At 73.6% G+C, this 54,431-nt stretch carries 48 protein-coding genes and 1 tRNA gene (1 of these 49 only partly in view); 20 read left to right on the top strand and 29 right to left on the bottom strand.

Translation table 11 applies throughout. The annotated features are described in order from the left end of the window. Positions 1–131: 131 nt before the first annotated feature. Together ACZ6Z8_RS32665 and ACZ6Z8_RS32660 are read right to left on the bottom strand one after the other, a co-directional pair. A complete protein-coding gene (locus tag ACZ6Z8_RS32665; protein ID WP_465613653.1) occupies positions 132–608 on the bottom strand; it encodes a GNAT family N-acetyltransferase in 477 nt (158 codons plus the stop codon). A gap of 100 nt (positions 609–708) precedes the next feature. Beyond that, entirely contained in the window at positions 709–1,503 is a 795-nt protein-coding gene (locus ACZ6Z8_RS32660; protein WP_465613652.1) for a VOC family protein, read from the bottom strand. Between the two features lie 265 nt (positions 1,504–1,768). Between ACZ6Z8_RS32660 and recD2 the strand changes: the two genes are divergently transcribed. The 3 genes from recD2 to ACZ6Z8_RS32645 all read left to right on the top strand — a co-directional run bounded on the left by recD2 (position 1,769) and on the right by ACZ6Z8_RS32645 (position 6,775). Next, positions 1,769–4,003, top strand: coding sequence for an SF1B family DNA helicase RecD2 (recD2, locus tag ACZ6Z8_RS32655; protein WP_465613651.1), 2,235 nt, complete (start codon positions 1,769–1,771; stop codon positions 4,001–4,003). A gap of 225 nt (positions 4,004–4,228) precedes the next feature. Beyond that, positions 4,229–5,518, top strand: a complete 1,290-nt coding sequence (locus tag ACZ6Z8_RS32650) for a citrate synthase (RefSeq protein ID WP_465613650.1) — start codon at positions 4,229–4,231, stop codon at positions 5,516–5,518. Positions 5,519–6,055: 537 nt separating this feature from the next. After that, on the top strand, positions 6,056–6,775 hold the full coding sequence (locus tag ACZ6Z8_RS32645; protein ID WP_465613649.1) for an SDR family NAD(P)-dependent oxidoreductase: 720 nt from the start codon (positions 6,056–6,058) through the stop codon (positions 6,773–6,775). Between the two features lie 86 nt (positions 6,776–6,861). Here the strand turns inward: ACZ6Z8_RS32645 and ACZ6Z8_RS32640 are convergent, their stop codons facing one another. Together ACZ6Z8_RS32640 and ACZ6Z8_RS32635 are read right to left on the bottom strand one after the other, a co-directional pair. Continuing rightward, a complete protein-coding gene (locus tag ACZ6Z8_RS32640) occupies positions 6,862–9,120 on the bottom strand; it encodes a heavy metal translocating P-type ATPase (RefSeq protein ID WP_465613648.1) in 2,259 nt (752 codons plus the stop codon). A gap of 66 nt (positions 9,121–9,186) precedes the next feature. Continuing rightward, the gene (locus ACZ6Z8_RS32635; RefSeq protein WP_465613647.1) at positions 9,187–9,405 is read right to left on the bottom strand and encodes a heavy-metal-associated domain-containing protein; all 219 of its coding nucleotides are present in this window, start codon (positions 9,403–9,405) and stop codon (positions 9,187–9,189) included. A gap of 85 nt (positions 9,406–9,490) precedes the next feature. Between ACZ6Z8_RS32635 and ACZ6Z8_RS32630 the strand changes: the two genes are divergently transcribed. Further along, positions 9,491–9,706, top strand: coding sequence for a hypothetical protein (locus tag ACZ6Z8_RS32630; protein WP_465613646.1), 216 nt, complete (start codon positions 9,491–9,493; stop codon positions 9,704–9,706). A 214-nt stretch (positions 9,707–9,920) separates the two neighbouring features. Here ACZ6Z8_RS32630 and dhaL read toward each other — a convergent pair whose 3' ends face one another. Together dhaL and dhaK are read right to left on the bottom strand one after the other, a co-directional pair. After that, complete coding sequence (dhaL, locus tag ACZ6Z8_RS32625; RefSeq protein WP_465613645.1) at positions 9,921–10,574, bottom strand: dihydroxyacetone kinase subunit DhaL; 654 nt, start codon at positions 10,572–10,574, stop codon at positions 9,921–9,923. Positions 10,575–10,593: 19 nt separating this feature from the next. Further along, a complete protein-coding gene (dhaK, locus tag ACZ6Z8_RS32620) occupies positions 10,594–11,589 on the bottom strand; it encodes a dihydroxyacetone kinase subunit DhaK (protein WP_465613644.1) in 996 nt (331 codons plus the stop codon). A 146-nt stretch (positions 11,590–11,735) separates the two neighbouring features. On the opposite strand from dhaK, the gene dhaM reads away from it, so the two are divergent. Continuing rightward, positions 11,736–12,131, top strand: a complete 396-nt coding sequence (gene dhaM / locus ACZ6Z8_RS32615) for a dihydroxyacetone kinase phosphoryl donor subunit DhaM (RefSeq protein ID WP_465613643.1) — start codon at positions 11,736–11,738, stop codon at positions 12,129–12,131. Between the two features lie 2 nt (positions 12,132–12,133). Here dhaM and ACZ6Z8_RS32610 read toward each other — a convergent pair whose 3' ends face one another. Continuing rightward, positions 12,134–13,861: a bifunctional 3'-5' exonuclease/DNA polymerase gene (locus ACZ6Z8_RS32610; RefSeq protein ID WP_465613642.1), complete on the bottom strand. Its 1,728-nt coding sequence runs from the start codon at positions 13,859–13,861 to the stop codon at positions 12,134–12,136. Positions 13,862–14,036: 175 nt separating this feature from the next. Here ACZ6Z8_RS32610 and ACZ6Z8_RS32605 point away from each other — a divergent pair, with 175 nt between their 5' ends. Beyond that, positions 14,037–16,061, top strand: a complete 2,025-nt coding sequence (locus tag ACZ6Z8_RS32605; protein ID WP_465613641.1) for a M3 family metallopeptidase — start codon at positions 14,037–14,039, stop codon at positions 16,059–16,061. 3 nt (positions 16,062–16,064) lie between these two features. On the opposite strand, the gene ACZ6Z8_RS32600 is transcribed toward ACZ6Z8_RS32605, so the two are convergent. Then, positions 16,065–17,531 (bottom strand): cellulase family glycosylhydrolase, encoded by a 1,467-nt coding sequence (locus ACZ6Z8_RS32600; RefSeq protein WP_465613640.1) that lies wholly within the window; start codon positions 17,529–17,531, stop codon positions 16,065–16,067. 160 nt (positions 17,532–17,691) lie between these two features. Further along, complete coding sequence (locus ACZ6Z8_RS32595; RefSeq protein ID WP_465613639.1) at positions 17,692–18,330, bottom strand: TetR family transcriptional regulator; 639 nt, start codon at positions 18,328–18,330, stop codon at positions 17,692–17,694. Between the two features lie 139 nt (positions 18,331–18,469). Between ACZ6Z8_RS32595 and ACZ6Z8_RS32590 the strand changes: the two genes are divergently transcribed. Continuing rightward, a complete protein-coding gene (locus ACZ6Z8_RS32590; protein ID WP_465613638.1) occupies positions 18,470–19,696 on the top strand; it encodes an acyl-CoA dehydrogenase family protein in 1,227 nt (408 codons plus the stop codon). A gap of 33 nt (positions 19,697–19,729) precedes the next feature. Here ACZ6Z8_RS32590 and ACZ6Z8_RS32585 read toward each other — a convergent pair whose 3' ends face one another. From ACZ6Z8_RS32585 to ACZ6Z8_RS32575, 3 genes are all read right to left on the bottom strand, one after another. Then, the gene (locus ACZ6Z8_RS32585) at positions 19,730–20,332 is read right to left on the bottom strand and encodes a hypothetical protein (RefSeq protein ID WP_465613637.1); all 603 of its coding nucleotides are present in this window, start codon (positions 20,330–20,332) and stop codon (positions 19,730–19,732) included. Positions 20,333–20,492: 160 nt separating this feature from the next. Then, positions 20,493–21,302, bottom strand: a complete 810-nt coding sequence (locus ACZ6Z8_RS32580) for an enoyl-CoA hydratase/isomerase family protein (protein WP_465613636.1) — start codon at positions 21,300–21,302, stop codon at positions 20,493–20,495. Positions 21,303–21,333: 31 nt separating this feature from the next. After that, on the bottom strand, positions 21,334–22,023 hold the full coding sequence (locus ACZ6Z8_RS32575; RefSeq protein ID WP_465613635.1) for a TetR/AcrR family transcriptional regulator: 690 nt from the start codon (positions 22,021–22,023) through the stop codon (positions 21,334–21,336). 273 nt (positions 22,024–22,296) lie between these two features. On the opposite strand from ACZ6Z8_RS32575, the gene ACZ6Z8_RS32570 reads away from it, so the two are divergent. Beyond that, positions 22,297–23,778 carry an MFS transporter gene (locus ACZ6Z8_RS32570; protein WP_465613634.1) on the top strand — a complete coding sequence of 494 codons (1,482 nt, stop codon included), beginning with the start codon at positions 22,297–22,299 and terminating at the stop codon, positions 23,776–23,778. 92 nt (positions 23,779–23,870) lie between these two features. On the opposite strand, the gene ACZ6Z8_RS32565 is transcribed toward ACZ6Z8_RS32570, so the two are convergent. After that, positions 23,871–24,422: a GNAT family N-acetyltransferase gene (locus ACZ6Z8_RS32565; RefSeq protein ID WP_465613633.1), complete on the bottom strand. Its 552-nt coding sequence runs from the start codon at positions 24,420–24,422 to the stop codon at positions 23,871–23,873. A 76-nt stretch (positions 24,423–24,498) separates the two neighbouring features. Here ACZ6Z8_RS32565 and ACZ6Z8_RS32560 point away from each other — a divergent pair, with 76 nt between their 5' ends. Next, complete coding sequence (locus ACZ6Z8_RS32560) at positions 24,499–25,110, top strand: TetR/AcrR family transcriptional regulator (RefSeq protein ID WP_465613632.1); 612 nt, start codon at positions 24,499–24,501, stop codon at positions 25,108–25,110. A 279-nt stretch (positions 25,111–25,389) separates the two neighbouring features. On the opposite strand, the gene ACZ6Z8_RS32555 is transcribed toward ACZ6Z8_RS32560, so the two are convergent. After that, a tRNA-Arg gene (locus ACZ6Z8_RS32555) sits at positions 25,390–25,465 on the bottom strand. 648 nt (positions 25,466–26,113) lie between these two features. On the opposite strand from ACZ6Z8_RS32555, the gene ACZ6Z8_RS32550 reads away from it, so the two are divergent. The 5 genes from ACZ6Z8_RS32550 (at position 26,114) to ACZ6Z8_RS32530 (ending at position 31,731) form a co-directional block, all read left to right on the top strand. Next, positions 26,114–26,698 (top strand): single-stranded DNA-binding protein, encoded by a 585-nt coding sequence (locus tag ACZ6Z8_RS32550; RefSeq protein ID WP_465613631.1) that lies wholly within the window; start codon positions 26,114–26,116, stop codon positions 26,696–26,698. A gap of 354 nt (positions 26,699–27,052) precedes the next feature. Then, a complete protein-coding gene (locus ACZ6Z8_RS32545; protein WP_465613630.1) occupies positions 27,053–28,477 on the top strand; it encodes a Cys-Gln thioester bond-forming surface protein in 1,425 nt (474 codons plus the stop codon). 279 nt (positions 28,478–28,756) lie between these two features. Continuing rightward, complete coding sequence (gene ettA / locus ACZ6Z8_RS32540; protein ID WP_072654575.1) at positions 28,757–30,421, top strand: energy-dependent translational throttle protein EttA; 1,665 nt, start codon at positions 28,757–28,759, stop codon at positions 30,419–30,421. Positions 30,422–30,547: 126 nt separating this feature from the next. Then, complete coding sequence (locus tag ACZ6Z8_RS32535; protein ID WP_030289101.1) at positions 30,548–30,991, top strand: acyl-CoA thioesterase; 444 nt, start codon at positions 30,548–30,550, stop codon at positions 30,989–30,991. Positions 30,992–31,038: 47 nt separating this feature from the next. Next, complete coding sequence (locus ACZ6Z8_RS32530) at positions 31,039–31,731, top strand: DUF8010 domain-containing protein (protein ID WP_465613629.1); 693 nt, start codon at positions 31,039–31,041, stop codon at positions 31,729–31,731. Positions 31,732–31,744: 13 nt separating this feature from the next. On the opposite strand, the gene ACZ6Z8_RS32525 is transcribed toward ACZ6Z8_RS32530, so the two are convergent. The 10 genes from ACZ6Z8_RS32525 to ACZ6Z8_RS32480 form a co-directional block, all read right to left on the bottom strand. Further along, positions 31,745–32,149 carry a globin gene (locus ACZ6Z8_RS32525; RefSeq protein WP_465613628.1) on the bottom strand — a complete coding sequence of 135 codons (405 nt, stop codon included), beginning with the start codon at positions 32,147–32,149 and terminating at the stop codon, positions 31,745–31,747. A 100-nt stretch (positions 32,150–32,249) separates the two neighbouring features. Continuing rightward, entirely contained in the window at positions 32,250–33,395 is a 1,146-nt protein-coding gene (locus ACZ6Z8_RS32520; protein WP_465613627.1) for an ABC transporter permease, read from the bottom strand. Further along, entirely contained in the window at positions 33,392–34,309 is a 918-nt protein-coding gene (locus ACZ6Z8_RS32515) for an ABC transporter ATP-binding protein (RefSeq protein WP_465613626.1), read from the bottom strand. Before ACZ6Z8_RS32515 ends, ACZ6Z8_RS32520 begins: the two co-directional genes overlap by 4 nt. A gap of 158 nt (positions 34,310–34,467) precedes the next feature. After that, a complete protein-coding gene (locus ACZ6Z8_RS32510) occupies positions 34,468–35,667 on the bottom strand; it encodes an FHA domain-containing protein (RefSeq protein ID WP_465613625.1) in 1,200 nt (399 codons plus the stop codon). A gap of 84 nt (positions 35,668–35,751) precedes the next feature. Continuing rightward, complete coding sequence (locus ACZ6Z8_RS32505) at positions 35,752–37,107, bottom strand: vWA domain-containing protein (RefSeq protein WP_465613624.1); 1,356 nt, start codon at positions 37,105–37,107, stop codon at positions 35,752–35,754. 117 nt (positions 37,108–37,224) lie between these two features. Further along, entirely contained in the window at positions 37,225–38,553 is a 1,329-nt protein-coding gene (locus ACZ6Z8_RS32500; protein ID WP_465613623.1) for a PP2C family serine/threonine-protein phosphatase, read from the bottom strand. Between the two features lie 3 nt (positions 38,554–38,556). Then, the gene (locus ACZ6Z8_RS32495) at positions 38,557–41,076 is read right to left on the bottom strand and encodes a serine/threonine-protein kinase (protein ID WP_465613622.1); all 2,520 of its coding nucleotides are present in this window, start codon (positions 41,074–41,076) and stop codon (positions 38,557–38,559) included. Between the two features lie 5 nt (positions 41,077–41,081). After that, complete coding sequence (locus tag ACZ6Z8_RS32490; RefSeq protein ID WP_465613621.1) at positions 41,082–42,488, bottom strand: hypothetical protein; 1,407 nt, start codon at positions 42,486–42,488, stop codon at positions 41,082–41,084. Between the two features lie 279 nt (positions 42,489–42,767). After that, positions 42,768–43,748: a glutamate ABC transporter substrate-binding protein gene (locus ACZ6Z8_RS32485; RefSeq protein ID WP_465613620.1), complete on the bottom strand. Its 981-nt coding sequence runs from the start codon at positions 43,746–43,748 to the stop codon at positions 42,768–42,770. Between the two features lie 15 nt (positions 43,749–43,763). Next, a complete protein-coding gene (locus ACZ6Z8_RS32480) occupies positions 43,764–45,077 on the bottom strand; it encodes a hypothetical protein (protein ID WP_465613619.1) in 1,314 nt (437 codons plus the stop codon). Between the two features lie 556 nt (positions 45,078–45,633). On the opposite strand from ACZ6Z8_RS32480, the gene ACZ6Z8_RS32475 reads away from it, so the two are divergent. Next, positions 45,634–46,209, top strand: a complete 576-nt coding sequence (locus tag ACZ6Z8_RS32475; protein WP_465613618.1) for a nucleosidase — start codon at positions 45,634–45,636, stop codon at positions 46,207–46,209. 38 nt (positions 46,210–46,247) lie between these two features. After that, entirely contained in the window at positions 46,248–46,784 is a 537-nt protein-coding gene (locus tag ACZ6Z8_RS32470; protein WP_465613617.1) for a DinB family protein, read from the top strand. A gap of 51 nt (positions 46,785–46,835) precedes the next feature. Here ACZ6Z8_RS32470 and ACZ6Z8_RS32465 read toward each other — a convergent pair whose 3' ends face one another. Then, the gene (locus ACZ6Z8_RS32465; protein ID WP_465613616.1) at positions 46,836–47,753 is read right to left on the bottom strand and encodes a sigma-70 family RNA polymerase sigma factor; all 918 of its coding nucleotides are present in this window, start codon (positions 47,751–47,753) and stop codon (positions 46,836–46,838) included. 103 nt (positions 47,754–47,856) lie between these two features. Here ACZ6Z8_RS32465 and ACZ6Z8_RS32460 point away from each other — a divergent pair, with 103 nt between their 5' ends. Together ACZ6Z8_RS32460 and ACZ6Z8_RS32455 are read left to right on the top strand one after the other, a co-directional pair. Then, positions 47,857–48,639 carry an SDR family oxidoreductase gene (locus ACZ6Z8_RS32460; protein WP_465613615.1) on the top strand — a complete coding sequence of 261 codons (783 nt, stop codon included), beginning with the start codon at positions 47,857–47,859 and terminating at the stop codon, positions 48,637–48,639. 31 nt (positions 48,640–48,670) lie between these two features. Further along, a complete protein-coding gene (locus ACZ6Z8_RS32455; RefSeq protein WP_465613614.1) occupies positions 48,671–49,192 on the top strand; it encodes a hypothetical protein in 522 nt (173 codons plus the stop codon). On the opposite strand, the gene ACZ6Z8_RS32450 is transcribed toward ACZ6Z8_RS32455, so the two are convergent. Next, complete coding sequence (locus tag ACZ6Z8_RS32450; RefSeq protein ID WP_465613613.1) at positions 49,182–49,802, bottom strand: isochorismatase family protein; 621 nt, start codon at positions 49,800–49,802, stop codon at positions 49,182–49,184. The genes ACZ6Z8_RS32455 and ACZ6Z8_RS32450 overlap by 11 nt on opposite strands. Before the next feature lie 71 nt (positions 49,803–49,873). Between ACZ6Z8_RS32450 and ACZ6Z8_RS32445 the strand changes: the two genes are divergently transcribed. After that, on the top strand, positions 49,874–50,851 hold the full coding sequence (locus tag ACZ6Z8_RS32445; RefSeq protein ID WP_465613612.1) for a GlxA family transcriptional regulator: 978 nt from the start codon (positions 49,874–49,876) through the stop codon (positions 50,849–50,851). A 78-nt stretch (positions 50,852–50,929) separates the two neighbouring features. Here the strand turns inward: ACZ6Z8_RS32445 and ACZ6Z8_RS32440 are convergent, their stop codons facing one another. Next, complete coding sequence (locus ACZ6Z8_RS32440) at positions 50,930–51,280, bottom strand: DoxX family protein (RefSeq protein ID WP_465613611.1); 351 nt, start codon at positions 51,278–51,280, stop codon at positions 50,930–50,932. 129 nt (positions 51,281–51,409) lie between these two features. On the opposite strand from ACZ6Z8_RS32440, the gene ACZ6Z8_RS32435 reads away from it, so the two are divergent. Then, entirely contained in the window at positions 51,410–52,303 is an 894-nt protein-coding gene (locus tag ACZ6Z8_RS32435) for a LysR family transcriptional regulator (RefSeq protein WP_465613610.1), read from the top strand. Between the two features lie 172 nt (positions 52,304–52,475). Here ACZ6Z8_RS32435 and ACZ6Z8_RS32430 read toward each other — a convergent pair whose 3' ends face one another. After that, a complete protein-coding gene (locus tag ACZ6Z8_RS32430; protein WP_465613609.1) occupies positions 52,476–54,059 on the bottom strand; it encodes an AMP-binding protein in 1,584 nt (527 codons plus the stop codon). Positions 54,060–54,417: 358 nt separating this feature from the next. After that, positions 54,418–54,431, bottom strand: the final stretch of a protein-coding gene (gene dmpI / locus ACZ6Z8_RS32425; RefSeq protein WP_030287947.1) for a 4-oxalocrotonate tautomerase DmpI. 169 nt of this gene lie beyond the right edge of the window; only the last 14 of its 183 coding nucleotides appear in the window; its start codon lies off the right edge, out of view; it ends in the stop codon at positions 54,418–54,420.

Below are 54,431 nucleotides of genomic sequence, written 5' to 3'. Positions count from 1 at the left end.
CCGATGGTACTGCAGGGGGGACCCTGTGGGAGAGTAGGACGCCGCCGAACAATCATTCAGAAGAACCCCCATCCGGATTCCGGATGGGGGTTCTTTGCGTTTCCGGGCCCTTTGACTTCAGTTCGAGAGATTCATTTTGAAGCCTTCGAGAGGTTCATTTTGAAGCCGAGGTGCGAGGGCACGAAGCCCAGCCGCTCGTAGAAGCGGTGCGCGTCCGTGCGCGTCGCGTCGGAGGTGAGCTGGACGAGGTCGGCACCGAGTTCGCGGGCGCGCTCGACGGCCCACCGGATCAGTTCGGTGCCGAGCCCGCTGCCCCGCTCGTCGGCGTGGACGCGGACGGCCTCGATGATCGCGCGGGTGGAGCCCTGGCGGGAGAGGCCGGGGACGACGGTGAGTTGCAGGGTGCCGATGGTGCGGCCGGCGCGTTCGGCGACGACCAGGTGCTGGTGCGGGTCTCCGTCGATGCGGGCGAAGGCGGTGCGGTACGGGGTGAGGTCGTCGGGGGTCTCGCGGGTGGCGCCGAGCGGGTCGTCGGCGAGCATGGCGACGACCGCCGGCAGGTCGGCCTCGGTGGCCCGTCGGATCGTCAGAACAGCCGTTTCGGTCATGATCGGAGGATAAGGGGCGCCTCTCGGGGCCGGACCGCCCTTGTCTACGCTCCTAGGGCCCCTGTGCGGCCCTCTACGGCCCCTCTGGGCCGATGCCAGGTCACACCCCGGGCGCCGCCGCACTGGTGATGACGGCGAAGACGGCGCCGTGCGGGTCGACCAGCTGGGCGAGACGGCCGACACCGTGCACGTCCTTCGCCGGGTTCCGGACCGTGGCGCCGAGCTGCTCGGCGATGGCGAGACTGGCGTCCACGTTGGGGACCTCGAAGTAGGGGAGCCAGTGCGAGCCGGTGCCCCGCGCGGTGTGCTCGGGCCCGAGTTGCACGATGCCGCCGTGGGCGTCGTCGGCGCCGCCACCGGCCGGGGTGAGCACGGTGTAGAGCGCATCGTCGAACGGGACGTCCTGTTCCTGCCAGCCGAAGACGGCGTGGTAGAAGGTCTTGGCCCGTTCGGCGTCGACGCTGTAGCACTCGGCCCAGCAGAGGCTGACCTCCTCGTTGACGAGGTCCAGGCCGCGGGTGTCGTGCGGCTGCCAGACGGCGAAGTCCGCGCCGGTGGGATCGGTGAATCCGGCCATCCGGCCCGCGGTGAAGACGTCGAAGGGGGCGAACCTCACGTTCCCGCCCTCCTGCCGGACGAGGGCGGTGGTGCGGTCGGCGTCGTCCGTGGCGAAGTACAGCGTCCAGCCGGGCAGTGCGGTCTCGTCGGCGAGCGGGCCGAGTGCGGCGACCGTGCGGGCGTCGAGCTGGAAGAAGCCGTAGCCGCCGGCCTCGGGGCCGGCCGAGTCGAAGGTCCAGCCGAACAGGGCGGTGTAGAAGTCGACGGAGGCCCGGGTGTCGGGGCTGCTCAGGTCCAGCCAGATCGGGGAACCGGGGCGGAAGTCGGTGTTGAGCATGGCGGCGGTACTGCTCCTCGGACGGGTCCCGTGCGGGCGCGGTCGGACGGCCCCCCGGGTCCTTCCAGCCTGGCACCCCGGTGGGGACGCTGCACGGCGGGTTCGCCATCGGTGCACGGAGGGTGCGCGAGGATGCGCCAGGGTGCGAGGGGATGTACGGGGGTGTGTGGGGGTGCACGGGACCCGGCGGACCTGCGGGTCTGTCCGTGCGGGGCGGTACGGTGCGTTACGGAAGGTCCACCCGTACCGGTCGAAGGGGGCTCCGGTGGCCAAGCAGGCGCAGTCGGGGCAGCAGGTTCCGCGCCAGCTCGCGCAGGTCGAGGGCGTGCTGGAACGGATCACCTATGCCAACGAGGAGACCGGCTACACGGTGGCCCGGGTGGACACGGGGCGGGGCGGGAACGACCTGCTGACGGTGGTCGGCGCGCTGCTGGGGGCGCAGGTCGGCGAGTCGCTGCGGCTGCACGGGCGGTGGGGCTCCCACCCGCAGTACGGGCGGCAGTTCACGGTGGAGAACTACACGACGGTGCTGCCGGCCACGGTGCAGGGCATCCAGCGGTACCTGGGCTCGGGGCTGATCAAGGGGATCGGGCCGCGGTTCGCCGAGCGGATCGTGGAGCGCTTCGGGGTGGACACCCTGGAGGTGATCGAGAACGAGCCGGGCCGGCTGATCGAGGTGCCTGGGCTCGGGCCCAAGCGCACCAAGAAGATCGCCGCGGCCTGGGAGGAGCAGAAGGCCATCAAGGAGGTGATGGTCTTCCTCCAGGGGGTCGGGGTGTCGACCTCGCTGGCGGTGCGGATCTACAAGCAGTACGGCGACGCCTCGATCGGGGTGGTGAAGAACGAGCCGTACAAGCTGGCGTCGGACGTCTGGGGCATCGGCTTCCTGACGGCTGACCGGATCGCCCAGGCGGTGGGCATCCCGCACGACAGCCCGGAGCGGGTGAAGGCGGGTCTGCAGTACGCGCTGTCGCAGAGCAGCGACCAGGGGCACTGCTACCTGCCGGAGGAGCGGCTGATCGCGGACGGCGTGAAGCTGCTGCAGGTGGACGTGGGGCTGGTGATCGACTGTCTGGCGGAGCTGGTCGCGGCCGAGGGCGTGGTGCGCGAGACGGTGCCGGGGGAGGCGGGCGAGCCGATCACCGCGGTCTACCTGGTGCCGTTCCACCGGGCGGAGATCTCGCTGGCCAACCAGCTGTTGCGGCTGCTGCGTTCGGACTCCGACCGGTTGCCGTGGTCCGCCGACGTGGACTGGCCGGTGGCGCTGGAGTGGCTGGCGAAGCGGACCGGGACGGAGCTGGCGCCGGAGCAGCAGCAGTCGGTGCGGCTGGCGCTGACCCGCAAGGTGGCGGTGCTGACGGGTGGTCCGGGCTGCGGCAAGTCGTTCACGGTGAAGTCGATCGTGATGATGGCGCTGGCCAAGAAGGCGAAGGTGGTGCTCGCGGCACCGACCGGCCGGGCGGCGAAGCGGCTGGCGGAGCTGACCGGGGCGGAGGCCTCGACGGTGCACCGGCTGCTGGAGCTGAAGCCGGGCGGGGACGCCGCGTACGACCGGGACCGGCCGCTGGACGCGGACCTGGTGGTGGTGGACGAGGCGTCGATGCTGGACCTGATCCTGGCGAACAAGCTGGTCAAGGCGGTGCCGCCGGGAGCCCACCTGCTGTTCGTGGGGGACGTGGACCAGTTGCCGTCGGTGGGTGCCGGGGAGGTGCTGCGGGACCTGCTGGCGGAGGGCGGGCCGATCCCGTCGGTGCGGCTGACCAGGATCTTCCGGCAGGCGCAGCAGTCCGGAGTGGTGGTCAACGCGCACCGGATCAACGAGGGGAAGCCGCCGTTGACGGAGGGTCTGGCGGACTTCTTCCTGTTCGCCGAGGAGGACACGGAGCGGGCGGCCGGTCTGACGGTGGATGTGGTCGCGCGCCGGATCCCGCAGAAGTTCGGCTTCGACCCGCGCCGGGACGTGCAGGTGCTGGCGCCGATGCACCGGGGACCGGCCGGGGCGGGGAACCTGAACACGCTGCTGCAGGGGGCGGTGACGCCGGCCCGGGAGGGGCTGGCGGAGCGGCGGTCGGGCGGGCGGACGTTCCGGGTGGGGGACAAGGTCACCCAGATCCGCAACAACTACGACAAGGGGCGGAACGGCGTCTTCAACGGCACAGTGGGAGTGGTGACCGCCCTCAGCGTGGACGACCAGCGGCTGACGGTGCTCACCGACGAGGACGAGGAGGTGTCGTACGACTTCGACGAACTGGACGAGCTGTCGCACGCGTACGCGGTGACGATCCACCGCTCGCAGGGCAGTGAGTACCCGGTCGTGGTGATTCCGGTCACGATGTCCGCTTGGACGATGCTCCAGCGAAATCTGCTTTACACCGCTGTGACCAGGGCGAGGAAACTCGTCGTGCTGGTCGGGTCACGGAAGGCGATCGCGCAGGCCGTGAGGGCCGTCAGTGCAGGTCGGCGGCACGCCGCGCTCGATCATCGACTTGCTTCTGGATGATTATCCAACAGGATGGTTGCCTCTAATGTTCTCTTGACGTGAAGAGATTTACGGCAGAGCCTAGGGTGGTGCCGATCTTGTCCGGTTCGTACCGGCTGCGGCGGCAGGTTTTGTAGGGGCGGGCCCTTCCGGGCCACCCCGGGTGCGCGACTGTCCTCCGGATGGGGGATGGTAGAGACAGTCAGGGCACCTTGGAAGAGGATTCATTTCGTCGGTGAGGAAGACGTGAGCGACAACTCGGTAGTACTGCGGTACCAGGACGGCGAGTACGAATACCCCGTCGTCGGGAGCACTGCGGGCAACTCCGGCTTCGACATCTCGAAGCTGCTCCCGCAGACCGGCCTGGTCACCCTGGACAACGGCTTCGGTAACACCGCCGCGTACAAGTCCGCGATCACCTTCGTGGACGGTGACAACGGCATCCTGCGGTACCGCGGCTACCCGATCGAGCAGCTCGCAGCACAGGGCGGCTTCATCGAGACCGCGTACCTCCTGATCAACGGCGAGCTGCCCAACGCGGTCCAGCTGGCGGAGTTCAACCGCGAGATCACCCAGCACACGCTGCTGCACGAGGACGTCAAGCGCTTCTTCCAGGGCTTCCCGCGGGACGCCCACCCGATGGCCATGCTGTCCTCGGTGGTCGGTGCGCTCTCCACGTTCTACCCGGAGAGCCACAACCCGTTCGACGCGGCCCAGCGCCACCTGTCGACCGTCCGCCTGCTGGCCAAGCTGCCGACGATCGCCGCGTACGCGTACAAGAAGGCGATGGGCCAGCCCTTCGTCTACCCGCGCAACGACCTGAGCTACGTCGAGAACTTCCTGCGGATGACCTTCGCGGTCCCCGCCGAGAACTACGAGCTCAACCCGGTCGTGGTCAACGCGCTGGACAAGCTGCTCATCCTGCACGCGGACCACGAGCAGAACTGCTCGACCTCCACCGTGCGCCTGGTGGGCTCCAGCCACGCCAACCTGTTCGCCTCGATCTCGGCGGGCATCTCGGCCCTGTGGGGCCCGCTGCACGGTGGCGCCAACCAGGCCGTTCTGGAGATGCTGGAGAGCATCCAGAAGGACGGCGGCGACGTCGACGCGTTCATCACGAAGGTGAAGAACAAGGAAGCCGGCGTCAAGCTGATGGGCTTCGGCCACCGCGTCTACAAGGCCTTCGACCCGCGCGCCGCGCAGGTCAAGCTGCTGGCGCACGAGGTCCTCGGCCAGCTCGGCAAGAGCGACGAGCTGCTGGAGATCGCGCTCAAGCTGGAGGAGCACGCCCTCAAGGACGACTTCTTCATCTCGCGCAAGCTGTACCCGAACGTGGACTTCTACACCGGCCTGATCTACCGCGCCATGGGCTTCCCGACCAGCATGTTCACCGTGCTGTTCGCCCTCGGCCGGCTGCCGGGCTGGATCGCCCACTGGCACGAGATGATCAACGACCCGACCAGCCGGATCGGCCGCCCGCGCCAGATCTACACGGGCACCGCGATCCGCGACTACGTCGAGCTCGACCAGCGCTGACCGACGCGGCACCGAAAGGGGCCCGGCCGCTCGCTGAGCGGCCGGGCCCCTTCGCGTCCTCGCGCCCCGGGCCCGGGAGGGCCCGCGCGGGGGCGGAACCGTACGGCGCACGACTCCGGGGCCGGCTGCAACCGGGGACGGCCGCTCAAAGCGTCCCTGGCCCGCCACACCCCGGCGCCGTGCACGAAGGCCGTCGAAAGCACGACGACCGTCCCGGGGCCCGCCGGAGCCCCGTCGGCGACAGCCGCTGGAAGCGCGGGACGCGTTGCCGTTCGTCGCGTCCGCCCATCGGAAAAACTGCCGCACTACCAACCTAAGACGTATCAGGCTGCGAGAAGTTACGCCCGGGGGGTGTGAGCTGCCTCTCGCCACGCTCCGTAGGCGCCCGGTTCCACGCCCATACCACACCTTTCCTCGCGCGCGACGTCACCCTCCCCGCAGTCACGGCAACCGAGCGTGATAGGAATCGTGGCATTCCGGTACGGACCGTCGCGCCCCTTCGTCGCGCGACGGCGGAGCTGGGGAGGGAGTGCGCAGATGACCAGGAACGTCGTCGTCACCGGCGGTGGCACGGGAATCGGGTACGAGATCGCGCGGCGGTTCGCCGAAGCAGGCGACCAGGTGGTGATCGTCGGCCGCCGTCGTGCGGTCCTGGAGAAGGCCGCGGCCGATCTCGGGCCGAACGCCACCCCGCTGGTGTGCGACCTCGCCGACCCGGACGCGGTGGAGGCCGTGCTGGCCGAACTGCCCGAGCGGATCGACGTGCTGGTGAACAACGCCGGCAGCCGGGAGACCGTGGTCGGCGGCGGCACCCACGCCCTGCTGGCCCGCTGGCGCGGCGACTTCGAGCGCAACGTGCTGACCGTGGTGCTGCTCACCGAGTCGATCCGGGACCGGCTCACCCCGGGCTCCGGCCGGGTCGTCACCATCAGCTCCATCGCCGCCCTGCGCGGGGCCGGCTCCTACGGCGCGGCGAAGGCCTCGCTGCACGCCTGGAACCACTTCCTGGCCGCGCAGTTGGGCACCTCGGGCATCACCGCCAACATCGTCGCTCCGGGCACGGTGGCCGGCACCGAGTTCTTCGGGCCGCGGCTGGACGAGGCAGAGGTCGGCCGCCGGGCGGCGCGCACCCTGCTCGGCCGGATCGGCGAGACCGGCGAGGTCGCGGCGGCGGTGCAGTTCCTGGCCTCGCCCGAGGCCGGGTTCATCACAGGCGAGATCCTGCACTGCAACGGCGGGGAGCTGCTGGGGCGTTGAGCGTGGCGAGGGGCCCGGACCGGGTGCGGTCCGGGCCCCTCGTGCTGCCGGGCCCCAGCTGCCGTCGGCGCCGGGGCCGTAAGGGCTCAGGCCGGCTCGAAGCGGCGCAACCGGAGGCTGTTGCTGACCACGAAGACCGAGGAGAAGGCCATCGCGGCCCCCGCGATCATCGGGTTGAGCAGTCCGGCGGCGGCCAGCGGGATCGCCGCCACGTTGTAGCCGAAGGCCCAGCAGAGGTTGCCCCGGATGGTGCCGAGGGTGCGGCGGGAGAGCCGGATGGCGTCGGCCGCGGCCCGCAGGTCGCCGCGGACCAGGGTGAGGTCGCCGGCCTCGATCGCGGCGTCGGTGCCGGTGCCCATGGCCAGGCCCAGATCGGCCTGGGCGAGCGCGGCCGCGTCGTTGACGCCGTCCCCGACCATCGCCACGACCCTGCCCTCGGCCTGCAGCCGCTTGACGGTCTCGACCTTGTCCTCGGGCAGCACCCCGGCGATGACGTCCCGGGGGTCGATGCCGACCTGGGCCGCGACCGCTCCGGCCACCGCCGGGTGGTCGCCGGTCAGCAGCACCGGGCGCAGGCCCAGGGCGCGCAGCCGGGCGACGGCCTCGGCGCTGGTCGGCTTGACCGCGTCGGCGACCTCCAGCACGGCCCGGGCCTCGCCGTCCCAGCCGACCGCGACCGCGGTGCGGCCGGCGGACTCGGCGGCGGCCCTGGCGCGGGCCAGGGCGGGCGGCAGGGGCCGGGCGGCCTCGGTCGGCGGGGCCATGCGCCCGGCGGTGACCGTCCGGCCGTCCACGACGCCCTCCACGCCCCGGCCGGGGAGGCTGCGGAAGCCGTCGACCGGCGGCAGCCCGCCGAGGCGGTCGGCGGCGGCCTCGGCGATCGCCCGGGCGACCGGGTGCTCGGAGGCGTGTTCCACGGCCCCGGCCAGGCGCAGGACCTCGGCCTCGGTGACGCCCTCGGCGGTGTGCACGGCGACCAGCGCCATCCGGCCGGTGGTGACGGTGCCGGTCTTGTCCAGCAGGACGGTGTCCACCCGGCGGGTGGTCTCCAGCACCTCCGGCCCCTTGATCAGGATGCCGAGCTGGGCGCCGCGACCGGTGCCGACCATGAGCGCGGTCGGGGTGGCCAGGCCCAGGGCGCACGGGCAGGCGATGATCAGTACGGCCACCGCAGCGGTGAACGAGCCGGTGGTGCTGCCGGTGGCCAGCAGCCGTCCGACCAGGGTCGCGAGGGCGATCAGGATGACCACCGGGACGAAGACGGCGGAGACCCGGTCGGCGAGTCGCTGGGCGGGGGCCTTGCCGTTCTGGGCCGCCTCGACCAGCCTGGCCATCCGCGCCAGCCGGGTGTCCGCGCCGACCCGGGTCGCCTCGACGACCAGGCGGCCGCCCGCGTTGACGGTGGCACCGGTGACGGTGTCGCCGACGGTGACCTCGACCGGGACGGACTCGCCGGTGAGCATCGAGGCGTCCACCGCGGAACTGCCCTCGACCACCGTGCCGTCGGTGGCGACCTTCTCTCCCGGGCGCACCACGAAGCGCATGCCGACGGTGAGCCGGTCCACCGGGAGGCGGACCTCCCGGCCGCCCTGGAGGACGGCGACGTCCTTGGCGCCGAGGTCGAGCAGGGCGTGCAGGGCGGCGCCGGCCCGGCGCTTGGAGCGGGCCTCCAGGTAGCGGCCGAGCAGGATCAGTACGGTGACGCCGGCGGCGGTCTCCAGGTAGAGGGTGTCGGAGGCGTCGGTGCCGCCGACCGGGAACGAGAAGGCGTGCCGCATGCCCGGCATGCCGGCGTGGCCGAGGAACAGGGCCCAGCAGGACCAGCCGAAGGCGGCCAGGGTGCCGAGCGAGACCAGGGTGTCCATGGTCGCGGCGCCGTGCTTGAGGTTGCTCCAGGCGGCGCGGTGGAAGGGCAGGCCGCCGTGGAACACGACCGGGCCGGTCAGGGCGAAGGCGAGCCACTGCCAGTCGGTGAACTGCAGGGCAGGGACCATCGAGAGCAGGACCACCGGGACGCTGAGCACGGCGCTGACCAGCAGGCGCTCGCGCAGCGGGTCGTCGGGCCGCTCGGGCTCGGCGGTGGTCGGCTCGGCCACGGGGGCCGGGGGTGGCGGCAGTTCGGCGGTGTAGCCGGTGCGCTCGACCGTGGCGATCAGTTCGTCGACGGTGACGCCGGGGGCGTAGTCGACCCGGGCCTTCTCGGTGGCGAAGTTGACGGTGGCCTGGACGCCGTCCATCCGGTTGAGCTTCTTCTCGATCCGGGCCGCGCAGGAGGCGCAGGTCATTCCGCCGATCGACAGCTCGACCCGGTCCCGTGCGTCGAGGCCGGGGGCGGAGGTGGTCATGCGGGTGGCTCCTCGGTGGTGCGTACGGCGGGGGCGGTGGCACCGGCCCCGCCGTAGCGGGGTGGCTCAGGCGGCGCGGCCGACCAGCTCGTAGCCGGCCTCGTCGATCGCGGCGCGGACCTGCTCCTCCTCCAGCGGGGCGGCGGAGGAGACCGTCACGGTACCCGCCTGGGCGTCGGCGGCGACGTCGGTGACACCGGCCAGCGTGGAGAGCTCCTCGCTGATCGCCTTCTCGCAGTGGCCGCAGCTCATGCCGGACACGGTGTAGGTGATGGTGCTGGACATCGGGGCCTCCGGGAGGTCGGTGCGGAACTCTCTTGCTCTCTCCCAACACCATACCCCTACCGGGTATTCCGGAGGGGCGGGTGAAGTGGATCGCATCGTAGGCGACGGGGCCGCTCGGACCGGGGAGGAGGGGGACTGCGCCGGGATCGGCGCGGTCGGCTCCCGGCGGACCAGCAGCCGCGGCCAGAGCAGTCCACCCAAGGAGACCACGAGCAGCCCGGTCGTGTCGTGGACGGTGTACGGGGGGAAGAACTTCGCCCAGTGGTGGGGCCGGGCGGCCGCCCGGGCGGGGGTGCGGTGACGTGCGGGGTGGGGGATGCCGGACACCGGGCAGGGGCTCCTCTGAGTCGCGGACTTCGGGCGGACGTCGTGTCGGCCACCACGCCCAGGTCGACAACATCAACGAGGCTCGCTTCCCTTACGGTGCGATCGTCGACCTCCGAGTGCGACAGCCGCCGGCGCGGTTCCCCGGGTCCGCCGGGGAACCGCGCCGGGAGGTCGTTCCCGGGCCCGTCCTAGCGCCCGTCCGGGCGGCCCGTGACGTCGGCCAGGGCGCGGAAGAGGAGGGCGGTGGAGGTGGCGCCGGGGTCCTGGTGGCCGGCGCTGCGTTCGCCGAGGTAGGAGGCGCGGCCCTTGCGGGCCCGGAGGGGGACGGTGTCGCGCGCGCCCTGCTCGGCGGCTTCGGCGGCCGCCGCGGTGGCTCCGGGCAGGGGCGCGCCGGCGGCGGCCGCGGCGCGGAGGGCGGCGACGGCCGGGGTCCAGGCGTCCACGATGGTCTTGTCGCCGGGCTCGGCCTTGCCGAGGAGGCGGACCGCGTCCAGCCCGGCGGCCAGGGCCTCGGCCAGGTCGGCCGGGCCGGCCGGTTCGGGCAGGGCGGCGCCGGCGGCGCGGAAGGCCTTGCCGTAGAGCGGGCCGGAGGCGCCGCCGACCTTGGAGATGAGGGTGGTGCCGGTCCTGGTGAGGACGGCTCCGGGGCCGGCCGGACGGAGACCGTCCAGGGCGGTCAGGGCGGCGTCGAAGCCGCGCCGGAGGTTACTGCCGTGGTCGCCGTCGCCGATCGCGGAGTCCAGCTCGGTGAGCCGGGCCTGCTCCTCCTCGACGGCCGCGGCGATCGCGCGGATCCAGGCCTCGGCCAGGGCGGAGTCGAACAGCGGGGTGTCGAAGTCCATCGGGTCTCCTTCGAGGGCCTCAGGCCCGCTTGAGGGCGGGGGTGTCGACCGGGGCGTCCCAGAGTTCCAGCAGCTGGGCGTCGGCCTTGGTGAGGGTGAGGGAGAAGCCCGCCATGTCGAGGCTGGTGACGTAGTTGCCGACCAGGCTGCGGGCCACCGTGATGCCGCGCTCGGCGAGCCGGGCGGCGACCTCGCCGTAGACCACGTACAGCTCCAGCAGCGGGGTCGCGCCGAGGCCGTTGAGCAGGGCGATCACCTCGTCGCCCGGGGTCAGGTGGTGGTCGGTGAGGACGGTGTCGACCACCTGGGCGGCCAGCTCACGGGCCGGGCGGAGCTTCTCGCGGCGGCGGCCGGGCTCGCCGTGGATGCCGACGCCGACCTCGATCTCGTCCTCGGGCAGGTCGAAGCCGGGCTTGCCGGCGGCCGGGACGGTGGCCGCGGTGAGCGCGACGGCGAAGGAGCGGGAGGCGGCGTTGACCCGCTCGCCCAGGGCGGCCACCTCGTCCAGGCCGGCCCCGCGTTCGGCCAGCGCGCCGGCCGTCTTCTCGACCAGGACGGTCGCGCCGGTGCCCCGGCGGCCGGCCGTCCAGGTGGAGTCCTCGACCGCGACGTCGTCGTTGACCAGGACGGTGCGGACCTCCAGGCCCTCCTCGGCGGCCAGTTCGGCGGCGAGCTCGAAGTTCATCACGTCGCCGGTGTAGTTCTTCACGACGAAGACCACCCCGGCGCCGTTCTCGACCGCCTTGGCGGCGGCCAGCATCTGGTCCGGGACGGGGGAGGTGAACACCTCGCCGGGGCAGGCGGCGTCCAACATGCCGGGGCCGACGAAGCCGCCGTGCAGCGGCTCGTGCCCGGATCCGCCGCCGGAGATCAGCGCGACCTTGGGGCCGGCCGGCCGGACGGCCCGGGTGATCACCCGGTTGGGGATGTCCACCGTCAGCTCGGGGTGGGCGGCGGCGACCCCGGCCAGGGCGTCCTCCAGGACGCTCTCCGGGGTGTTGATCAGCTTCTTCAACGCTTCGCTCCCTTGGACGACCTCGGTGCGGACACAACGGCCCGGAGCCGACGCTACGCCAGACGGGGGGCCCGGGCACGGGGTGCGACACGCGCGGTTCCGCTCACCCTCCCGGAGCAGTGGGACGGGGCCGTAGGGTCGCGAGCATGAGCGAACACGTGGGCATTGTTCTGGTCTCGCACAGCGCGGCGCTGGCCGCCGGGCTGCGCGAACTGCTCGGCGAACTCGCCTCGGACGGCGTGCGGGTCGTGGTCGCGGCCGGGACGGAGGACGGCGGGCTCGGCACCAGTTACGAGCTGATCGCCGGGGCGGTCGCGGAGGCGGACGGCGGGGCGGGCGTGGTCGTGCTGCCGGACCTCGGCAGCTCGGTGCTCACCGCCGTGACCGTGCTGGAGGACGAGCCGAGGCCGGGCGTGAAGCTGGCGGACGCGCCGTTCGTGGAGGGCGCGGTGGCCGCCGCCGTCACCGCCTCGACCGGGGCGGCGCTGGCCGAGGTGGTCGCGGCGGCCGAGGACGCGTGGACCTTCCGCAAGCTCCGGTAGGGCTACTTGGCGTCCGCGTAGCAGTCCACCACGGCCGTGCTGAGCGGGAAGCGCACCGGGGTGTCGCCGAAGACCAGCCGCCGGGCCTCGTCGGCGGCCTCGGTGACGAGCGCGGCCACCTCCTCGGCCAGGTTGGCGGGGGTGTGCACGATCACCTCGTCGTGCTGGAAGAACACCAGGTGGGGGCGGTCCGCCGGGACGGCCACCGGGAGCTCGCCCAGCCGTCGGCGCAGCGCCGCCAGCAGGGCGAGCGCCCAGTCGGCGGCGCTGGCCTGGATGACGAAGTTGCGGGTGAACCGGCCGCGGGCGCGGGCGGTGCGGCCGCCGGTCTCGCCGGAGGTGTCGGCCTCGGTGAGGTCGAGGAAGGCGGCGGAGGCGGGCGGGCAGACCCGGCCGAGCCGGGAGGTGACCACTCCGCCGTCCTCGCCGGTGCGGGCGGCGGCTTCGACGTAGCCCATCGCGGCGGGGTAGCGGCGGCGCAGGGTGTTCAGCAGCGGGCCGATGTCTCCGCTGGTCTGTCCGTACATGGCGCCGAGCAGGCCGAGCTTGGCCTTGTCGCGGTCGCCCTGGAAGGCCTGGGCGGCGAGCGCCTCGTACAGGTCGCCGCCGGCGGCGGTCCGGGCCAGCCCGGTGTCCCCGGAGAGCGCGGCCAGCACCCGCGGCTCCAGCTGGGCGGCGTCGGCGACCACCAGCAGCCAGCCCGGGTCGGCGACCACGGCCCGGCGCAGGATGCGCGGGATCTGCAGGGCGCCGCCGCCGCGGCTGGCCCAGCGGCCGGAGACCACGCCGCCGACCACGTACTCGGGCCGGAAGCGGCCGCCGCGGGCCCAGGCGTCCTGCCAGGCCCAGCCGTGGGCGACGTGGATCCGGGAGAGCTCCTTGTAGCGGACCAGCAGCCGGGCGGCCGGGTGGTCGATGTTCTTGAGCTCCCAGGAGCGGGTCGAGCCGAGCTGGATGCCGGCCTCGGCGAAGGCGCGCAGCACCTGGGTGTGCGAGTCGGGGTTGAACGGTTTGGCGCCGAGGGCCCGGTGGAGTTCGACGGCGAGGTCGGCGAGCACCCGGGGCTGGGTGCCGGGCACGGTGGGGCGGGGACCGAGCAGGTCGGTGAGCAGCCGGTCGTGGACGTCGGAGCGCCAGGGCAGGCCGTCGTGGGCCATCTCGGCGGCCACCAGGGCGCCGGCCGACTCGGCGGCGACCAGCAGCCGGAAGCGCTGCCGGACGGCCGGGTCGCCGATGGCGGCGATCCGCCGCTGCTGTTCGGCGTGTACGGCGACGACGGCTTCCAACGGGTCGGCACCGGGCGGCAGTTGGAGCCGGTCGGGGGCGAACAGGGTGTCCTGGCCGTCGTCCGCGTCGGCCAGGCCCGGTTCGGGCAGGTCGTCCGGGACGGGCAGGCCGCGCAGCCGGGACCAGGCGGCGCCGAGCGAGCGCGGCGCGCCGAAGCGGCCCTCGTGGCCCAGCAGCAGGGCCTCGACCAGCCGCAGGTCGTGGCAGCGGGCGAGCCGGTCGGGCAGCCGGGGCAGCAGCGGGGCGTACCCGGAGTCGGCGGCGGCCCAGACCCAGCGCGGCCCCGCTGGTCGGCCGCCGCCGGTCGCCTCCCGGGCGGCGACGGCCGCGGCGAGGTCGCGGACGGTCTCCGGCGGGCCGAGCGGGCCGCCGGCGTCGTCGAGCGGCTGGAGGCGGCCGCCGGGGCCGTGCGGATCGGGCACGAGGGCGGTTCTGGGGGCCACGGCGGGCGTCTCCTCTCCGGTGCGGGTCCGTCGCGGACGGTTCGGCGATCGGGTGTGCGGGCGGGGCGCGGGTGTGCGGCCCGCAGGTCTGCGCCGTCGACGTTAACGGGTGGGTCCGACAACGACGACCAGGGGTCTATGGGCACGCGGGAGGACACCGCGTAGGGTCGGCGAAATGACCGAGAACCCGTTCTTCGCAGCCAGCCCGCTGGTCTACGAACTGCCTCCCTATGCCGAGATCCGGGAGGAGCACTACCTGCCCGCCTACGAGCGCGGCATGGCCGAGCAGCTGGCCGAGATCGCGGCGATCACCGACGACGGGGCCGCGCCGACCTTCGAGAACACCCTGGTGGCCCTGGAGCGCTCCGGCGAGCTGCTGCGCCGGGTGGACGCGGTGTTCCGCAACCAGTCCTCCTCCGACACCACCGAACTGCTGGACGAGGTGGAGGCGAAGGTCAGCCCGCTGCTCGCGGCCCACCACGACGCCATCCACCTGGACCAGAAGCTGTTCGCCCGGATCGAGGCGCTGCACGCGGACCGGGCCTCGCTGGGGCTGGACCCGGAGTCGCTGCGGCTGCTGGAGCGCTGGTACACCGCGTTCGTCCGCTCCGGCGCCCGGCTGGGTGCGGCCGAGCAGGCCCGGCTGCGCGAGCTGAACGCCGAACTGGCCGCGCTGGCCACCACGTTCCAGCAGAACGTGAACGCCGCCACCCGCGCCGCCGCGCTCGTCGTGGACTCGGCCGAGGAGCTAGCCGGGCTGTCCGAGGGCGCGATCGCCGCCGCGGCGGAGAACGCCCGGGTGCTCGGCCACGAGGGCCGCTACGTGCTGAGCCTGAAGAGCACCTCCACCCAGCCCGAACTGGCCCAGCTCGCCGACCGCTCGGTGCGCGAGCGGCTGCTGTCCGCCTCGCTCGCCCGGGGCACCGAGGAGAACGGCCCGCTGGCGATCCGGCTGGCCGCGCTGCGCGCCGAGCGGGCCGGGCTGCTGGGCTACCCGAGCCACGCCGCGTACGTGGTGGCGGACGAGACGGCCGGCTCCGTCGAGGCGGTGTCCGGGTTGCTGGCCCGGCTGGTGGAGCCGGCCGTGGCGAACGCCCGCCGGGAGGCCGGCGAGCTGGCCAGGGTGGCGGCCGCGGACGGCATCGCGGAGATCGCCGCGCACGACTGGGCGTACTACTCGGAGAAGGTCCGGCAGGCCTCGTACCAGGTGGACGCGGCGGCGCTGCGGCCGTACTTCGAGCTGGAGCGGGTGCTGAAGGACGGCGTGTTCTTCGCCGCGGGGCTCGCCTACGGGCTGAGCTTCACCGAGCGGCCGGACCTGACGGCCCACCATCCGGACGCCCGGGTCTTCGAGGTGTTCGAGGAGGACGGCACCCCGCTGGGCCTGTTCATCGGCGACTTCCACGCCCGGGCGTCCAAGCGCGGCGGCGCCTGGATGGACGAGCTGGTGGGCCAGGCCGGGCTGACCGGTCGGCGGCCGGTGGTGCTGAACAACCTCAACGTCCCGCGCCCGGCGCCGGGCGAACCGGCGCTGCTGAGCTGGGACGAGGTGCGCACCATGTTCCACGAGTTCGGGCACGCGCTGCACGGGCTGTTCTCGGACGTGCGGTACCCGCTGTTCGCGGGCACCGCGGTGCCGCGGGACTTCGTGGAGTTCCCCTCGCAGGTCAACGAGATGTGGATGGTCCGGCCGGAGGTGCTGGCCAACTACGCCCGCCACCACGAGACCGGGGAGCCGCTGCCGGCCGAGCTGGTCGAGCGGATGACCGCGGCCGAGGGCTTCGGGCAGGGCTTCCGGACGGTGGAGTACCTGGCGGCGACGCTGCTGGACTGGGCCTGGCACACCCTGCCGGAGGGCCACCGGGTCGAGGACGCCGAGGAGTTCGAGGCGCGGGCGCTGGCGGAGGCCGGGATCGTCGTGCCGGCGATCCCGCCGCGCTACCGCACGCCGTACTTCCAGCACATCTTCTCCAGCGGCTACAGCGCCGGGTACTACGCGTACATCTGGTCGGAGGTGCTGGACGCGGACACCGTGCGGTGGTTCGAGACCAACGGGCGCCCGGTGCGGGGCAGCGGCGAGCTGTTCCGGCGCGAGCTGCTGGCGCGCGGGTTCAGCCGGGACCCGCTGGAGTCCTTCCGCGCGGTGGTCGGGCGGGCCCCGGACACCGCGCCGCTGCTGGAGCGCCGCGGCCTGGTCTGACCGTCAGCGCGGTGCGAGGGTGACCGTCACCGGGGTGCCGGGGCGGGTGTGCGGGAGCCGGACCGTCACGGTTCCCGCGCGGCCGTCCGCGGGCTGCTCGACCTCGACCCGGGCGCCGGCGGGGGAGACGGCGACCCGGACGCCGTGCGGGAACCCGGCGGGCGGCAGGACGAGTTCGGCGGCGCGTCCGCTGCCGTCGGCGTTCCAGCGCACGGTGGTGCCCGCGCTGTCGTCGTCGGCGCGGACGTCGGTGCCGGCGACGGCCACCGGGTACGGGCCGAAGGCGGGCTCGTCGCCGGGGGCGGGGTGCCCGGCGGGGTCGAGCGCGCAGTAGCCGCCGGTGCCCCGGCACCAGTACCACATGGTCCAGCCCTCGGCGAAGCCGTCCATCGCGGCGACCTGGCCGCGGACCAGCCGGGTGTTGCCCGGGGTGCGGGAGTTCGGCGGGCCCCACTCGCCGACCAGGACGGGCAGCCGGTGGGCGGTGGGGTAGCCGGTGATCGCGGCGGTGTACCGCTGGAGGAAGCCGTCCGCGGGGTTCCAGTCGGCGCCGTTCTCCACCGCGGTGTCGTAGAAGTGCGGGGCGTAGCCGAGCCGGGGCGCCCCGGGGCGGGGGTCGGTGAAGCCGGGAAGCCGGGTCGGTACGCCCTGGCCGACCAGGACCGTCGGTTCGACGAACAGCCAGGCGCGGGAGTCGGATCGGCGTACGGCGGCGATCAGGCGGCGGTACATGTCGGCGAGCCGGCCCTGTTCCAGGGTGGCGGAGGCGGCGGCGAGCACGGCCGGATCGCTTGGGTCGCCGTCCACCGGGCCGAACGGCTCGTTGAACAGGTCGTAGCCCAACAGGGAGCGGTGGCCGCGTAGTTCACGGGCGAGCCGGGTGTAGAAGTCGGCCTGCCAGGCGCGCAGGTCGGGGTCGTCGTAGAGGTGGCGGAAGGCGGCCTGGACGGCGGGCTGGAAGTAGCCGGCGAACCAGTCGTCCGGGTCGGGGGTGAAGGGCAGTCCGTCGTCGCGGGTGGCCCAGACCGGGATGCCGTTGGTGCCGCCGCCGAACTCCGGTCCGTAGACGTCCTGGTGGAAGTCGACCAGCACGAGCAGGCCCAGTCGGTCGGCGCGGTCCAGGAGTTGTCGGATCCGGTGCAGTTCGGCGGGGTCGAGCCGGCCGCGCCGGGGTTCCAGCCTGGTCCAGGAGACCGGCAGTCGGACCAGGGTGAAGCCCTGGGCGGCGACCGCGTCGAGGTCGGCCGGGGTGGCTTCGGCGTACTTGTCGAGGTTGAAGCCGCGCAGTCGGAGCCGGCGGCCCTGGGCGTCGGTGAGGGCGGTGCGGCCGTCCGGGCCGGTGGCCGTCCCGGTGGGGAAGCGGTCCGGGTGCCCGCCGCCGCGGGCCGCGGCGGAGGCCGAACCGGGGGCGGCGGTCAGGGCGGCTGTGACGGCGAGCAACAGGGCAACGGCGGTGCGGCGCAGGCGCATCGGGGACCTCGCACGGCGGGGGTGGGGCCCCGATGATGCCCCGGCCGCCGGGGGCGGCACAAGGGCCGTGCGCCAGGGATCCCGCGCCCAAGGGCCGTGCGGTGGCGGGGACTTGGGCCCGGAGGGGATCGGGGCCGGGTGCGTGGGCGCCCCGGGGAGGTCAGCCCGCTTCCGGGCTCGGCGGCTCGGCCGGGGCGGTCGCGGGCAGGGCTGCGGTGGGCAGGTCCGCGGCGGCGGCCAGGCGCCCCCAGAGCAGGTCGGCCAGCGCCTGCACCATGCGGGTGCGCGAGCAGGGCCTGGTCTCCAGCCACCAGTCGCCGGCGGCCAGCACCATGCCGGTGATGCCCCGGCCCCAGGCCTCGGCGAGCAGGTCGCGGTCGGCGCCGAGGTCGACCTGGTTCTGCACGGCGCGGGTGATCTCCTCGGCGATCTGCCGCAGGGCGGGGGCGAGGGCGTTGCCGGCGCCGCTCGGGTCGCCGGGCTCGGGGTGGGTGAGCAGCCGGTAGACCTGGGGGCGGGCCTCGATCCCGGCGAGGTAGGTGTCCAGGACGTGTTCGACCCGGTCGCGGCGCTCCAGCGGTTCGGCCAGGGCGGCGCGGACGGCGGCCAGCAGGCCGCTGGTGTGGCGGTCGGTCAGGGCCCGGATCAGGCCGTTCCGGTCGCCGAAGTGCCGGTAGAGGATCGGCTTGGTGATGCCGGCCTCGGCGGCGATGGCGTTCATGCTGGCGCTCGGCCCCTCGCGCTGGATGACCCGGTCGGCGGCGTTGAGCAGCTGCTCGCGGCGGGGCTCTCGGGACATGCGCTGCTCCTCGGGATTCTGGGCGGCCTGGGCGTTGACATCGGTTACCAATCAGTAGCAGACTCCGACGATGTTACCCCGGGTAACACCCCGGTGGGTCGTCATCCCTGCGTCGTTCACCTTCTGCGGAGGCAGCACCATGAGCAGCACGTTCTCGCTGGACCCGGGCGCGGACCAGCTCGCCGTACGCGACTGGCTGCACGGCTTCGCCGCCGACGTGATCCGTCCCGCCGCGGCCGAGTGGGACGAGCGCGAGGAGACCCCCTGGCCGATCATCCAGGAGGCCGCCAAGCTGGGCATCTACTCGCTGGACTTCTACGCCCAGCAGTACTTCGACCCCTCCGGCGTCGGCATCCCGATCGCCATGGAGGAGCTCTTCTGGGGCGACGCGGGCATCGGGCTGTCCATCGTCGGCACCACGCTGGCCGCCGTCGCCGTGCTCGCCAACGGCACCGACGAGCAGATCGGCACCTGGACCCCGCAGATGTTCGGCACCCCGGACGACGTCAAGGTGGCCGCCTTCTGCTCCTCCGAGCCGGACGCCGGCTCCGACGTCGGCGCGCTGCGCACCCGGGCCGTGTACGACGAGGCCAAGGACGAGTGGGTGCTGAACGGCACCAAGACCTGGGCCACCAACGGCGGGATCGCCGCCGTGCACGTGGTCGTCGCCACCGTCGACCCGGAGCTGGGCGCCCGCGGGCACGCCTCCTTCGTGGTCCCGCCGGGCACCCCGGGGCTGAGCCAGGGCCAGAAGTTCAAGAAGCACGGCATCCGCGCCTCGCACACCGCCGAGGTGGTGCTCGACGGCGTCCGGGTGCCTGGCAGCTGCCTGCTCGGCGGCAAGGAGAAGCTGGACGAGCGGCTGGCCCGGGCCCGGGAGGGCGTCAAGCGCGCGGGTGGCAAGGGCAACGCGGCGATGGCCACCTTCGAGGCCTCCCGCCCGGCCGTCGGGGCGCAGGCGATCGGCATCGCCCGGGCCGCGTACGAGGTGGCGCTGGACTACGCGAAGACCCGTGAGCAGTTCGGCCGCCCGATCATCGACAACCAGGGCGTGGCCTTCCAGCTCGCCGACATGAAGACCCGGATCGACGCGGCCCGGCTGCTGGTGTGGCGGGCGTCCTGGATGGCGGTCAACAACCAGCCGTTCACCTCGGCCGAGGGCTCGATGTCCAAGCTGTACGCGGGCGAGACGGCCAAGTTCGTCACCGCGCAGGCGATGCAGATCCTCGGCGGCAACGGCTTCACCCGGGAGTACCCGGTGGAGCGGATGCACCGGGACAGCGCGATCTACTCGATCTTCGAGGGGACCAGCGAGATCCAGCGGCTGGTCATCGCCCGGGCGATCTCGGGGATGCCGATCCGGTAGCCGGGACCGCTCGCGGGAGCCCGGCCCCAGCGGCTAGCGGGCGGCCCAGAAGGTGAGTCCGGCGGTGAGGGCGCCCACCGCCGCGCCGACGATCGTCTGCGCGGTGGTGTGGTCCCGCAGGACCACCCGGGACCAGCCGATCACCGCGACCAGCGGGTAGAGCAGCAGCCACAGCGGGCCGAGCGCGATGCCCAGGCAGGCCACCGCGCCGCCGGCGACGGCGGTGTGCACGGAGACCTTCCACCAGACGGTGATCACCAGGATCGGGACCAGCGAGGCGAACATCGCCGCCACCATCGCGGTGAGGTCGCGCGGGGCGTGGGCCCAGATCATCACCGCGAAGCTGACCGCGACCGAGCCCATGATGAACGGGATGACGGTCAGCCGGCGCCGGCGGTGGCCGACGTGGCGGTCCTCCAGGGTGCCCTTGCGGATGCCGCGCTGGATGAACAGGGTCGGGATGACGGCCGCGAACAGTGCCGCGAAGGCGGCCCAGCCGAGGCCGGGCCAGCCGTAGCGCAGGCCGCCGATCAGCAGGCAGACCGCGATGATCACGTTCTTCGGCTCGACGCCGTCGGTGACCCGGCGGGCCCAGATCGTCCGGCTGGTGGGGGCGGTCGTGGCCTCGGTGGTCATCGGGGTGGGTGCTCCGGGTCGGGACGGACGGTCGGCGGCTGGGAAGGTGACGGGCAGGCGGCAGGCGGCAGGCGGCAGGGGGGCAGACGGCCGGTGCGCCGGTCGGATGATCGTACGTGAGCCGCCGGTGCCGCCGCCCCTCGCGCCCGGCGTTCGCCGGTCAGAACCGCGGCGGGCGGCCGTCCAGGAAGGCGGCCAGCCCCTCGTGCACGTCCGAGGCCTCCCGGGAGCGCCGCTCCCAGGGCGCCAGCGCCTCGGCGGCCCGCTCCGCCGGGACGGCCAGCGCGGCCTTGACCGCGCCGATCGTCTGGGTCGAGCGGCTGGTCAGCAGCCGGGCGAACTCCAGTGCGGCGGCGTCCAGTTCGGCGTCCGGCAGGACCCGTTCCGCGAGGCCCAGCGGCAGCGCGTCCCGGCCGCGCACCAACTCGCCGGAGAACAGCAGGTACTTGGCCCGGGCCGGGCCGACCAGCCGGGCCAGGCGCAGGGTCGGCACCGCCGGGTAGACCACGCCGAGCTTGGCCGGGGTGATCCCCAGCCGGGCGTCCTCCGCGACGAAGCGCAGGTCGCAGGCGACGGCCAGCTGGCAGCCGCCGCCCACGCAGGCGCCGTGCACCACGGCGAGGGTCGGGTGGGGGAAGGCCGCGAGCGCCTCCTCGGCGGCCACGTTGACCGCGTGGTAGGCGTCCGCGCGCTGCGGATCGCCGTACACCTCGGCGAGTTCGGTGATGTCCGCGCCCGCGTTGAAGGTGTTCCCGGCGCCGGTCAGCAGCAGGGCGCGCACGCCCTCCTGCTCGGCCAGCTGGTCGAGGACCTTGGGCAGCGCCTGCCAGATCGCCAGGGTCACCGCGTTGCGGCGGTGCGGGCGGGCGAACTCCAGGACCGCGACGCCGTCCTCGCCGACGTAGGCGTTCAGGCCCTCGGCCTGGGCGGGCAGGGCTGAGCGGTCCCGCGTGAGCAGCGGCTGGTCCATGCGCACCTCCGGTCGTGGTGAGCCCACTCTCTCAGGCCGGGTCGGCGCAGTAGTCCCCGAGGCCGTGCTCGACCGAGGCGAAGGCGCGGCGGGCCTCTTCCAGCGCGGCGGGCAGGGCGGCGTCCGCGCGCTCGCCGGCCAGCATCCGGCGGTGGTTGCCGCCGACCAGGGCCAGCCGGACGGCCAGCAGCTGGGCGGCGGCGATGCGGGCGGTCAGCTCGTCGTGGGCCGGGTCCTGGGCGCACAGTTCCTCGGCCAGCAGGGCCTGGGCCTGCCGGCCGAAGCCGGCGGTGGCCCGCACGGTCAGCGCCGGGGTGGCGTGGACCAGCCGGATCACGTCCAGCACGACCTGATCGTCGTTCAGGCCGGTGGCCGGGTCCTTGCGCTCCAGCGCGGCCAGGAAGTTCTCGCGCAGTGCCGCGACCGCGGAAGTGCCCGGCGCGCGGTCGCGCACCGCCCGGGCCGGTTCGTCGAGGTGCTGCTCCATCGGGCCCATGACCAGGTCTTCCTTGGTCGGGAAGTAGTTGAAGACGGTCATCTTGGACACGTCGGCGGCGGCCGCGATCTCGGCCACCGAGACCTGGTCGAAGCCCCGTTCGGCGAACAGGCCGATGGCCGCGCGGAAGATCCGGATCCCGGTCTGGATCTTCTTGCGCTCGCGCAGCGGGAGCGCGTCGAGGTCGCGGTCGGGGCCGAGGTCCAAGCCGTGGTGGGTCGCCATGGGGGGACCGTACCAGGATCAAAGGTTGACCAGGCAGAAAGATTGGTCAGGCTGAAGAATTGACCGAGTCCAAGAATGCTGCCATGGTGGGTGCCGAGCCCGCCGGACCGCACCGGCCCGGGCCAACTCCACTGAATCCGGGGGGACTTCCCGATGGCATCCGCTGCCCAGACACCCGCTGCCCAGGCGCCCACTGCCCAGACGGCCGCTGCACCGGCACCCGCTGCACCGACGGCCGCTGCACCGACGGCCGGTCAGGGTGGATCCGCCCTGATGACGGCCGCCCAGCGAAAGCTCGGCATGCTGCTCTGCCTGCTGACGATCGTGCTGGCCGTGCTCGACTCCAACATCGTCTCGGCCGCCACCGTGCCGATCGTCCGCGACCTCGACCCGGTGCACGGCGTCGACCGGCTGCCCTGGCTGGTCAGCGCCTTCTCCCTGGCCGCCACCGCGCTGCTCCCGCTCTACGGCAAGCTGTGCGACGTGTACGGCGCCAAGCGGGTCCTGCTCGGCGCGGTCGGCAGCTTCCTGCTCGGCTCGGCGCTGTGCGGCGCCGCGCAGACGATGGGCGAGCTGATCGCCTTCCGGGCCGTCCAGGGCATCGGCGGCGGCGGGCTGATGAGCGTGACCATGGTGGTGATGGCCCAGCTCCAGGACCCGCAGGAGCGCAGCAGCGGCAAGGGCGGCGCGATGGGCGGGATCGTCGCGGGCCTCGGCATGGCGATCGGCCCGCTGGTCGGGGCGCTGTTCACCGACCACCTCGGCTGGCGCTGGATCTTCTACGTCAACCTGCCGCTCGGGCTGCTCGTGCTGGCCGGCTTCGCCCTGGCGCTCAAGCTGCCGGAGGCCGCCGAGCGGCGCGGCCTGGACTTCCTCGGCGCCACCCTGGCCGCCGCCTTCGCCACCGGGCTGCTGCTGGTCACCGAGTGGGGCGGCAAGGACTACGGCTGGACCTCCCCGGTGATCCTCGGCACGTCCGCCGCCACCCTGGCCGCGCTCGGCCTCTTCCTGTGGCGCCAGGCCACCGCCGCCGAGCCGGTGCTGCCGCTCTCGCTGTTCCGGATCCCGGTGGTGCGGATCGGCTTCGCCGTCCAGGGCCTGGTCGGGATGGGCATGATGGGCGCGATCGTCTACGTGATGATCTACCTGCAGGTCGCCCGGGGGATCGCCCCGACGACCGCCAGCCTCTACCTGATGCCGATGGCGGCCGGGATGACCGGGGCCGGACTGCTGGCCACCCGGCTGCTCGCCCGCGGGCACCGGGCGCGCACCTTCCTGGCGGCCGGCGCGGGCTGCTCGGTGGTCGCCCTGGGGCTGCTCGGGCTGAGCGGACCGGACACCCCGCTGTGGGCGGTGGGCGGTGAACTCGCCCTGCTCGGCGCCGGGTTCGGCCAGCTGATCGGACAGCTGATCACCCTGGTGCAGGACACCGCCCCGAGGCACCAGCTCGGCGTCGCCACCACCGGGATCCGGTTCTTCCAGACGCTGGGCAACGCCCTGGGGGCGGCGGTGTTCGGGACCGTGCTGTCCCGGGTGTTCGAGGCCGGCCGGCCCGGGTGGACGCTCGGCGCGGTACGGACGGTGACCGGCCCGGCGCGGGAGCAGGTGGTGCGGGGCTTCACCGACGCCGTGGACGTGGTCTTCCTGTCGGCGGGCGGGGTGATGGTCCTGGTGCTGCTGCTGGCGCTGCGGCTGCGCTCGGTGGAGACGGCCGGGGCCGGGGCCCCGGCGGAGGAGCCGGTGCCGGCGGCCTGAGCGGGGCCCGGCGAAACGGGGAGCGGGCGGGGCCCGGTGGACTGCGGGGGAGTCCACCGGGCCCCGCTCGTCGTGTGCCGGAGTACGGCCGGTCAGCCGCGGGCGGTGGTCCACTCCGAGGCGAGGATCGCCCAGATCTCCTTGTCGTGGCGGACGCCGTTGTGCAGGAACCACTCGCGCAGCACGCCGTCCCGCCGCATGCCGACCCGCTCGGCCACGGCCCGACTGCGGGCGTTGGCGGCCGAACACCACCACTCGGCGCGGTGCATGCCGCGGGTGGTGAAGGCGTGGTCGAGCAGCAGCCGGACGGCGGCGGTGACCAGCCCGCTGCCCTCGCCGGCCGGCTCGGTCCAGGCGCCGATCTCGCAGTTGCCGGTCCTGGTGTCGAAGTGCACGAACATCACGCCGCCGACCAGGGTGCCGTCCAGCCAGATGCCGAAGATCCGGCCGGAGTCGGTGGCCTGGCGGTCGGCGTAGCGCTGCAGGGTGGCGCGGGCCGAGTCCAGGTCGGTGGAGAAGGTGGCCCACGGGATCCACGGGTCGGTGTGGGCCCGGGCGCGGTCGATGTGGGCCAGGAACTCGGGGGCCTGCCAGGGTTCGAGGGGGCGCAGTTCGGCGTTCTCGGCGAGGGCGACGGAAAACACGGGCGGGCCTTTCACGGTGGTGCGGCGGGCTGTCGGGATCATTCATAACAAACGTTTGGTATGTACGATAGCCCCCATGACGCCACCCCGCGGAGACCATGACGCCCGCCGCTCGGAAGTCTCCGAGGGGGTGTGGCGAGTGCTCTCCACCCGGGGCTTCGAGGGGCTCACGCTGCGCGCGGTGGCGGCCGAACTGGGCGCCTCCACCGGGCTGTTGACCCACTACTTCCCGAACAAGCGGGCGCTGCTGAGCCACGCCCTGGAGGAGCTCGACCGGCGCTCCGCCGCCCGGCCCCGGCGACTGGCGCCCGTCGACGGCACCCCGCCGCCGCCCGCCGGGCTGGCCCGGCTGCGGGCCGCGCTGCTCGACGTCCTGCCGCTGGACGAGGCGACCGAGGCCGGCAACCGGATCTGGGTCAGCTCCTGGGACGTCGCTCTGGCGGACCCGGAGCTGGCGGCCGCGCACGCGGAGCGCTACGCCCGCTCGCGGGTGGCGCTCACGGCGCACGTGGCGGACGCCCAGCGGCTCGGCGAGCTCCCGCCCGGGGCCGACCCCGCCGGGCTCGCGGCGGGGGCCCAGGCCTTCGTGCTCGGGCTGGTGGTGCAGTCGCTGTTCGCCCCGGCGGAGTTCCCGGCCGAGCGCCAGATCGCACTGCTCGACGCCTATCTCGCCGGGCTGGTCGCTTAGGGCCTGCCCGGGGGCCGCGGCTCACGGACCGGCCGGGCGCCCTTCCCGGGTGCCGGCCTGCCAGGCTTTCTCCGGATTCGCCGGCGGCCGGTCGGGCCGGGCCTGTTCCGTTCAGGGGCGGGGGATTCGCCCGGAATTCCGGCTTTTCCGCCAGGGCCGCCTTTCGGGGCGGCCGCCCACGCATTGTCACGGGTTATGCGCAGCGAGTGGGGGATTACCCGGAGATCCGGAACAACCACGGAAAGTGTTCACGGGCGCGTGGCCTGCGGAATTGCAGGGTGGCGCCCCCAGCAGGATTCGAACCTGCGACCTACCGCTTAGAAGGCGGGTGCTCTATCCGCTGAGCTATGGGGGCGGGACGGACGGCGCCCTGGCGGGCGTGACCGTGGCCGGGATCGGGCGACGAGCGCTGGGGGCGCGCGTTGTCCGGCCCCGCACCTGAGGGGGTTGGGGTGGGGGTTGGTGGGCCCTCGCCCTGTCGGGGACAGGATAAGGGTGTCCAGTTCCTCAGCCGGGTGTGACGACACCGTCGTTGGTGTGTCGGTTCGGTGGAGCGGTCCGATAATCGCAGGTGGAGACCGTGCGTGCAGCGGTCTGGGACAGTTCAGGGCCGGACGTTGTGCAGTCGTTACGGGGCTGCCTCCTCACCCGTTATGGATTCGACACGGAGAATGTCCCGCCGCCGGTGCGGGTGGGGGCCCTATTCGGCTTGCTCCGGTCGGATGACGTGCGCGGACGGCTCCCGGCGGGGCTGCGGCCGCGCTCCTGCGGCGGCCGCGATCTGCCGGTTTGTTGTCATGAGCGCGAAGACGGTGGCCGATCCGGCGGTGCACGAAGGCCGAAATTCACCCCTGCGAGTGACAGCTCTTTTTCACCCTGCCGATCGGCCTACTAGTTGTCCACAGGATTTCGGAACCCGGTGGCAGGGATTTCCTCCGGGGCGCACTCTCAACTCGCACCGCTCGATTCCGTACGGTGCATCGGCGAGAACGGAGAGTGCGCCGTGAGCGAGACGTATGTGACGGTGATCGGCAATGTCGCGACCGAGGTGAGCTACGGGGAGACGTCCGGCGGGGTGCCGATGGCGAACTTCCGGCTCGGCTTCACCGAGCGGCGGTACGACCGGGAGCGGGCCTGTTGGGTGGACGGCGAGGCGCAGTGGCTGAGGGTGACGGCCTGGCGGGCGCTCGCGGTGAACCTGATCGGCTCGTTGTCCAAGGGCGATCCGGTGCTGGTGACCGGCCGGCTGCGGATGCACGAGTGGACGGAAGGGGAGGTGAAGCACAGCCGGGTCGAGATCAACGCCCGGTCGGTCGGGCACGATCTCACCCGCGGCACGGCGGCGTTCCGGTGGGCGACGGGGGTGCGGGGGCAGCCCTCGGGTGCGGCCGGCGGTGCCGGGGTGGAGGGAGAGAGCGAGCCGGTGCCCGGATGGATCGTCAACGCGCTGGAGTCGCGCCGGGCCTCGGCGGCGGCCGCGGCGCCCCGTTCGCCCGAGGTGCCGGCCGGTGTGTGCGAGGTGACGGGGCAGCAGGAAACCGTGTCCGAGCGGCAGCGGGGAGGTGAAGACCGGGCGGCGCCGAGCTGACCGGTCGATGACCTTCCCTGTCGACAAATATGTTGATCGAGAAGGCGGTTGCGCCCGCACGCGCAATATCGACCGGATAACGGAAAGTCAGGAGGAGATTCTGGCGAAGCGTCAGCTTGTGTGGATCCTGAGTGGGTTGATAACGATCCAGATACGGAATCGTCCTGATTTCGCATGGGGGTTTCGAGGATCCTGAGGCTCAATAGGATTCGTCTGGTTCACACCCGCAGCAGTGCCACAGGGGGCACGCGCGGCACGGCAAGTCGGCGGGCTGCCCACTCGGCGCGGCCCGCTCCGGAGGGATCCCAGATGTTCAACAGGCAGGGGCGGAGTCTGTCCCGCATAAGCACTGTCATGCTCACGACCAGTTTGGCGCTGGGTGGAGGGCTGTTCGCGGCCGGTGCGGCGGCCGCAGCGGACCCCGCTTCGGGCGTGACCAAGGCCGTGATCCAGAAGACCATGGTGTCCGAGAAGGTCGACGTCGTGGGCAAGGGGACGGTCGACGCCGGCCTCTTCACCCTCAAGACGAGCGACGGCGGTCTGCTGCAGACCTACTGCATCGACTTCGACAACCCGGTGTACCTCGACAGCGGTGCGCAGTACCACGAGGCGGACTGGGCGGCGAGCTCCCTCGGCGCCAACGCCAAGGCCCCCATGATCCGGTGGATCCTGGACAACTCCTACCCGCACGTGAACCTGACGGCGCTGGCCGCGGCCATCAAGGTCGAGAGCCTGACCGCCGAGGACGCCGCCGCCGGCACCCAGGCCGCGATCTGGAAGTTCTCGGACGACAAGAGCGTCACCCTGCACAAGACGAACGCCACCAAGCTGCGCGACTACCTGGTCGGCGACGCCAACAAGGGCATCGCCGCCGAGCCGAAGCCCTCGCTGACCCTGACCCCGGACTCGCTCTCCGGCAAGTCCGGCGGCAAGATCGGCCCGTTCACCCTCAACTCCAGCGCCACCGAGGTGAAGCTGTCCGTCGCCGGCCCCGCCGCCGACAAGGCCAAGCTGGTGGACAAGGACGGCAAGCCGGTCGGCGCCGCCCTGACCGGTCCGATCGCCAAGGACACCCAGCTGTTCCTGGACGTGCCGGGCGGCACCCCGGACGGCGCGGTCACCCTCAACGCGAACGCCTCGACCGTCGTGCCCAGCGGCCGGGTCTTCATGACCGACGTGGACGCCGACGGCAACCACAGCCAGACCATGATCCTGGCAAGCTCCGACAAGCTCAGCGTCAACGCCGCCGCCAAGGCCACCTGGAAGCAGGGCAAGGGCGCGCTGGTCGACAGCAGCGCCAAGGTCGAGTGCGCCAAGAACGGCGTGACCGTCTCCGTCACCAACAGCGGTGACGAGGCCGCCACCGTCACGGTCGACAAGCAGCAGGTGACCGTGCAGCCCGGCAAGACCGAGACCGTGCTCGTCAAGGTCGCCGAGAAGGCCAAGTACGACATCAAGGTGTCCGGCCCGAACGGCTACACCAACGAGTTCACCGGTGTGCTGGACTGCAAGGTCGGCGTGACCCCGAGCTCCGCCCCGACCACCCCGGCCGCCACCGGCACCGCCACCGCCAAGCCCTCGGGCAGCCCGAGCACCGGTGCCGCCCAGCCCGTCCCGTCGACCACCAGCGCCGCCCCGGGCACCGGTGGTCTGGCCCAGACCGGTGCCAACAGCAACACCCCGCTGCTGGCCGGCATCGCCGGAGCCCTGGTCGTCGCCGGTGGCGCCGCGGTCTTCTTCCTGCGTCGCCGTGGCCGCCACGGTGGCAACGCCGCCTGATCCGGTAGCGCCCATCCGGTAGCACCCATCCGGTAGCACCCGCCGGCGGCACCGCTTGATGCCGCTCGGCCACGGCCCGGTTCTCCCGCACCCGCTGCGGGAGAACCGGGCCGTCGGCGTTCCGGCAGGTGGGGCGGGAGAAGCGGTCACCGTGGGCGCACGGCCCGTCCGCCGTACCCCCGGCGGGGGTCACCCGGGCGGTTCGGGGCTCCCGGCCGGGTGCGGCACAATGGAAGGCTGCAAGCCGAATTACTCCCGACGACGCCGGAGCGATCTCACGTGGCGGAATACATCTACACGATGCGCAAGGTGCGCAAGGCTCACGGAGACAAGGTCATCCTTGACGACGTGACGCTCAGCTTCCTCCCCGGAGCGAAGATCGGCGTCGTGGGCCCCAACGGTGCCGGTAAGTCGACCGTGCTGAAGATGATGGCCGGCCTGGAGCAGCCCTCCAACGGCGACGCCTTCCTCTCGCCCGGCTTCACCGTCGGCATGCTCCTCCAGGAGCCGCCGCTGGACGAGTCCAAGACCGTCCTGGAGAACGTCGAGGACGGCGTCAAGGAGATCAAGGGGAAGCTCAACCGCTTCAACGAGATCGCCGAGCTGATGGCGACCGACTACTCGGACGCCCTGCTGGAGGAGATGGGCAAGCTCCAGGAGGACCTCGACCACGCCGAGGCCTGGGACCTGGACGCCCAGCTGGAGCAGGCCATGGACGCCCTGGGCTGCCCGCCCGGCGACTGGCCGGTCACCAAGCTCTCCGGTGGTGAGAAGCGCCGCGTCGCGCTCTGCAAGCTGCTGCTGGAGGCCCCCGACCTGCTGCTGCTCGACGAGCCCACCAACCACCTGGACGCCGAGTCGGTGAACTGGCTGGAGCAGCACCTGGAGAAGTACAAGGGCACCGTCGTGGCCGTCACCCACGACCGGTACTTCCTGGACAACGTCGCCGAGTGGATCCTGGAGCTCGACCGCGGCCGCGCCTACCCGTACGAGGGCAACTACTCCACCTACCTGGAGACCAAGCAGTCCCGTCTCAAGGTCGAGGGCCAGAAGGACGCCAAGCGCGCCAAGCGGCTCAAGGAGGAGCTGGAGTGGGTCCGCTCCAACGCCAAGGGCCGTCAGGCGAAGTCCAAGGCCCGCCTCGCCCGTTACGAGGAGATGGCGGCCGAGGCCGACAAGATGCGGAAGCTGGACTTCGAGGAGATCCAGATCCCGCCGGGCCCGCGCCTGGGCAACGTCGTCATCGAGGTCGAGAACCTCAACAAGGCCTTCGGCGAGAAGGTCCTGATCGACGACCTGAGCTTCACCCTGCCGCGCAACGGCATCGTCGGCATCATCGGCCCGAACGGCGCCGGCAAGACCACCCTGTTCAAGATGCTCCAGGACCTGGAGACCCCGGACAGCGGCACGGTCAAGGTCGGCGAGACCGTCAAGATCAGCTACGTCGACCAGACCCGCTCCAACATCGACCCGAAGAAGACCCTCTGGGAGGTCGTCTCCGACGGTCTGGACTGGATCAACGTCGGCCAGGTCGAGATGCCGTCCCGCGCCTACGTGTCCGCCTTCGGCTTCAAGGGCCCGGACCAGCAGAAGCCGGCCGGCGTGCTCTCCGGCGGTGAGCGCAACCGCCTGAACCTGGCGCTCACCCTCAAGCAGGGCGGCAACCTGCTGCTCCTCGACGAGCCCACCAACGACCTCGACGTCGAGACGCTCTCCTCGCTGGAGAACGCCCTGCTGGAGTTCCCCGGCTGCGCCGTGGTCATCTCCCACGACCGCTGGTTCCTGGACCGAGTGGCCACCCACATCCTCGCCTACGAGGGCGACAGCAAGTGGTTCTGGTTCGAGGGCAACTTCGAGTCGTACGAGAAGAACAAGGTCGAGCGACTGGGCGCCGACGCCGCCCGTCCGCACCGGGCCACGTACAAGAAGCTGACCCGAGGCTGACATCCAGCTGTCACGACGGCCCGGCAGACTGCCCCTTTGGGGGGCCTGCCGGGCCGCGGCCAGCCGTCACCGCCGGCCGTCGCCGAGAGGGCGTCGGCCGGCGACCGGACACCGAGGAGAACACCCGTGGCTCGCCACATCTACGCCTGCCCGCTGCGCTGGTCCGACATGGACGCCTTCGGGCACGTCAACAACGTGGTCTTCCTGCGCTACCTGGAGGAGGCCCGGATCGACTTCATGTTCACCCAGGCCGCCGAGGCCGGCGCCGGGGAGTTCGCGGGCGGCTCGGTGGTGGCCCGCCACGAGATCGACTACAAGCGGCCGCTGGTGCACCGGCCGGAGCCGGTCACCGTCGAGACCCGGGTGACCCACATCGGCAGCGCCTCGCTGACCGTCTCCTACGACATCAAGGACGTCCACCCGGACGGCTCCGAGACGGTGTACGTCCGGGCCTCCACCGTGGTGGTGCCCTACGACCTGGCCGAGGGCCGGCCGCGCCGGATCTCGCCGGTGGAGCGGGAGTTCCTGTCCCGGTTCATGGACGAGGCCCCGGCCGTCGCGGCAGTCTGAAAGCCCCAGGAAGTCCCAGGACCCCGACCCGATTGAGCTGAGCCGCGTTGACCGTCACCGCCCGCCTCGCCCTGACCGACACCGGTGAGGCCGCCGACCTCTCCGCCTTCCTGCTGCGCCTGCTGCGCTTCGACAAGGCGGCGGCCGTGCGGCTGCAGGCGGTCGGTCCGTCCGGGGAGGACGGCGTGCTGGCGGTCTTCGGGCGGCTGCCGCTGGGCGGCTCGGGCGCGCTGGCGATCCGCACCGTCCGGCTGAGCGGCCTGGACGAGCCGGTCGACCTGACCGTCTCGGCGGGGCAGTTGCTGGACGGCGTGGACGCCGAGGCGGGCGCCGTCGCACTGCCGGGGCCGGTGACCGGCCCGGCCTGGGCCGGGCTGCTGCCGCCGCGGGCCGGCTGGCTGCCGGTCGGCGCCCCGCCGGTGGCCGAGGTGTACCCGGAACTGATGGCCGGGGTGCGGGAGTTCCGCGAGCGCAGCGAGGCCGTCCCGGCGCACCACCGCACCCGCGCGGTGCTGGACCAGCTGGCGGACGAGATCTGGTCCCGGCCGGTCGGGGCACTGCCGGAGCTGCCGCTGCGCGCTGCGCACGCCGCGTACGTGATCGGCTTCCTGAAGCCCGGCGCCCCGCTCTCGGTGCACCGGGCGGGCGGCTGGCTGCGGCTGAGCGCCCCGGCGGGCTCGGTGGTGGTGCGGACCGCGGCCGCGCCGGGCGCGGGGCTGGGGCTCAGCCCGCTCCGGTGACGGTCGGCCCGGCTCAGCCCGGGGTGTTGATCATCGACGCGGCGGCGTACGTCAGGTAGTCGAGCAGCTGCCGCTCGTGCTCGGCGGGCAGCTCCAGGCTGGCCACGGCCGCGCGCATGTGGGTCAGCCAGGCGTCGTGCGCGGCCTTGTCGACCTTGAACGGCGCGTGGCGCATCCGCAGCCGCGGGTGGCCGCGCCGGTCGCTGTAGGTGCGCGGCCCGCCCCAGTACTGCATCAGGAACAGCGCCATCCGCTCCTCGGCCGGGCCGAGGTCCTCCTCGGGGTACATCGGCCGCAGCAACTCGTCCTCGGCGATGCCCTCGTAGAAGCGGCGGACCAGACGCCGGAAGGTCGGCTCACCGCCGACCTGGTCGTAGAAGGTCTCCTCGCTGAACGTGTCCCGTCCGATCTCTGTCACCCGACCATGGTCGCAGACGCCGACGGGGTCGTACACCGGGACCGAAGGCGTACGACCCCGCGGGGTCCGGTGACCGGCGGAGGCGGTCACCGGGGGACGGTCAGGCGTCCTCCCACCTGAACAGCTTCCAGGCGATGCCGGTCAGCACGGCCGCGAAGAGCAGCAGTCCGCCCATGGTGGGCAGGGCGTCCATGACGCCGCCGCCGCGGGTCAGCACCGACTGGGCGGTGTCGACCAGGTAGTGCAGCGGCATGACCTTGGAGACGGTCTGCAGCCAGCCCGGGGCGCCGTCCATCGGGAAGAACGAGCCGGACAGGAAGGACATCGGCAGCACGATGATCTGCGAGATGCCGTTGGCCGCCTCCTCGGTCTTGGCGACCGAACCGGCGAGCAGGCCGATGGACATGAAGGCGAGCGTCGCGCAGGCCACCAGCGGCAGGACCAGCCACCAGTTGCCGGTGAGCTTGAGCCCGAAGAAGCTCGTGGCGACCACCAGGAAGACGGTGGTCTGGAGGAAGGCGGTCAGCAGCGAGACCAGGATCCGGGAGCTGACGACCGTGCCGGCGCTGATCGGGGCCAGCCGCAGTCGGCGCAGCACCTTGGACTTGCGCCAGTTGACCAGGGTCAGCGCGGCGCCGAAGACCGCGCCGGTGGCGACGGCCCAGCCGAGCAGGCCGGGGGTGAGGAACTGGATCGGCTTGAGCGACTTGTCCTCGACCTGCTGGGCGTCCACGACGAAGGCCGGCGGCTTCCCGGTGGCCGCCTGGTTGGCCTCCTGGACGATCGAGTTGACGATGCCCTGCAGCGCGCCGGCGCGGACCTGGTCGGCGGCGCTGTAGCGCAGCTCGATCCTGCCGTCCGCGGCCTGCGTGATCATCGCGTCGAAGTCGCCCTTGCGGACCTTCTCCAGCGTGGCGGCCTGGTCGTCGGTGCGGGTGATGGTGAGGACCTTGTCCAGCTCGGTCCGGCCCTCGCCCTGCATCGAGTCGAACAGCTTCACCGCGCCGACCTGGGCGACCTTGGCGTGCGGGGTGTTGGAGCCCTTGGTCACGCTGCCGAAGAAGACCAGGAAGACCAGCGGGAAGAGCAGGATGAAGAAGGTCGCGGTGCGGTCGCGCTTCATCCCGAGCAGCATCGCGCGGGACAGGCTCCAGAACGCGCTGACCCGCTCCCGCCCGTCGGCGGCGCCGGCCGAACCGCCGCGCGGGGCGGGGGCCTTCGGCTCGGTGGAGGTGGTCGCGGTCATGCGCGGAACTCCCGTCCGGTCAGCTGGAGGAAGACGTCCTCCAGGGTGGCGCCGCGCACTTCGAGGCCGCGCAGCGCGTTCTGCTCGGCCAGCACGCTGAGCACCGGGGCCGGAAGGCGGGTGGAGACGGAGAGCGAGACGGTGTCGTCCTCCAGGGTGGCGACGTCGGCGCCGGCCGCGGCCAGCAGCTCGCGGGCCCGCTCGACCGGCAGCTGGCCGGAGGCCACGCTGATCCGGACGGTGTCGTCGATCTCGCGGATCAGCGCCGCGGGGGCGCCGGTGTGCAGGATCTTCCCGTGGTCCATGATCGAGACCCGGTCGCAGAGGACCTCGGCCTCGTCCAGGTAGTGGGTGGTCAGGACGACGGTGCGGCCCTCGTTGTTGATGTCCCGCAGGAGGTCCCAGAGGTTGCGGCGGGACTGCGGGTCGAGGCCGGTGGTGGGCTCGTCCAGGAAGACGAGCTCCGGGTCGTGGGCCAGCGCGCAGGCGATCGACAGGCGCTGGGCCTGGCCGCCGGACATCTGGTCGGTGAGGGTTTCGGTCTTGTCGGCGAGGCCGACCCGCTCCAGCATCGCATCGGCCCGCTTGGGACCGACCCCGTAGAACGACGCGAAGGTGCGGATGGTCTCCCGGGCCGTCAGTTTCCGGAAGAAGGCGGAGGCCTGGAACTGCACGCCTATTCGCGGCAGCAGCTTCGGGTTACGCGGCCAGGGGGCCATCCCCAGCAGCTCGACCCGGCCCTCGTCGGGCTTGCGGACCCCTTCCAGGATCTCCATGGTGGTGGTCTTCCCGGCCCCGTTGGGGCCCAGGATCCCGTAGAACTCGCCGGCCTCGACGGTGAACGACACCCCGTCGACGGCCTGCACATCCCCGTACCGCTGGCGGATGCCGTCAGCGGATATAGCAGCAGTCATGAGCCCTGAGAATAGGGGTTTCGGGGCGTCTTGTGCACGCCTGGTGACGGGGATTTGCGGATTTCCTGAGGAAGGCACGAGAAAGCCGGGCCGGGTGGAATTGTCGAATTCCGCCCGGCCCGGCCGGAGTTGCCCCTGACGAGGCATCAAAGCGCAGATCAGGCGCGGTGCACCGTGATCGTCGTCCAGGCGCCGATGTGGATCCGGTCGCCGTCGTTCAGCGGTACGGCGGTGTGCGGGGAGATCGGTTCCGCGCCGCCGTTCACGGTGGTGCCGTTGGTGGAGTCCTGGTCCACCAGCACCCAGCTGCCGTCCGCCTGTTCGGCGAGCAGCGCGTGCTGGTGCGAGGCGCCCGGATCCTCCGGCGGCACCGACAGGTCGATCTCCGGGACGGTGCCCCGGTGCTGGCTGCGCCGGCCGATCCGCAGCTGGCCGCGGCCGGTCAGCGGGATGCGGCGCTCGGGGCAGTACGGCGGGAAGAACAGGCCGGCCGCCTCGGGGCCGCTGCGGGCCATCATGTCGGTGAAGTAGTCACGGTCGGCCGAGACCACCGCGATCCAGTTGGCCCGGACCGGCTCGGCCGGGACGGGTTCCGGCTGGGCGCCCGGCTGGGGCTGCGGCGGGGCCAGGTGGAAGGACGTGCCGAAGTCGCCGCCGCGGTTGTTCGGGCCGGGGCCGGCCGGCTGGGCGTACACCGGGCCGGAGTCCTCGCGCACCGGGGTCTCCGGGAAGGCGCCCTCGGGCGGAGGGTAGCCGTAGGTGTGCGGGTACTCCGGAGCCGACGGCTGGTGGGGCTGCGCCTGCTGCGGCTGCGGCGGGGCCTGCGGGGGCTGCGCGGTGCCGCCGTAGGCCGCCGGGATGTTCAGCGGCGGGGGCTGGGCCGGACCGGGCGCGGGTGCCGGTGCGGGCGCACCGCCGGCCGGCATCTGGCGGCGCGAGGGCGTGGACAGCTCGTAGTCGTAGCCGCACTCCTCGCAGAACCGGCCGGTCTGCGGGCTGCGGCAGATCGGGCAGACGGTCAGGCCCTCGGTGAGGCCCGGCGGCGAGGCCGGGGGCGGCACGGCCCCGGGCGGCGGGAACGCGCCGCCCGGCGGCGGGTAGGCGCCGGGCGGGGGGAACGCCCCGGGCGGGGGCGGTGGGGCCGATCCCGGCGGCGGGGGCGGCGGGGCCGGAGCACCGAAGGGCGCACCGCCGTGCGGCGGGTGCCCGGCGGGTGCGCCGGGCGCGGGGTCGGCGCCGGGCGCACCCGGGTAGCCCCCGTGGGCGCCGGGCGGCGGGACCGGCGGAGTCATCGGGAAGCCGCAGAAGTCGCACCAGTCCTCGGCCTGCGACTCGTGGCCCCTCGGGCAGATCGGCATCAGGTCCCCCTCGTTCCGGGCCGGTGCGGCGCGGCCTCGCGCCGGGCGGCCGGCCCGGTCACGTCTTCAGCGGTCACTTCGCGGTCACTTCTTCACACGTACCGTCTTGGTCGACCGGGTCTCAAGGGTCATCGAGTCGGCCTCGCTCACGTTCTTACGGAACCGAACCGTACCCTCCTTCGGGTCGACCACGTCCACCACCTTCTGCAGCAGCTTGTAGGTGCCGTCGTTCCCGGTCGCGTGGGCGATCCGGACGGCGGCGCCCAGCTTGGCGGTCGCGGTGTCGACGTCCCCCGCCCGGTGGGCCTCCAGGCCCTCCTGGATCGAGGAGGCGAGCTCGGCCTGTCCGGTGTAGTGGGCGACCTGCGGGCTGATCCGGGTGGAGGAGGCCAGGTCGTCCGTCCAGACGGCCTTGACCAGGCCCTGGCTGAGCACCTCGGGGGCGCCGCCGCCGACCTGCGGGGGCAGCACCAGGCTGACCCGGGCGGCGAGCATCTCGTTGCCGACCGAGGCGGCCGGGACCTCGACGCAGACGTGGTAGTCGCGGCTCTCGTCGCCCCAGGAGCCGGTCGGGTAGTCGCCGGCCCGGGGCCCGGCCTCGGCGCGGCGCCCGGTGAGGTCCTCGACCGCGGGGGCGACCTGCTTGACGAACTTCACCGTGGCGTTGGCCGGGGTCCAGATCCGCAGCGCGACGTCGGCGACCTGCTTGCCCATCGCGCCGGTCATCATCGAGCGGAAGTCCTCGGCGAGGCCGGAGGGCTCGGCGACGATGTCGGTGGTGCCGAGCAGCGCCGAGGAGATCTTGCGCAGCTCGTCGATCCGCCAGTCGGTGCCGACGCCGCGGCAGTCGGCGGTGAAGTGGCCGGTGACCCGCTCGATGTTGCGGGCCAGGTCCTCCGCCGACTCGTGCTCGTTGTTGCCGTCGGTGAGCAGGATGGCGTGCCGGATGGCGATGTCGCGGCGGGTGAGGAAGAGCTTGTCGGCCTTGGCCAGCCAGGTGCCCATCGCGGTGCCGCCGGCGGCGGTGAGGCGGCGCAGCGACTCCTTGGCCTGCTCCCGGGTGCTCGGGGAGGCGGTCGCCAGGGTGCCGTCGCCGGGGTAGATGTCGCGGGCCTCGTGGGTGCCGGCCACCACGGCGAAGGCGGTGCCGTCGCGCAGCGCGTCGATGGCGGCGGCGGTGGCCTCCCGGGCGCCGTTGATCTTGGTCTTGGGGTAGTCCATCGAGCCCGAGCAGTCGACCAGGATCACCACGGCCGCCTCGGCGTCGCCGCGCTGGGGACCGGCGTCGGCCAGCCCGAGCGGGCGGCCGCCGGAGGTGCCGCCGCCGGTGGAGGTGACGGTGACGATGGCGTTCACCTCGCGGGCGCCGTCGGCCAGGTACTCGTTCTGGAAGATCTCCACGTCGAACCTGGGCAGGTTCGGCTTCGCCAGTGTTGCCATGGGGCGGTGGCTCCCGTCGGGTGAGGGGTGGATGCGATCGGGTCGGTGGGGTGGTCCGGCGGCCGGGCGGCCCGGCGGACGGCGCCGTCGGGCGCCGGGCCGGTCGCGGACGGCCGGTCAGGAAGCCGGCGGGTGCGGCGGCTGCGGAGGGACGGGCGGGGCGACCGGCGGCGCGGGCGGGGCCGGGGGAGCCGTCGGTGGCGCGGGCGGCGTCGGCGGGACGGCCGGAGCGGTCGGGACCGAGGGCAGCGGGGCGGCGCGGGAGCCGATCACCGGGAGGTCCGGCAGGGTCGGCTCGTAGTCCGGGTCGTCCTCGGGAGCGCCCTGGGCGGCGGCCGGGGTGATCACCTTCAGGTCGAGCGCGGTCGGCGTCTCCTCGGCCTCCTCGACCGAGGCCGCCGGCGGGTCGATCGGCAGCACCGCGACGGTGATGTTGTCGTGCCCGCCGGCCGCGACCGCGAACTTCACCAGGGTCTGGGCCGCCGCGAGCGGCTCGGTGCGGGCGTCCGGCCGGACGAAGTACGCCAGGTCGGTGGCCGCCTCGGCGTAGTTCCACAGCCCGTCGGTGCAGATCAGCAGTACCCCGGGGACGTGCGGGGTGAAGTCGAGGGTGTGCGGCACGACCTCCTCGGCGTCGGCGCCGAGCCAGCCGGTGATCGCGTGGGCGCGCGGGTCGGCGTACGCCTCGGCCTCACCCATCAGCCCGGCCTCCACCATCCGGGCGGCCCAGGAGTCGTCCTGGGTGAGCCGGAAGGGGACGGCGGTGGTGCGGTCGTCCGGGATCCAGTACGCCCGGGTGTCGCCCACCCAGCCGATGGTGATCCGGCCGCCCGCCGCTACGGCGCTGACGAAGGTGCAGGCGGGCGCGTTGAGGTCGGGGCGGGTGGGCCCGGCGCCGTCGGTGGCGAGGTCGGCGACGGCCTTGGCGGCGTCGGCGACGGCGGCGCGCATCGCCTCCTCCGGGTCCCGGCCGGCCTCCAGCGAGGTCAGCAGCGACTCCGAGGCGGCGTCGACGGCGGTCTCCGAGGCCTCGTCCGGGCGGTCGGAGGAGGAGACGCCGTCGCACACCACGGCGACCACGACCGGTTCCCCGCCGGGCAGCGAGCTGGCGGCGACGGTGAAGGAGTCCTCGTTGCGGTGGTGGCGCACGCCGCGGTCGCTGACCCCGGCGACGCCCGCCAGCGCCTTCTCCATGTGGTCGCGCGGGCGCGGCTGGGCGCTGCCGCAGCCCTCGCAGTAGCCGTCCTCGGTGACCTGCGGCTGCCCGCAGTTCACGCAGACCGGCCCGCGCTGCGGCGGGACGGCCTCGCCGCGGGCGGCGGCCCAGCCGGCGGGCATCGCGCCCGGGGCCGCCCGGCCGTCCCGGCCGGTCCCGCAGCGCCCGCAGAAGGCGTCGTCGGGCTCCATCGGCTCGGAACAGCTCGGGCACTCGGTCTGCTGCGGCATCGGCTACACCCACGTCCTGGGGCGGGCCCGGTTGGCCCGTTCCACCATCTCGATCCTGGTCTCGGCCCGGTCGGCCAACCGGGCGAGTACCCGGTATGACTGTTCCAGGGCGAAGCGCAGTTCCCGCTCCACCGCGGGACGTCCCAGTACCACCAGGTCGGCGCCCTGCTGCGCCCCGGCCGAGCCGGCGCCGACCCAGCCGAGGGCCGCGCCGAGCACCTCGACGGAGAGCTCCTCGCGGCGGCGGTCGTCCAGCCGCAGCGCGGTCAGCTGGTCGGAGCCGGCGGCGAGGTCGGCGGCGAGCGGGTCGGTGGCGGCCCGTTCGCGCAGCCGGGCGCGGACGGCGGCGATCCGGGCGGCGGTGTACTGGCTGGAGGTGGCCGGGACGGACTCCAGCACGCGCACCGCGCCGGGCCGGTCGTCCTCGGCGAGGCGGACCCGGGCGAGGCCGAAGGCGGCGCTCAGGTAGGCGTGGTCGGTGGTCCACACCAGGCGGTAGAACTCGGCCGCGTCGCCGCCGTCGCCGAGCAGTTCGGCGCAGATGGCCAGGGCGAGCTTGGGCGCGGCCTCGCCGGGGAAGGCGTCGTACACCGCGTCGAAGGCCTGGGCGGCGGCGCGCAGGCCGTTCTCGCCGCCGTCCGCCGACCCGACCAGGGCGACCAGTCCGCGGTACCAGACCACCCGCCAGTCGTCCGGGTGGTCCTGCTCCAGCTCGGCGAGCTTCTGCACGGCCGTGCCGTGGCGGCCGAGTTCGAGCAGGGCGCGCAGCTCGCGCAGCCGGCTCTCGATCGAGACGGCGGGGGCGCCGCCGAGCGCGACGAGCGCCTCCTCGGGGTCGGTGGCGAGCAGGGTGGCGAGGAAGCCCGCGTTGGGGTCGAGCGGGTCGACCCGGGGGACGGGCAGGGCGAGGGCGGCGGCCGAAGGGTCCAGCGCGGCCACCCGGAGCTGCCCGGGCTGGGTGGTGGGCAGCACCAACTCGGTGTCGACGACGCGCAGTTCGGGGCCGAACAGGGTGGACAGCGCGGGCCGGGGCCGTTCGTCCTGGAGGGCCAGCACCTCCCGCAGCACGCCGGTGAGCTGGTCGGCCATCTCCTCGGCGGAGGAGAAGCGGCGGGCCGGGTCCGGGTCGGTGGCGCGGACCAGGAAGCGGTAGTACGACTCGTACCTGGCGAAGACCTCGACGTCCTCGGGGCCGGGCAGCGAGTCGCGGTAGGTGGTGCTGTAGCCCTGGAAGTCGAAGGTGAGCACGGCCAGGGTGCGGGCCACGGTGTAGAGGTCCGAGGCGGGGGAGGGGCCGTCGGTGGCGATCTCCGGGGCCTGGTAGCCGATGGTGCCGTAGATCGGGCCGTCGTCGTCGAAGCGGCGGACCGCGCCCATGTCGATGACCTTGAGCGTGTCCCCGCTCTGGATCACGTTGTCGATCTTGAAGTCGCAGTAGACCAGGCCCCGGCTGTGCAGGTAGCCCAGCGCGGGCAGCGCCTCCAGGGCGTACGCGATCGCCTGCTCGACCGGCAGCGGCTCGCGCCGGCCGTCCGGGGTGCGGCGGTCGTTGGCGATGTCCTTGAGCGACTTGCCGCCGACGAACTCCATCACGATGTAGCCGTCGGTGGAGCCCGTGCGCAGGTCCGGGTGCTCGGCGAAGTTGATGATCCGCACGATGTTCGGGTGGTCCACCTCGGCCAGGAAGCGCCGCTCGGCGACGGCTGCGGCGAGCGCGTCCTCGTCCCCGGTGTCCAGCAGGCCCTTGAGCACCACCCACTTGTCGTTGACCCGCCGGTCCACCGCCAGGTAGATCCAGCCGAGCCCGCCGTGCGCCAGGCAGCCGACCACCTCGTACTGCCCGCCGACCAGGTCGCCGCGGCGCAGCTTGGGCGTGAAGGAGTACGGCGTGCCGCACTTGGTGCAGAAGCCGTCCGGGCGGCCCGGCAGGCCGTTCTTCTCCCGGCCCACCGGGGCCTCGCACTTGGAGCAGAACCGCTTGCGCTCGGGCACCTCGGGGTTGGCCAGCACCGCCTGCGCCGGGTCGGCCGTCGCGACCGTCGGCACGGTGACCAGGCCGGCGCCCAGCCGGTTGCGGGTGCCCGCGCTGACGCTGCCGCGGGTGGAGCGCACCGAGACCGAGCGGCTGCTGCCGGTGCGGGTGGAGCGGTGCGAGCGGGAGCGGCCGGACATCGAGCGGGCGGAGCCGGTGCGGGCCGACAGCGAGCGGATCGAGCCGCTGCGGGCGGAGTCCGGGGCGACCCGGGCGGACGGGACGTAGGGCTGGGTGACGCCGGTGTCGGCGCCGGGCGGGGTCAGCCCGCACTCGTCGCAGTAGCCGTCCGGGTCGATGGTGCCGGCGCAGTCCCGCGGGCACGGGGAGCCGGGGCCGGCGGCGGTCGGCGGGGGCGCGGTCGTCGCGCCGGTGCCCGCGGGGGCCACCGTGGAGGCCCCGGCCGGGGCCAGCCCGCACTCGTCGCAGTAGCCGTCGGCGTCGATCCTGCCCCCGCCGGAGCAGTCCGGCCGTACGCACGCCTCGCCCATCTACCTCAGCCCCCCTGTACCTGTCCGTCGACCGGCGTCTGGCCGGTCGCCTGGTGTGCCTGTGAGTCCTCGTGCGCCTGTGCGCCTCCGGGCGCCTGCGCGCCGCCGGAGGCCTCGGCCTGGGCCGGACGCAGCGACTGCTGGAAGCGGGCCACCGCCGCGGCCGCCGCCCGCAGGTCGCAGGGCGCGCTCCACAGCAGCCAGCGCGCCTTCTCGTACCGCTCGATCACCTCCGGGTCCTCGGCCACCCGCATCCGGGCCGCCATCGCCTTGTAGGCGTCCAGCCGGCCGCGCAGTTCGGCCCGGACGGCCAGCGGCTGGGTGACCTCGGTGAGCGACTGCCGGGCCCGGGCCAGCTCCTTGGCGGCGGCGTCCTCCAGCGCGTCCAGCAGCGGCGCCAGCCGGCCCCACTGCCCGCCCTGGCGCAGCTCCAGCGCGGTGACGATCCGTTCGCGCAGCGCCGAGGCCGGGCCGGGCACGGCCGGGACGTCGCTGGAGGCTATCTTCGCCAGCACCTCGCCGCGCGCCCGGCGGGCCTCGGCCAGGGTGGCGTCGGCCCGCTGGAGCAGGTCGCCGACGCCCTGCAGGCGCTCCTCGGCGTCGTCGCGCAGCCGCAGCAGGTCCTCCAGCTCCAGCCGGACGCCGTCCAGCGCCCGCCCGGCCCGGTCGAAGCGCTCGGTGTCCACCACGCCGGAGGGGGTGGCGAAGGCCTCGCCCTCGGGCACCGTGCCGCGCTGGGCGGGCACCCGGGCCGGGCGCCACAGCGCCAGCGGGTCCTCGCGGACCTCGGTGCGCAGCTCGGTGAGGTCGCGGGCCAGCCCGGCCAGGTCGTCGCCCAGCGGGTGGCCGCCGGCCCGCACGCCGAGCGAGGCGGCCAGGGTCTGCACCCGGCGCAGTTCGGCCAGCAGCAGGTCGATCCGGGCCGGCAGCGCCGACCAGACCGCGTCGGCGGCGCTGACCACCTCCAGCACGGTGGCGTACCAGGAGTTCATCCGGGCCATCAGCGCATCCAGGCTGACCCGCTCGACCAGTTTGGCGGGCGCGCCCAGCAGTTGGGGACCGTCCGGCAGCGCGCCGCCCGGGACGGTCACCGCGTCCCCGGTCAGCAGCTCGCTCAGCTCGGCGAGTTCGGGGTTGCCGGGCTTGGCCTTGCGGGCCCGGACCGCGCGGGCCGAGGCGAGCGCCTCGGAGTAGCGGTCGAACAGCGCCCAGAGCAGCGGCAGGCCCTTGCCGGCGACCGACCAGCGCTCCAGGGTCCGTCCGGTCAGTTCGGCGCCGTCCAGCAGCCGCAGGCCCGGGTGGTCCTGCAGGGCGAGCAGCGCCGACTCGACCGCGTCCCGCTCCGCGCCGAGGCGCGCCAGCGCGCGGTCCACCTCCTCCCGGCTCAGTACCGGGCCAGCCGATGCCGCCACCGCGGTGTCCTTCCTTCCTCGCGCGGGCCGCCGTCGCGTGCGACGGACGGTCCCGCGGCAACCCCCGTGTCCACCACCGGTCTCCCCGTGGTGATCGTCCCGAACCCTAACCGGTGGGTGTCCGGGCGGTGCGGGCGCGGGGTGTCAAGACGCCGTCAACGCCCCGCGTCCGCACCGGTCCCGTACCCGTCCGTGCCGGGAATCCCCGGCCCCGGCCCCGGTACCGGCCCCGGGGCCGGTACCGGGTCGGTCCTCCATAGCGGTCCCCGGGCCGGGTCCTCAGTGCGGGACCGGCCAGTAGTGCTCGGCGTCGTTGAGCATGTACGGCTTCAGCCAGCGGTCGTAGCTGCGCCCCCACTCGCCGCCGGCGTGGTAGTCGGCCAGCACCTGGTTGACCCGCGCGGTGAGGTCCGGGCTGCTCCTGAGCATGGCGACGCCGATCACCTCCGGCTGCACGTCGCCGTCCACGATCCGCACGGTCTGGTCCTGCGCCGCCTGACCGGCCGCCAGGCCGTCGTCGGTCATGGTGGCGTCGACCTTGCCGAGCTGCATCAGGACCAGGCAGTCCAGCTGGTTCTCCACGACCGTCAGGTGGGCGTTCGCGTCCTTCTTGGCGCCGTTCTTGGCGGGGTCGAAGACGTCGGCGGCCGTCGATCCCTTGGCGACGCAGACGTTCCTGCCGCCGATCGCCTCGTCGAGGTTCTTCGCCGGGGAGGTCTTCGGGACCAGCACCCGCTGGGTGATGCTGAAGTACGGCTTGGAGAAGGCGACGTCCTCCATCCGCTTGCAGTTGACGGTCATGGTGCGGACGATCAGGTCGACCCGGCCCTTCTGCACCGCGTCGACCCGGTCGGCGGTGGCCACCGGCTTGAGCACCACCTTCTCCGGGTCGCCCATGATGGCGGTGCCGATCGCCCGGGCCAGGTCGATGTCGAAGCCCTCGATCTGACCGGTGTTCGGGTTGCGGGCGCCCCAGCGGTAGCTGTTCTGGTCCACGCCGATCACCAGGCTGTGCCGGGCCTTGATGGCCTTCACCGCCGGGCCGTCCACCGGACTCGGCGGCACGCTGGCGTAGATGTCGCAGGTGTCGGACTGGCTCTGCTGCTCCCGGGCCTGCTGGGCCTGTTGGGCCGACCGGACGGCCTGGGGCGCGCCGGTCGGCGCGGCGCCGGAGGGGCCGCCCCCGCCGAGCACGGCCGCGCAGGCCGCCAGCACTGCCAGCGTCGCGGCGCTCCTGGTCGGTACGGTTCTGCTGCGCATCTGTTCCGTTCCCCCTTACCGGTACTCGGCGAGTCGTCGGCCCAGACCGCGCAGCGCGGCCGCCGCGGCCACCAGGCCGAGCACCGCGGCGGCGCCGGCCGCCAGGCGGAGGTCCCCGGCGGTGCCGTCGGCGGCGGCCCCGAACCGGGCCTGTTCGATGTCGGCGGCCTGGGCGAGCGCCCGGTCGGTGCCGTTGAAGGCGGCGTCGGCGGTGCCGGTGGTGTCGGTGGCCGACACCGTCCTGTTCAGGGCGCCCTGGTAGTCGGCGTCGCCGACCTCGGCCTTCACCGCGTCCTGGTAGCGGTCCTGCCAGAGGTCGTACTGGTCGGCGGCGGTGGCCAGGGCCTGGTCGGCGGCGCTCGGCGCGAGGGCCAGCGCCTTGGGCAGCGAGCCGCTGCGCCGCTGCATCGGGGTCGACTTGCCGGCGATTCCGGCCAGGCGCTTGGTGGCGTCCGCGTACTGCCCGTTGTAGGTGGCGGTGGAGCCGCGCGCGACCAGGTTCAGGTTCTCCGCCAGCCGGGCGCTGAGCACGTCCACCCGGGCCGAGTTGAGCGCCCGCAGCGGGGTCGCGCCCTCGTGGTCGCTCTTCTCCAGGGCCGAAGCGGTGGTCACTCCGGCCACGGCGAGCCAGAGCGTGCCCGCCAGCACGGCGGCGGTGGCGCCCAGCAGGCCGATGTTGAACACCCGGTTGGTGCGGCGGAACAGGGTCAGCTGCACCCACCCCAGCGCGGCCAGGGTCAGCGCCGCCAGCCCGTACGCGCCCCACGGCACCGACCGGGCCGCGGCGTAGTCGTCCGCCAGCTCCTTGGTCTCGATGGTGTTCAGCTCGGCGGCGGCCGGCAGCAGGACGGTCTGCATCTGCTCGGAGGCGTACCGCAGGTAGGCGCCGCCGAGCGGGATGCCCTGCCGGTTGTCGGCCCGCGCGGATTCCACCAGACCGGCGTACACCGGGAGTTGCTGGTTCAGCCGGGAGAGTGAGTCCTGGGCCGGGGAGGTCGCGGTGGTCCGCGCGGCGGCCTGGGAGACCAGCCTGGCGGCCTGCGCGAGGTCCTGTTCGTAGCGGGCCCGGACGTCCTTGGGTTCGGCGCCGGCCAGCAGGAAGCCGGAGGCCGCGGTGGTGGCGGCGTCGGCCAGCGAGCGGTGGATCTCGGCGGCGTCCCGGCTCAGCGGCTGGCTGTACGAGACCACCCGGTCGGCGGCCGACGCCCTGGTCTCCAACTGCCAGGCGGTCAGCCCGCCGAAGGCCACCGTGAGCACCGCGAGCACCACCCCGGCCAGCCGCAGCCGGCCCGGGGGCGTGCGGATGGCCTGCGCCAGGCGGGCGCGCACGCCGCGCCCGGGTCGGTCCGGCCCGGGGCGCTTCGCGGCCGCGCCGGCCGTACGGGGAACGGGGATGCCGGGCGGAGCCGCACCCCGCCCCGCTGCCGCCGGCGCCGCCCCCGGTACGGCCGGTGGCACGCTCGGCCCTGCCGGGAACGCGGCGCCCGGTGCGCCGTTGCCTACTGGTGATGCCACCCGCCTCATCCTCCCCTGGAGCCGGACCCGACACCCGGGGCCCGACCGATGGCAGCAGTATGGCCGTGACTCCCTCCGGCCACACCTGACTTGCGCCGATCTTGAGCATGTCGTGCACGGTTCCTGCACGCTCCCGTACGGCTCGCGTCGTTCGTACGGTTCGTACCGTTCGTACCGCTCGCGCCGGCTCGTGGCCGGCCGGTACCCGGAGGCACCCGGGTCGCGGCCGGCCGGGCGGAGAGTGGCGACCCGTGCGACGCGGGCGGGCCCCGCACGGTTCCTTCACCGCTCGGCGTCACCGCTCGGCGTCGCGGCTCCGCGCCGCGCTGATCCCGGGTGGGGCACCCCACCCCTCCGTACCATGGGCCCCATGCGACTGCTTGGAACGATCTCGCCCGACCGCCCGCTGCTCGTCGTCGCGGTCCGCGAGGAGGCCGCCCACCTCGACGACCGGCTGCCCGTGCTGCTCACCGGGATCGGGAAGGTCAACGCCACCGCGGCCCTGGCCACGGTGCTCGCCCAGGGCGAGCGGCCCTCCGAGGTGATCAACCTGGGCACCGCCGGTGCGCTGCGCCCGGGCTGGGAGGGCATCCACCACGTGGTCCAGGTGATCCAGCACGACCTGAACAGCGAGGTCCTGCGGGCCCTGACCGGCCGCAGCTACGGCGATCCGCTGGTCGTCGGCCGGGGCGACGGCCCGGTGCTGGCCACCGGCGACCTGTTCGTCGACTCCCCGGCGGCCAAGGAGCGGCTCGCCGAGCACGCCGACCTGGTCGACATGGAGGGCTACGCCGTCGCCACCGTCGCCCACCGGGCCGGGGTGCCGGTCCGGCTGGTCAAGTACGTCAGCGACGAGGCCGGGGACGGCGCGGGCCACACCTGGCGGGAGTCGGTCGACGACTGTGCCCGGCACCTGGCGGCGTGGGTGCGCGCGCAGGGCTGGTGACGGTTCATCAGGTACGTCTGGATGGCTAGGGTGGCGCGGTGACCGAGAACACCGCGCCCCTGGGCGCCGCGCCGAGCAAGCTCTCCGACAGCCGTCCGCCGACGGTGAACGCCGACGAGCGGACCACTCTGCTGGCCTTCCTCGACTACCTGCGCGAGGCCGTGATCGCCAAGGTCGACGGCCTCGCCGACGAGGACGCCCGGCGCCCCGGCGTCGCCTCCGGCACCAACCTGCTGTGGCTGGTCCGGCACCTGACCGTGGTCGAGCACAACTGGTTCGAGTGGGCCTACGGCGGATCGGGCGACGGGGAGGCCCCCGACAGCGAGGTGGCCGTACCGGCCGACCTCACGGTGGCCGCGGCGGTCGCCGCCTACCGGGACGCGATCGCCCGGGCGAACGCGGTGGCCGCGGCCGCCCCGGACCTCGACCGCCCCGGTGCGCGCTCGCTGCGGCCGGACGCCGCCGAGGGGCCGTCGCTGCGCTGGGTGCTGGTGCACATGATCGAGGAGACCGGGCGGCACGCCGGGCACGCGGACATCATCCGCGAGCAGCTGGACGGGGCCGTCGGGCGCTGAGTGCCGCAGGGGGGGCGGCCGGGAACCCGGCCGCCCCCCTGTCGTCGGGGCTCAGTCCCGGAAGGCCGAGAGGTCGAAGGAGGCCAGCCGCTCCGGGTCGACGATCACGTCGATCGCGGCGATCGCGCCGGCCACGACGGTGAACGCCATGATCGACAGTGCCCGGCCGTTGTCGCCGATGACCACCGCGCCCGCGGTGCCGTTGACCAGCGCGGGGCGGGCGAACGGCGACAGCTTGCCCCACAGGACGGCCTGCCCCGCCACCGTCGCGGCGCCGTTGAGCACCACGGTGTGCCGGGCCTGCCCGGCCCCGCCGTCGGAGCGCAGCACCACGTCCGGGTCGAGCACCGCGAGCAGGGCGTCCAGGTCGCCGTTGCGGGCGGCGGCGAAGAAGGCGTCCACCGCGACGCGCTGGCGGCCCAGGTCCGGGTCGGGCGCGGGCGCCTGCCCCTGCACCTTGCGGCGGGCCCGGCTGGCCAGTTGGCGGGTCGCGGCGGCGGTCTTCTCGATCAGCGGGGCGATCTCCTCGAACGGCACCGCGAACAGGTCGTGCAGCACGAAGGCGACCCGCTCGGCGGGCGACAGCGACTCCATCACCACCATCAGGGCCAGGCCGACCGAGTCGGCGAGCATCACCTCCTGCTCGGGGTCGACCACCCCCTCGCGCCGCAGCAGCGGGTCCGGGATGCGCTCGGGGCCGCTCGCGCCGTCCGGTCCGGCCGGCTGCAGCGGCTCCTCGCGGCGCGCGGCGCGGTCGCGCAGCTGGTTCAGGCACACCCGGGAGACCACCGTGGTCAGCCAGCCGCCGAGGTTGCCCACCCCGCTGGTGTCGGTGCGGTCGTAGCGCAGCCAGGCGTCCTGGAGCGCGTCCTCGGCCTCGCTGATCGAGCCGAGCATCCGGTACGCGACCGCGCGCAGGTGCGGGCGGTGCTCCTCGAAGAGCGCGGTCCGGGCAGATCTCTCGTCCACCGTGTCACATTCCTTCGTCGCCTCGGGTCAGGGCAGCAGAGCCACCCAACAGCGGTGGACGGCCGGAGATCAACTCCCGGCCCGGGACGAAACGGAGACGATCGTGACGAACAGCCCGGTACTGGTCACCGGCGGCACCGGCACCCTGGGCCGGCAGGTCGTACCGCTGCTGCGGGCGGCCGGCCTGCCGGTGCGGGTGCTGAGCCGACGGGAGCGGGGCGGCGCGGACGGCGTGACGTACCTGCGCGGCGACCTGCTCGGCGACGCCACCGAGGCGGCCGCCCGGCTGGACGAGGCGCTCGCGGGCGTCGGCACCGTACTGCACCTCGCGGGCGGGCCCAAGGGCGACGACGAGGCCACCCGCCGCCTGGTCGCGGCCGCCCGGCGGGCCGGGGTGCGGCACCTGGTGTACATCTCGGTCATCGGCGCGGACAGGGTGCCGCTCGGCTACTTCCGGGCCAAGCGCGCGGCCGAGGAGGCGGTGGCCGGCTCGGGTCTGCCGTACACCGTGCTGCGCGCCGCCCAGTTCCACGACCTGGCGTTGGCCGTGGTCGAGAAGATGGCGAGGCTGCCGTTCCTCCCGGCCCCCGGCGGGGTCCGCTGGCAGCCTGTGGACGTGCGCGAAGTCGCCGCCCGGCTGGTCGAGTTGGCGCTCGACGGGCCGGCCGGGCAGGTGCCGGACCTGGCCGGGCCGACGGTGTACGGGATGGACGAGCTGGCCCGGGCGTACCTGACCGCGCGCGGCCGCCGCCGCCGGCGGCTGCCGGTACGGGTGCCCGGCAAGGTCGGGCGGGCGTACCGGGCCGGGGCGAACCTCAGCCCGGCCGGGGCCCAGCACGGGCGGCGCACCTGGGAGGAGTTCCTGGCCGAGCGGCTGGTGGCCTGAACTGTCCTTCCCGCCCCGTAGGGTGGCCGCCATGTCGTTCCTCCAGCGCCTCCGGGCCACCCCCGCGATCGTCGACTACCTGCTCTGGCCGGGGGACTTCTCCCTCGACGCCTACTCGCACGTGGAGGAGGTCGTGCTCGCCTCCGGGGAGCGCCTGGAGGAGGTGGGCAAGTGCGGCGCGGGCGGCACCTTCTTCCTGTGCGGCGAGGGCGGCGACGAGCGGCCCGTCCTGTACGCCGACTCGGAGGGCGGCGCGGCGCTGGTGGCGGTCGGGCTGGAGGAGATGGTCCGACTGGTGCTCGCGGTGCCGTGGTGGCGGGACTGCGTGCGGCTGACCGAGGAGGAGAGCGCGGAGGCGGCCCAGGACCGCTTGGAGGACGAGCCCGACCTGCTCGCCGACCGGGACGCGGCCGCCGCCGCGATCGGCCTCGAAGTGCCCACCCCGGCCGAGGCGTTGGCGCGGCTGCGCGAGGTCGCCTTCGGCCTCGGACCGTCGTACGTCCTGCTCAACGCGGCGGAGGGCAACGCGTACGAGCCGCTGTTCAGGCCTTAGCGGCGGTCCCGGCGCCGGACTTCGCGGCGTCGAGGACGGCCCGCGTGGTGACCACCTTGGCGAAGCGCATCGCGTGCAGGGTGGTCGCGGTGGCGCGGGCCAGATCGGCGGCGGGGACGGTGGTGCCGTCGGGACCGGTCATGTCGAAGCTGTGCATGGCGTCGGTCGGGAAGATCACGTCGTAGCCGAGGTTGCCGGCCATCCGGGCGGTGGTCTCGTTGCACACGTTGGTGATGATCCCGGTGATCACCAGCTGCCGGGCGCCGCGCTCCTGGAGCCAGGCGTGCAGGTCGGGACTGCCGTAGAAGGCGCTGTTCACCGTCTTGGTGACGTGCAGTTCGGGGGTGGTCCCGGCGACGAAGTCCTTGAGCGCGTGGCCGGGCGTGCCCTCGACCAGCGGACCGACCCGGGAGGCGTGCTGCACGGTGACGATCGGGCGGCCGGTCGCCTGCCAGGCGGCGATCAGCTCCGCCATCCGCCGCTCGGCCTCCGGGTTGTCGCGCGGGCCCCAGAAGTCCTGGTCCTCGAAGCCCCGTTGGACGTCGATGAGCAGCAGGACGGCGTCGGGGTCGAGGGTGAGCGGGGCGTCGAAGGCGTCGGTGTTCGTCATGGCTCCATCGTGTCGGCCGCCGGTGGGGCGGGGTGATGGGCAGGGATGCCACTCATCGATAGGTTCCCGCCATGCGAACTGTGGGCTGCCTGATCTTCGACGGCGTTCGGGCCTTCGACTACGCGGTGATCGGCGAGGTCTGGGCGAACCGGGCCACCCGGCCCGGCGTGCCCGTCTTCGACCTGCGGGTCTGCGGCCCGGCCGGGGCCCGGGTGCGGCTGGGCGGCGGACTGGAACGGCTCCCCGACCTCGGGCTGGAGGCGCTGGTCGACTGCGACCTGGTGGTCGTCCCGGGCGTCGAGGACCCGGCTGCCCGGCGCCCCCCGGAGGTCCTGGCCGCCCTGCGGGCCGTCTCCTCCGCCGGTGTCCCCGTGGCCTCCCTCTGCGCGGGCGCCTTCGTGCTCGCCGAGGCCGGACTGCTCGACGGCCGCGAGGCCACCACCCACTGGGCCCTCACTCCCGAACTCGCCCGCCGCCACCCGGCGGTGACCGTCCGCCCCGAGGTGCTGTTCACCGGCGGCGACGGCCTGTGGACCTCGGCGGGCGTCGCCGCGGGCATCGACCTCTGCCTCCACCTTGTCCGCACCGCCCACGGCCAGCAGGCCGCCGCCGCCATCGCCCGCGCCATGGTCACCGCCCCCTTCCGGGCCGGCGGCCAGGCCCAGTTCATCCCCAGCCCGGTGCCCCCGGTCGACGGGGACGACCCGCTCGCCCGGGCCCGCGCCGAGATCCTCGGTTCGCTCGACACCACCTGGACCGTCCGCCGGATGGCCGCCGCGGCCCTGATGTCCGAACGGACCTTCGCCCGTCGCTTCACCGCCACCAGCGGTACCACCCCGCTGCGCTGGCTCCTCGACCAGCGCGTCCTCACCGCCCAACGCCTCCTGGAGGAGACCGACCTACCGGTCGACACCGTCGCCACCCGCTGCGGCTTCGCCTCGGCGGTGTCGCTGCGGCCGGTGTTCGTCAAGCGGGTCGGCGTGGCACCGAGGGAGTACCGCCGGACCTTCCGCGGGCGGGAGGACCAGCCCGGCTCGTCGGTGCTGTAGGCGTTCCCTGCCGATCAGGACGTCCCTGGACGGCATCCCCGAGGTGTGCGCGGTGGTCCTGCAGCGCGCCGCGAGGGGTCAGCGGGCGAGGGTGAGGGCGAGGGTGGCGACGGCCAGGGCGAGGTAGCCGGCCGGGAAGTGGATGGTGTGGATGACCCGGGTGCGCAGGTGGGTCGCCACCGCGCCGATGTAGAACAGCACCAGCCCGACCGCGGCCGCCAGGCCCAGCGACGGGACGGCGACCAGGCCGAGCAGCAGTCCGGCGGCCCCGGCCGTCTTGAGCGAGGCCAGCCACGGGATCCACTCCGGCCTGACGTTCACCTCGGCCGAGTTGGCCAGGACGAACTCGGCCTTGGCGAAGTCGGCGGCGGCGATCCCGCCGTTGGCGGCGATGGCGACGGTGGTCACGATGACGAGGGCGAGGGACATGGGACTCCTTCGTGCCGGGGCGGGACGGAGTAGATCGGGCCGGGGCGGGAGGGGCGGCTTCCACCCCGCTGCCAAGCCTCTTCGCGGCGCTCCCCTTGCGTCCAATACCCGCTTCCATAACCTGGCGGAATGGATGTGGACACCCGCCTGCTGCGCACCTTCGCCGCCGTCGCCGAGGACGGCAGCCTGACCCGCGCGGCGGAGCGGCTGTACGTCTCCCAGCCCGCGCTGACCAAGCAGATCCGGCAGCTGGAGAGCCTGCTCGGCGTACCTCTGTTCGTACGGTCCCGGGCCGGGATGGCGCTCACCGTGGCCGGTCGGAGCCTGGCGGCGCGGGTGCCGGGACTGCTCGCGGACTGGGACGCGGTGCTGCGGGAGACCAGGGGCGCGGCGAGCCGGGCGGAGCGGGTGCTGCGGGTCGGCTTCCTGGCCAGCGCCGCCAACGAGGCGACGCCGGGCATCGTCGCCGGGTTCACCGCCCGGCACCCGGGCTGGCGGGTCGAGATGCGGCACACGGCCTGGTCGGATCCGACGGCCGGGCTGGCCGCCGGGGAGGCCGATGTCGCGCTGCTGCGGCTGCCGTTCCCCGGGCAGGACCGGTTGCGGGTGGCCGAACTGTTCACCGAGCCGCGCTGGGTCGCCCTGCCCTCGGCGCACCCGCTGGCCGCTCTGGAGGTGGTGCCGTTCCGCGAGTTGTGGGACGAGCCCTTCGTGGCGGCCCCGGCGGAGACCGGCCGCTGGCGGGACTACTGGGTCGCGGCCGACGAGCGGGAGGGGCACCCCGTCCGCTTCGGCGCGGTGGTCGAGCACCCGGACGACTGGCTGAGCGCCATCGCCAATGGTTACGGCGTCGCGCTCGCCCCCGAGTCCACCGCCCGCTTCTACGCCCGCCCGGGGATCGCCTACCGCCCGGTGAGCGGGGTGAGCCCGAGCCGGATCGGGGTCGCCTGGTCCCCGGCGGACGACGGGAACCCGGTGGTCCGGGACTTCGTGGAGTGCTGCCTGGCGGCCGCCGGTGGGTGACCGGTGGTCATGGACGAGGGAGGGGGAGGGGTGGCGGCCCTCAGCGCCGCCACCCCCCATTGGCTACTCGGCACCGGGCCGGTGGTTCATTGAGCCAAACCCCGCCTGGGGGTGAAACCGGGTGGGGATCCGTGCGGGGTTCCGTGGGGTTTCGGTGAGCACCCGGGCGGGCTCAGCCCTCGACGGCCGCGCGCAGCCGCTTCTTGTCCGGCTTGCCGACGGACGTCAGCGGGATGGCGTCCACCAGGTGCAGGGCCTCGGGGGCGTAGATGCGGCCCTTGTTGGCGGTGACGAAGGCGCGGACCTCCTCCAGCTCGGGCCGCTGCCCCTGGGCGGGGACGACGGCGACGTGGACGTGCTCGGACTCCTGGGTGTCGCGCACGCCGAAGACGGCGCACTGGGCGATCGCCGGGTGGGTGAGCAGCAGGTCCTCGACCTCGGTCGGGTAGACGTGGCCGCCGACGACGATGATCAGGTCCTTGAGGCGGTCGGCGAGGTAGAGGTAGCCGTCCGCGTCGAAGTAGCCGATGTCGCCGGTGTTCAGCCAACCGCCCTGCAGCACCTCGGCGGTGAGTTCGGGCTGCTTCCAGTACCCGGCCATCAGCGTGGCCGAGCGGACGTGCACCTCGCCCTGCTCGCCGGCCGGCAGCACGGTGCCGTCGGCGGCGCGGATCTCCACCTCCACGTCGGGGAACGGGCGGCCGACGGGCAGCGGACCGTCGTCGCCGAACCGCGCGTGCTCGGCGGGGGTGAGGAAGGCGATCTTCTGCGCCTCCGACATGCCGTAGAGGCTGACCAGGACGGGCCCGAACACCTTGAGGGCCTCGCGGATCCGGGTGGGCGAGGCGGCGCAACCGCCGTAGTCGAGCCGGCGCAGGCTGGACAGGTCGGTGCGGCCGATGGCCGGGTGGTCGAGCAACTGGTGGATCAGCGGGGGCAGCACCCACAGGTCGGTGATGCGCTCGCGTTCGATCGCGGCCAGCACCTCGCCGGGGTCGAAGGAGCGCTGGAGGACGACGGAGCCGCCGCGCTGGAGCGTCACGTCGGAGAGCACGCCCGCGAGGTGGGCGAGCGAGGTCGCGGCGAGGAGGCGGGGCGGCTCCTCCTCGGGACGGCCGGTGAGGTCGGTCTCGAACATGTCGCGGTAGGGGCCGTGCAGGCTCAGGATGCCCTTGGGGATGCCGGTGGTGCCGCCGGTGTGGCGGATGCCGAGGTCGTCGTCGGGGCCGATGCGGACGGCGGGTTCCTCGGCGGGGCGGTGGGCGGAGGCGGCGATCACGTCCTCGCCGATGCGGTGCGATGCGGGGCCGTCGGGTCCGGGGCCGAGGGTGAGGACGGTGGGGACGTCGATCAGCGGCAGCAACTCGGCGGCGCCCGCGTAGCGTTCGGCGTCCACCAGCAGGACCGTGGTGTCCACGCTGGCCGTGATCTCGGCCAGCACCGGAGCGCTCATCCCGTCGTACAGGTTGACCACCCGCGCGCCGGCCAGTCCGGCCGCGTAGCGGGCGCTGAGCGCCTCGGCGGTGTTGCCGGTGAGCAGGGTGACCGTGGCGCCGCGGCCCACGCCCCGGGCCAGGAGCTCGTGGGCGAGCCGGTAGGTGGCGGCGGCGAAGTCGCCGGCGGTGATCTCGACGCGGTCGGCGGTGGTGATGGCTCGCCGGTGCGGGTCGGAGACCAGGGACCGGAGGATCAAGGCGGGTGCGCTGACGAACTCCTGGTCGGTCATGGCCACTTCTTCCTTGTAGTTTGCAACCATGTCGTCAGGCTAACTCCATCGCCGCCCGGTGTTGTCGAGATCAGGCCATGTCAGGTCGTAGGACTGAGGGGGCGTCGGCCGGAGGGCGGAGGACCGGGTCGGCGAGGGCGTCCCGGTGTTCGTCGGGCGCCGGGACGATCGCATGGCCCTCCGGCCCGGGAGTTCGGGAGCCGGGCCACTGCGGAGATCGGCCCGGTGCGCGGGTCGAAGTCGAAGCGCTCGGAGTTGGCGAGAAAGTTGTCGGGTGCGACCGCGGGCTGGCCGAGGAGCCGATCCGGTGGCCGGACGGGCGGACGGGCGAACGGACGGGGCGGGCCCGCCGGGTGGTCCCGGCGGGCCCGCCCGCTGTCTCCGCTGACTACCGGTCGGCGG

It is taken from the genome of Kitasatospora sp. NPDC101108 (genome assembly GCF_055584725.1).
Note: the sequence above shows the minus strand (reverse complement) of the source record. Positions and strands in the feature narration are given on the sequence as shown.

Excerpts from the sequence above, each read along its gene's own strand:
- ACZ6Z8_RS32665 (WP_465613653.1), bottom strand. The coding sequence starts at position 608 with ATGACCGAAACGGCTGTTCTGACGATCCGACGGGCCACCGAGGCCGAC.
- ACZ6Z8_RS32660 (WP_465613652.1), bottom strand. The coding sequence starts at position 1,503 with ATGCTCAACACCGACTTCCGCCCCGGTTCCCCGATCTGGCTGGACCTG.
- ACZ6Z8_RS32645 (WP_465613649.1), top strand. The coding sequence starts at position 6,056 with ATGACCAGGAACGTCGTCGTCACCGGCGGTGGCACGGGAATCGGGTAC.
- ACZ6Z8_RS32640 (WP_465613648.1), bottom strand. The coding sequence starts at position 9,120 with ATGACCACCTCCGCCCCCGGCCTCGACGCACGGGACCGGGTCGAGCTG.
- ACZ6Z8_RS32635 (WP_465613647.1), bottom strand. The coding sequence starts at position 9,405 with ATGTCCAGCACCATCACCTACACCGTGTCCGGCATGAGCTGCGGCCAC.
- dhaL (WP_465613645.1), bottom strand. The coding sequence starts at position 10,574 with ATGGACTTCGACACCCCGCTGTTCGACTCCGCCCTGGCCGAGGCCTGG.
- dhaM (WP_465613643.1), top strand. The coding sequence starts at position 11,736 with ATGAGCGAACACGTGGGCATTGTTCTGGTCTCGCACAGCGCGGCGCTG.
- ACZ6Z8_RS32605 (WP_465613641.1), top strand. The coding sequence starts at position 14,037 with ATGACCGAGAACCCGTTCTTCGCAGCCAGCCCGCTGGTCTACGAACTG.
- ACZ6Z8_RS32600 (WP_465613640.1), bottom strand. The coding sequence starts at position 17,531 with ATGCGCCTGCGCCGCACCGCCGTTGCCCTGTTGCTCGCCGTCACAGCC.
- ACZ6Z8_RS32595 (WP_465613639.1), bottom strand. The coding sequence starts at position 18,330 with ATGTCCCGAGAGCCCCGCCGCGAGCAGCTGCTCAACGCCGCCGACCGG.
- ACZ6Z8_RS32590 (WP_465613638.1), top strand. The coding sequence starts at position 18,470 with ATGAGCAGCACGTTCTCGCTGGACCCGGGCGCGGACCAGCTCGCCGTA.
- ACZ6Z8_RS32585 (WP_465613637.1), bottom strand. The coding sequence starts at position 20,332 with ATGACCACCGAGGCCACGACCGCCCCCACCAGCCGGACGATCTGGGCC.
- ACZ6Z8_RS32580 (WP_465613636.1), bottom strand. The coding sequence starts at position 21,302 with ATGGACCAGCCGCTGCTCACGCGGGACCGCTCAGCCCTGCCCGCCCAG.
- ACZ6Z8_RS32575 (WP_465613635.1), bottom strand. The coding sequence starts at position 22,023 with ATGGCGACCCACCACGGCTTGGACCTCGGCCCCGACCGCGACCTCGAC.
- ACZ6Z8_RS32570 (WP_465613634.1), top strand. The coding sequence starts at position 22,297 with ATGACGGCCGCCCAGCGAAAGCTCGGCATGCTGCTCTGCCTGCTGACG.
- ACZ6Z8_RS32560 (WP_465613632.1), top strand. The coding sequence starts at position 24,499 with ATGACGCCACCCCGCGGAGACCATGACGCCCGCCGCTCGGAAGTCTCC.
- ACZ6Z8_RS32545 (WP_465613630.1), top strand. The coding sequence starts at position 27,053 with ATGCTCACGACCAGTTTGGCGCTGGGTGGAGGGCTGTTCGCGGCCGGT.
- ACZ6Z8_RS32520 (WP_465613627.1), bottom strand. The coding sequence starts at position 33,395 with ATGACCGCGACCACCTCCACCGAGCCGAAGGCCCCCGCCCCGCGCGGC.
- ACZ6Z8_RS32515 (WP_465613626.1), bottom strand. The coding sequence starts at position 34,309 with ATGACTGCTGCTATATCCGCTGACGGCATCCGCCAGCGGTACGGGGAT.
- ACZ6Z8_RS32510 (WP_465613625.1), bottom strand. The coding sequence starts at position 35,667 with ATGCCGATCTGCCCGAGGGGCCACGAGTCGCAGGCCGAGGACTGGTGC.
- ACZ6Z8_RS32505 (WP_465613624.1), bottom strand. The coding sequence starts at position 37,107 with ATGGCAACACTGGCGAAGCCGAACCTGCCCAGGTTCGACGTGGAGATC.
- ACZ6Z8_RS32500 (WP_465613623.1), bottom strand. The coding sequence starts at position 38,553 with ATGCCGCAGCAGACCGAGTGCCCGAGCTGTTCCGAGCCGATGGAGCCC.
- ACZ6Z8_RS32495 (WP_465613622.1), bottom strand. The coding sequence starts at position 41,076 with ATGGGCGAGGCGTGCGTACGGCCGGACTGCTCCGGCGGGGGCAGGATC.
- ACZ6Z8_RS32485 (WP_465613620.1), bottom strand. The coding sequence starts at position 43,748 with ATGCGCAGCAGAACCGTACCGACCAGGAGCGCCGCGACGCTGGCAGTG.
- ACZ6Z8_RS32475 (WP_465613618.1), top strand. The coding sequence starts at position 45,634 with ATGCGACTGCTTGGAACGATCTCGCCCGACCGCCCGCTGCTCGTCGTC.
- ACZ6Z8_RS32455 (WP_465613614.1), top strand. The coding sequence starts at position 48,671 with ATGTCGTTCCTCCAGCGCCTCCGGGCCACCCCCGCGATCGTCGACTAC.
- ACZ6Z8_RS32450 (WP_465613613.1), bottom strand. The coding sequence starts at position 49,802 with ATGACGAACACCGACGCCTTCGACGCCCCGCTCACCCTCGACCCCGAC.
- ACZ6Z8_RS32445 (WP_465613612.1), top strand. The coding sequence starts at position 49,874 with ATGCGAACTGTGGGCTGCCTGATCTTCGACGGCGTTCGGGCCTTCGAC.
- ACZ6Z8_RS32440 (WP_465613611.1), bottom strand. The coding sequence starts at position 51,280 with ATGTCCCTCGCCCTCGTCATCGTGACCACCGTCGCCATCGCCGCCAAC.
- ACZ6Z8_RS32435 (WP_465613610.1), top strand. The coding sequence starts at position 51,410 with ATGGATGTGGACACCCGCCTGCTGCGCACCTTCGCCGCCGTCGCCGAG.
- ACZ6Z8_RS32430 (WP_465613609.1), bottom strand. The coding sequence starts at position 54,059 with ATGGTTGCAAACTACAAGGAAGAAGTGGCCATGACCGACCAGGAGTTC.